This is a genomic window from Nocardiopsis sp. B62 (assembly GCF_018070675.1).
Classification (GTDB): Bacteria; Actinomycetota; Actinomycetes; order Streptosporangiales; family Streptosporangiaceae; genus Nocardiopsis; species Nocardiopsis prasina.
In genome coordinates this window covers 1-57,671 of the sequence record NZ_JAGPXK010000025.1, presented here as the reverse complement: position 1 = coordinate 57,671, position 57,671 = coordinate 1, and the positions used below count along the sequence as shown (strand labels likewise).

General features: G+C 70.6%; 45 protein-coding genes (1 of these 45 running past the window's edge). 20 read left to right on the top strand and 25 right to left on the bottom strand.

Going from position 1 to position 57,671, the window contains the following annotated elements; all coding sequences use genetic code 11:
• Window positions 1-837, top strand: partial view of a BCCT family transporter gene (locus tag KBX21_RS21635; RefSeq protein WP_255352573.1) — the 3' portion only. It extends 759 nt beyond the left edge of the window; the window shows 837 of its 1,596 coding nt (coding positions 760-1,596); its start codon lies off the left edge, out of view; it ends in the stop codon at window positions 835-837.
• A gap of 49 nt (window positions 838-886) precedes the next feature.
• Entirely contained in the window at window positions 887-1,372 is a 486-nt protein-coding gene (locus KBX21_RS21630) for an Hsp20/alpha crystallin family protein (RefSeq protein ID WP_049573516.1), read from the top strand.
• Between the two features lie 74 nt (window positions 1,373-1,446).
• Here the strand turns inward: KBX21_RS21630 and KBX21_RS21625 are convergent, their stop codons facing one another.
• From KBX21_RS21625 to KBX21_RS21610, 4 genes are all read right to left on the bottom strand, one after another.
• Complete coding sequence (locus KBX21_RS21625; protein WP_049573519.1) at window positions 1,447-2,781, bottom strand: pitrilysin family protein; 1,335 nt, start codon at window positions 2,779-2,781, stop codon at window positions 1,447-1,449.
• A 112-nt stretch (window positions 2,782-2,893) separates the two neighbouring features.
• Entirely contained in the window at window positions 2,894-5,209 is a 2,316-nt protein-coding gene (locus tag KBX21_RS21620) for a polyribonucleotide nucleotidyltransferase (protein ID WP_049573523.1), read from the bottom strand.
• A gap of 284 nt (window positions 5,210-5,493) precedes the next feature.
• Window positions 5,494-5,763, bottom strand: coding sequence for a 30S ribosomal protein S15 (rpsO, locus tag KBX21_RS21615; protein WP_049573527.1), 270 nt, complete (start codon window positions 5,761-5,763; stop codon window positions 5,494-5,496).
• A 255-nt stretch (window positions 5,764-6,018) separates the two neighbouring features.
• Window positions 6,019-6,966, bottom strand: coding sequence for a bifunctional riboflavin kinase/FAD synthetase (locus KBX21_RS21610; RefSeq protein WP_210843322.1), 948 nt, complete (start codon window positions 6,964-6,966; stop codon window positions 6,019-6,021).
• A gap of 157 nt (window positions 6,967-7,123) precedes the next feature.
• Here KBX21_RS21610 and KBX21_RS21605 point away from each other — a divergent pair, with 157 nt between their 5' ends.
• Both KBX21_RS21605 and KBX21_RS21600 read left to right on the top strand, forming a co-directional pair.
• On the top strand, window positions 7,124-7,984 hold the full coding sequence (locus tag KBX21_RS21605; RefSeq protein WP_049573534.1) for an alpha/beta fold hydrolase: 861 nt from the start codon (window positions 7,124-7,126) through the stop codon (window positions 7,982-7,984).
• A 73-nt stretch (window positions 7,985-8,057) separates the two neighbouring features.
• A complete protein-coding gene (locus KBX21_RS21600; protein ID WP_234003963.1) occupies window positions 8,058-8,327 on the top strand; it encodes a type II toxin-antitoxin system VapC family toxin in 270 nt (89 codons plus the stop codon).
• On the opposite strand, the gene truB is transcribed toward KBX21_RS21600, so the two are convergent.
• From truB to rimP, 7 genes are all read right to left on the bottom strand, one after another.
• Window positions 8,328-9,206: a tRNA pseudouridine(55) synthase TruB gene (gene truB, locus KBX21_RS21595; RefSeq protein WP_049573542.1), complete on the bottom strand. Its 879-nt coding sequence runs from the start codon at window positions 9,204-9,206 to the stop codon at window positions 8,328-8,330.
• 57 nt (window positions 9,207-9,263) lie between these two features.
• Entirely contained in the window at window positions 9,264-9,707 is a 444-nt protein-coding gene (rbfA, locus tag KBX21_RS21590) for a 30S ribosome-binding factor RbfA (RefSeq protein ID WP_017584939.1), read from the bottom strand.
• A gap of 2 nt (window positions 9,708-9,709) precedes the next feature.
• Complete coding sequence (locus tag KBX21_RS21585; RefSeq protein ID WP_017542630.1) at window positions 9,710-10,006, bottom strand: DUF503 domain-containing protein; 297 nt, start codon at window positions 10,004-10,006, stop codon at window positions 9,710-9,712.
• Window positions 10,007-10,092: 86 nt separating this feature from the next.
• Window positions 10,093-13,221, bottom strand: coding sequence for a translation initiation factor IF-2 (gene infB / locus KBX21_RS21580; RefSeq protein ID WP_210843320.1), 3,129 nt, complete (start codon window positions 13,219-13,221; stop codon window positions 10,093-10,095).
• Window positions 13,222-13,458: 237 nt separating this feature from the next.
• A complete protein-coding gene (locus tag KBX21_RS21575) occupies window positions 13,459-13,764 on the bottom strand; it encodes a YlxR family protein (protein ID WP_082206499.1) in 306 nt (101 codons plus the stop codon).
• A gap of 13 nt (window positions 13,765-13,777) precedes the next feature.
• Complete coding sequence (gene nusA, locus KBX21_RS21570; protein ID WP_049573551.1) at window positions 13,778-14,800, bottom strand: transcription termination factor NusA; 1,023 nt, start codon at window positions 14,798-14,800, stop codon at window positions 13,778-13,780.
• A 24-nt stretch (window positions 14,801-14,824) separates the two neighbouring features.
• Window positions 14,825-15,307: a ribosome maturation factor RimP gene (rimP, locus tag KBX21_RS21565; RefSeq protein ID WP_049573556.1), complete on the bottom strand. Its 483-nt coding sequence runs from the start codon at window positions 15,305-15,307 to the stop codon at window positions 14,825-14,827.
• Between the two features lie 409 nt (window positions 15,308-15,716).
• Here rimP and KBX21_RS21560 point away from each other — a divergent pair, with 409 nt between their 5' ends.
• Both KBX21_RS21560 and KBX21_RS21555 read left to right on the top strand, forming a co-directional pair.
• Window positions 15,717-16,223, top strand: coding sequence for a hypothetical protein (locus KBX21_RS21560; protein WP_247666121.1), 507 nt, complete (start codon window positions 15,717-15,719; stop codon window positions 16,221-16,223).
• A gap of 92 nt (window positions 16,224-16,315) precedes the next feature.
• Window positions 16,316-16,801 (top strand): ferritin-like domain-containing protein, encoded by a 486-nt coding sequence (locus tag KBX21_RS21555; protein WP_049573559.1) that lies wholly within the window; start codon window positions 16,316-16,318, stop codon window positions 16,799-16,801.
• Between the two features lie 87 nt (window positions 16,802-16,888).
• On the opposite strand, the gene KBX21_RS21550 is transcribed toward KBX21_RS21555, so the two are convergent.
• Window positions 16,889-18,622: a proline--tRNA ligase gene (locus tag KBX21_RS21550; protein WP_049573562.1), complete on the bottom strand. Its 1,734-nt coding sequence runs from the start codon at window positions 18,620-18,622 to the stop codon at window positions 16,889-16,891.
• A 166-nt stretch (window positions 18,623-18,788) separates the two neighbouring features.
• Here KBX21_RS21550 and KBX21_RS21545 point away from each other — a divergent pair, with 166 nt between their 5' ends.
• The 3 genes from KBX21_RS21545 to KBX21_RS21535 all read left to right on the top strand — a co-directional run bounded on the left by KBX21_RS21545 (window position 18,789) and on the right by KBX21_RS21535 (window position 20,981).
• Window positions 18,789-19,640 carry a spermidine synthase gene (locus tag KBX21_RS21545; RefSeq protein ID WP_210843318.1) on the top strand — a complete coding sequence of 284 codons (852 nt, stop codon included), beginning with the start codon at window positions 18,789-18,791 and terminating at the stop codon, window positions 19,638-19,640.
• Between the two features lie 21 nt (window positions 19,641-19,661).
• Window positions 19,662-20,078, top strand: coding sequence for a hypothetical protein (locus tag KBX21_RS21540; protein WP_210843316.1), 417 nt, complete (start codon window positions 19,662-19,664; stop codon window positions 20,076-20,078).
• Between the two features lie 630 nt (window positions 20,079-20,708).
• On the top strand, window positions 20,709-20,981 hold the full coding sequence (locus tag KBX21_RS21535) for a hypothetical protein (RefSeq protein ID WP_199776595.1): 273 nt from the start codon (window positions 20,709-20,711) through the stop codon (window positions 20,979-20,981).
• Between the two features lie 812 nt (window positions 20,982-21,793).
• On the opposite strand, the gene KBX21_RS21530 is transcribed toward KBX21_RS21535, so the two are convergent.
• The 3 genes from KBX21_RS21530 to KBX21_RS21520 all read right to left on the bottom strand — a co-directional run bounded on the left by KBX21_RS21530 (window position 21,794) and on the right by KBX21_RS21520 (window position 25,297).
• On the bottom strand, window positions 21,794-22,063 hold the full coding sequence (locus KBX21_RS21530; RefSeq protein ID WP_026128913.1) for a DUF6406 domain-containing protein: 270 nt from the start codon (window positions 22,061-22,063) through the stop codon (window positions 21,794-21,796).
• Between the two features lie 180 nt (window positions 22,064-22,243).
• Window positions 22,244-24,550 carry an accessory Sec system translocase SecA2 gene (secA2, locus tag KBX21_RS21525; RefSeq protein WP_049573599.1) on the bottom strand — a complete coding sequence of 769 codons (2,307 nt, stop codon included), beginning with the start codon at window positions 24,548-24,550 and terminating at the stop codon, window positions 22,244-22,246.
• Between the two features lie 129 nt (window positions 24,551-24,679).
• The gene (locus tag KBX21_RS21520; RefSeq protein ID WP_049573572.1) at window positions 24,680-25,297 is read right to left on the bottom strand and encodes an ATP/GTP-binding protein; all 618 of its coding nucleotides are present in this window, start codon (window positions 25,295-25,297) and stop codon (window positions 24,680-24,682) included.
• A 1,007-nt stretch (window positions 25,298-26,304) separates the two neighbouring features.
• On the opposite strand from KBX21_RS21520, the gene hisS reads away from it, so the two are divergent.
• The 4 genes from hisS (at window position 26,305) to KBX21_RS21500 (ending at window position 34,158) form a co-directional block, all read left to right on the top strand.
• The gene (gene hisS, locus KBX21_RS21515; protein ID WP_210843314.1) at window positions 26,305-27,618 is read left to right on the top strand and encodes a histidine--tRNA ligase; all 1,314 of its coding nucleotides are present in this window, start codon (window positions 26,305-26,307) and stop codon (window positions 27,616-27,618) included.
• 153 nt (window positions 27,619-27,771) lie between these two features.
• Entirely contained in the window at window positions 27,772-30,222 is a 2,451-nt protein-coding gene (locus tag KBX21_RS21510) for a tetratricopeptide repeat protein (RefSeq protein WP_210843312.1), read from the top strand.
• 166 nt (window positions 30,223-30,388) lie between these two features.
• On the top strand, window positions 30,389-32,893 hold the full coding sequence (locus KBX21_RS21505; protein ID WP_210843362.1) for a LuxR C-terminal-related transcriptional regulator: 2,505 nt from the start codon (window positions 30,389-30,391) through the stop codon (window positions 32,891-32,893).
• 416 nt (window positions 32,894-33,309) lie between these two features.
• A complete protein-coding gene (locus KBX21_RS21500) occupies window positions 33,310-34,158 on the top strand; it encodes an AMP-binding protein (protein ID WP_049578422.1) in 849 nt (282 codons plus the stop codon).
• A 262-nt stretch (window positions 34,159-34,420) separates the two neighbouring features.
• On the opposite strand, the gene KBX21_RS21495 is transcribed toward KBX21_RS21500, so the two are convergent.
• Window positions 34,421-34,957, bottom strand: a complete 537-nt coding sequence (locus KBX21_RS21495) for an ATP-binding protein (protein WP_049578424.1) — start codon at window positions 34,955-34,957, stop codon at window positions 34,421-34,423.
• Window positions 34,958-35,688: 731 nt separating this feature from the next.
• On the opposite strand from KBX21_RS21495, the gene KBX21_RS21490 reads away from it, so the two are divergent.
• The 4 genes from KBX21_RS21490 to KBX21_RS21475 are packed head-to-tail and all read left to right on the top strand — an operon-like array spanning window position 35,689 to window position 40,859.
• Entirely contained in the window at window positions 35,689-37,293 is a 1,605-nt protein-coding gene (locus tag KBX21_RS21490; protein WP_210843310.1) for an ABC transporter substrate-binding protein, read from the top strand.
• Between the two features lie 46 nt (window positions 37,294-37,339).
• The gene (locus tag KBX21_RS21485; RefSeq protein WP_049578429.1) at window positions 37,340-38,275 is read left to right on the top strand and encodes an ABC transporter permease; all 936 of its coding nucleotides are present in this window, start codon (window positions 37,340-37,342) and stop codon (window positions 38,273-38,275) included.
• Window positions 38,272-39,156 carry an ABC transporter permease gene (locus tag KBX21_RS21480; RefSeq protein WP_026128911.1) on the top strand — a complete coding sequence of 295 codons (885 nt, stop codon included), beginning with the start codon at window positions 38,272-38,274 and terminating at the stop codon, window positions 39,154-39,156. The genes KBX21_RS21485 and KBX21_RS21480 overlap by 4 nt, the downstream gene beginning before the upstream one ends.
• On the top strand, window positions 39,153-40,859 hold the full coding sequence (locus KBX21_RS21475) for an ABC transporter ATP-binding protein (protein ID WP_374225738.1): 1,707 nt from the start codon (window positions 39,153-39,155) through the stop codon (window positions 40,857-40,859). The genes KBX21_RS21480 and KBX21_RS21475 overlap by 4 nt, the downstream gene beginning before the upstream one ends.
• 63 nt (window positions 40,860-40,922) lie before the next feature.
• On the opposite strand, the gene KBX21_RS21470 is transcribed toward KBX21_RS21475, so the two are convergent.
• The 3 genes from KBX21_RS21470 to KBX21_RS21460 form a co-directional block, all read right to left on the bottom strand.
• Window positions 40,923-42,152, bottom strand: coding sequence for a Bcr/CflA family efflux MFS transporter (locus tag KBX21_RS21470; RefSeq protein ID WP_049578431.1), 1,230 nt, complete (start codon window positions 42,150-42,152; stop codon window positions 40,923-40,925).
• A gap of 113 nt (window positions 42,153-42,265) precedes the next feature.
• The gene (locus tag KBX21_RS21465) at window positions 42,266-43,105 is read right to left on the bottom strand and encodes a GNAT family N-acetyltransferase (protein ID WP_049578433.1); all 840 of its coding nucleotides are present in this window, start codon (window positions 43,103-43,105) and stop codon (window positions 42,266-42,268) included.
• 109 nt (window positions 43,106-43,214) lie between these two features.
• On the bottom strand, window positions 43,215-44,819 hold the full coding sequence (locus tag KBX21_RS21460) for an alpha/beta fold hydrolase (RefSeq protein ID WP_210843308.1): 1,605 nt from the start codon (window positions 44,817-44,819) through the stop codon (window positions 43,215-43,217).
• Between the two features lie 186 nt (window positions 44,820-45,005).
• Here KBX21_RS21460 and KBX21_RS21455 point away from each other — a divergent pair, with 186 nt between their 5' ends.
• On the top strand, window positions 45,006-45,479 hold the full coding sequence (locus KBX21_RS21455; protein WP_210843306.1) for an Lrp/AsnC family transcriptional regulator: 474 nt from the start codon (window positions 45,006-45,008) through the stop codon (window positions 45,477-45,479).
• 110 nt (window positions 45,480-45,589) lie between these two features.
• Here KBX21_RS21455 and KBX21_RS21450 read toward each other — a convergent pair whose 3' ends face one another.
• The 6 genes from KBX21_RS21450 to dxr form a co-directional block, all read right to left on the bottom strand.
• A complete protein-coding gene (locus KBX21_RS21450; protein WP_210843303.1) occupies window positions 45,590-47,308 on the bottom strand; it encodes an NAD(P)/FAD-dependent oxidoreductase in 1,719 nt (572 codons plus the stop codon).
• A 71-nt stretch (window positions 47,309-47,379) separates the two neighbouring features.
• Window positions 47,380-48,186, bottom strand: a complete 807-nt coding sequence (locus KBX21_RS21445; RefSeq protein ID WP_210843301.1) for a carbon-nitrogen hydrolase family protein — start codon at window positions 48,184-48,186, stop codon at window positions 47,380-47,382.
• Between the two features lie 269 nt (window positions 48,187-48,455).
• A complete protein-coding gene (locus KBX21_RS21440; RefSeq protein WP_210843299.1) occupies window positions 48,456-49,913 on the bottom strand; it encodes an amino acid permease in 1,458 nt (485 codons plus the stop codon).
• Between the two features lie 403 nt (window positions 49,914-50,316).
• Window positions 50,317-51,471 carry a flavodoxin-dependent (E)-4-hydroxy-3-methylbut-2-enyl-diphosphate synthase gene (gene ispG / locus KBX21_RS21435; protein WP_049578447.1) on the bottom strand — a complete coding sequence of 385 codons (1,155 nt, stop codon included), beginning with the start codon at window positions 51,469-51,471 and terminating at the stop codon, window positions 50,317-50,319.
• Between the two features lie 259 nt (window positions 51,472-51,730).
• Window positions 51,731-53,086: an RIP metalloprotease gene (locus KBX21_RS21430; RefSeq protein ID WP_210843296.1), complete on the bottom strand. Its 1,356-nt coding sequence runs from the start codon at window positions 53,084-53,086 to the stop codon at window positions 51,731-51,733.
• A gap of 28 nt (window positions 53,087-53,114) precedes the next feature.
• Window positions 53,115-54,317, bottom strand: coding sequence for a 1-deoxy-D-xylulose-5-phosphate reductoisomerase (dxr, locus tag KBX21_RS21425; RefSeq protein WP_307869248.1), 1,203 nt, complete (start codon window positions 54,315-54,317; stop codon window positions 53,115-53,117).
• A 348-nt stretch (window positions 54,318-54,665) separates the two neighbouring features.
• On the opposite strand from dxr, the gene KBX21_RS21420 reads away from it, so the two are divergent.
• A complete protein-coding gene (locus KBX21_RS21420) occupies window positions 54,666-56,321 on the top strand; it encodes a CocE/NonD family hydrolase (protein ID WP_210843292.1) in 1,656 nt (551 codons plus the stop codon).
• A gap of 202 nt (window positions 56,322-56,523) precedes the next feature.
• On the top strand, window positions 56,524-57,600 hold the full coding sequence (locus KBX21_RS21415; protein WP_049574812.1) for a serine protease: 1,077 nt from the start codon (window positions 56,524-56,526) through the stop codon (window positions 57,598-57,600).
• Window positions 57,601-57,671: the final 71 nt, after the last annotated feature.

Genomic DNA, 57,671 nt, shown 5'->3' with positions numbered 1-57,671 from the left:
AAGGGGCTGCGCCGGCTTTCGGTGATCAACCTGTGGCTGGCCTTCATCCTGTTGGCGTTCGTCTTCGCGGTCGGACCCAAGCTGTGGATCATCGCGAGCACCACCACCGCGACCGGCGAGTACCTGAGCAACCTCGTCTCGTGGAGCCTGTCGTTCCCCAGTTCCCGGGTCGACGCGCAGGCCGCCGAATGGGTCCAGGCCTGGACCATCTTCTACTGGGGATGGTGGATCTCCTGGGCGCCCTTCGTCGGCATCTTCCTGGCCCGCATCTCCTACGGCCGCACCATCCGCGAGTTCGTGATCGGCGCCCTGTTCGCCCCCACCGCCGTCTGCGTCCTGTGGTTCGGTGTGTTCGGCGGCTCGGGGCTCTTCTACGACCTCGCGGGCAGGGCCAACTTCATCGACGGAGACGAGGCGCAGGCGGCGTTCACCCTGTTGGAAGCACTTCCGATCACCGGTGTGGTCGCCGTGATCGCCGCAGTGTGGCTGCTGGCGGTCGTGGCCATCTTCTTCATCACCTCGGCGGACTCCGGTTCGCTGGTCGTGGACATGCTGACCAACGGCGGCACCAAGAAGCCGAACCGCATCCAGCGCGGCTTCTGGGCCGTCTGCCTGGGCGGTGTCACCTGGATCCTCCTGGTGGCCGGCGGCGACGACGCGCTGTCGGCGCTACAGGCGGCGTCGGTGATCACCGGTCTGCCCTTCGCCGTGATCCTGTTGTTCATGGTGGCGGGTCTGTTCAAGGGCCTGGGGACCGAACGCGCCCCGGGCGAACCCAAGAAGGTGCGGGGCGAGGACCGGTCCCGCTCCGGGACCGGGCACAGTAGGGACCAGTAGTTCCTGAAGGTGGACGGAGCGCCACCGACGGCGCATTGAGGAGGTAACGGTGGCACCCAAGAGGTTCAGCAACCCCTTCCACGGGGTGGTGGACATGATCACCGAGATGAACAGGATGTCGGACACGATCTCCACGATCGAGACCACCCAGGTGGGTGAGCGCGAGAGGACGTTCGCCGACGCCTGGAGCCCGTCCACGGACATCCTGGCCAAGGGCCGCGACCTCGTCATCCGAGCGGAGCTGCCCGGGGTCAAGGAGACCGAGGTCTCCGTCAGCCTGGCGCACGGCGTGCTCGTCATCAGCGGCGAGCGGCACCGCGAGGAGGAGGACAGCACGATCTACTACACCTCCGAGCGCTTCATGGGCTCGTTCCGGCGTGAGATCAGCCTTCCCGAGGACATCGACGACGAGGACGTGGAGGCGGCCTTCGGCGACGGCCTGCTGGAGGTCGTCGTCCACGGGGGCGCCCACACCGGCGGACCCCGGCAGATCGCGATCAAGAAGCGCGGTCGGCCGCGGGGACGCCCGTTGTAGACCGAACGACTCGGGCAACGCGAGAGGGGAGCCCGTGACCTGCGACGGTCACGGGCTCCCCTTGTCTTTGGGCCTCAGAAGGCCCGGTCGGCCTCGTACGGGCCGATGACGGCCAGCGCCCTGGGCCGCGCCAGCAGTTCGGCGGCGACCTCGGCGACGTCGGCCTGGGTGACGGCGTCGAACCAGGCCAGGTCCTCGTCGATGGAGAAGTGGCGCGGCTGGGTGAGCTCGTGCGCGAGCAGACGGCCCATGCGGGCGTTGGTGCCCTCGCTGCCCAGCACCATGGCGCCCTGGATCTGACCCTTGGCACGGGTCAGCTCCTCGGCGGTGATGCCGGAGGCGGCGACCTTGGCCAGCTCGTCACGGCAGACCCCGATGACCTCGTCGGCCTTCTCCGGCAGACAGCCCGCGTAGATCTGGAAGGTTCCGGTGTCCGCGTAGGCCGTGTGGTAGGCGTGCACCGCGTAGGCCAGGCCGCGCTTCTCCCGCACCTCCTGGAACAGACGCGACGACATGCCGCCGCCCAGCGCGGCGCTGAGAAGCCTCAGGGCGTGCCAGCGCGGGTCGGTCCGGGTCAGCCCCTCCGAACCCAGGATGATGTGCGCCTGCTCGGTCTCACGCGGCTGCACGACCGTGCCACCGAAGGTCCGCACCGGCTCCCCCGCGCCGCGCGGGCGGGACGGACGGGCGTCACCGGCGGCGCCGAGCCGGTTGGCGAACATGGCGCGCACCTGTTCCACGACGCTTTCGTGGTCCAGGCTGCCCGCCGCCGTCACGATGAGCTCCGAGGGCACGTACGCGTCCCGGTACTGCTCGGCGATCCGCTCGCGGGACAGGGCCTTGATGGTGTCCGTGGTGCCGAGGATCGGGCGCCCCAGCGGGGTGTCACCGAAGAAGTGCTCCGCGAAGACGTCGTCCACCAGGTCGGCGGGCTCGTCCTCGTACATGGCGATCTCCTCCAGGATCACGCCGCGCTCGGTCTCCACCTCGCCCTCGTCCAGGACCGAGTTGGCGACCATGTCGCCCACCACGTCCACCGCCAGCGGAAGGTCCCGGTCCAGGACCTTCGCGTAGTAGCAGGTGTGCTCCTTGGTGGTGTACGCGTTGTGGTCGGCGCCCACCCCGTCCAGCAGCGCGGAGATCTCCAGAGCCGACCGGTTCCCGGTCCCCTTGAAGAGCAGGTGCTCCAGGAAGTGCGCCGACCCCGCGTGCGCGGAGTCCTCGTCACGGGAGCCGGTGGTGGCCGAGATCCCGAAGGCGGCGGACCGGCCCCCGGGGATGTTCTCGGTGACCACGCGCAGGCCGCCGGGCAGCACCGTCCGACGCACCAGACCGGAACCGCCGTCGGGCTCCAGCAGCGTCACGGTCGTTCCCGGCTCCTGCTCGGCGGCGATGGGGACAGAACTCATGAATCCTTCTTCTTCGCGTCGGGACATCCAGCAGAGCATACGCCCGGGACGACGGCGGGGCGGCCGCGTCGTGCAGACGCGACCGCCCCGTACAGGGTCGAACAGGCGTGGATCAGGTGTTCTCGGAACGCCCGCCCGAGCTGCGGCGACGACGGCGGCGCGGGGCGCCGTCGGACTTGTCGTCACCGTTGTCGGCGTCCTCGTCCGCGGCCGCGGGAGCCGCGGGGGCGGCCTCGGGCTTGTCGGACTTGGCGGCCTCGGACTCCACGACCTCGACCGGCACCAGGGAGAGCTTCCCCCGGTCGTCGATCTCGCGGATCTCGACCTGGATCTTCTCGCCGATGCTGATCACGTCGTCGAGGTTCTCGATGCGCTGGCCGCCGTGCAGCTTGCGGATCTGCGAGATGTGCAGCAGACCGTCCTTGCCGGGCAGCAGCGAGACGAACGCGCCGAAGGCGGTCGTCTTGACGACGGTGCCCAGGTAGCGGTCGCCCACCTCGGGCATGGTCGGGTTCGCGATCTGGTTGATCGTGTCCCGGGCCGCCTCGGCGGAGGGGCCGTCGGTGGCACCGATGTAGATGGTGCCGTCGTCCTCGATCGAGATGTCCGCGCCGGTGTCGTCCTGGATCGAGTTGATCATCTTGCCCTTCGGGCCGATGACCTCACCGATCTTCTCGACGGGCACCTTGACGGTGAGGATGCGCGGAGCGTTCGGGCTCATCTCGGCCGGACGCTCGATGGCCTCCTGCATGACGTCGAGGATGGCCAGACGGGCGCCGCGGGCCTGCTGGAGCGCCAGGGCCAGCTGCTCGGCGGGGATGCCGTCGAGCTTGGTGTCCAGCTGGAGCGCCGTGATGAGGTCACGGGTACCGGCGACCTTGAAGTCCATGTCGCCGAAGGCATCCTCGGCACCGAGGATGTCGGTCAGCGTGACGAACTCGTCGCCCTCGCTGATCAGACCCATGGCGATGCCGGACACCATCTCCTTCAGGGGCACACCGGCCGCCATCAGGGACATGGTGGAGGCGCAGACCGAACCCATCGAGGTGGAGCCGTTGGACCCGAGGGCCTCGGACACCTGACGGATGGCGTACGGGAACTCCTCGCGGGCGGGCAGAACCGGCAGCAGGGCCCGCTCGGCCAGGGCGCCGTGCCCGATCTCGCGCCGCTTGGGCGAGCCCACCCGACCGGTCTCACCGGTGGAGTAGGGCGGGAAGTTGTAGTTGTGCATGTAGCGCTTGGTCTTGTCCGGGTTGAGCGTGTCAACCGTCTGCTCCATGCGCAGCATGTTCAGCGTGGTGACGCCCATGATCTGGGTCTCGCCACGCTCGAAGAGGGCCGAACCGTGCACGCGGGGCAGAATGCCGACCTCGGCGCTCAGCTGGCGGATGTCCTTGGGACCACGGCCGTCGATGCGGACCTTGTCGCGCAGGACGCGCTCACGCATGAGCTGCTTGCTGAGGCTGCGGAAGGCGGCGCTGACCTCCTTCTCACGACCCTCGAAGTCCTCGGCCAGCTTCTCGGCGGCCGACGCCTTGATCTTGTCGAGCTCGCCCTCGCGGTCCTGCTTGTCCGCGATGGTGAGCGCCTTGACGAGCTCCTCGCGCACGGCGCCCTCGACGGCGGCGTAGGCGTCGTCCTCGTAGTCGAGGAAGATCGGGAACTCGCCCTGCTCACGGCTGGACTGGTCGGCGACGGCCTGCTGGGCCTTGCACAGCACCTTGATGAAGGGCTTGGCGGCTTCGAGGCCCTCGGCGACGGTCTGCTCGTTGGGGCCGACGGCGCCCTCGGCGACCAGCTTCAGGGTCCTGGTGGTGGACTCCGCCTCGACCATCATGATCGCGACGTCGCCGTCCGCCATGACGCGGCCGGCGACGACCATGTCGAAGGTGGCGCCCTCAAGCTCGGCGTGGGTGGGGAAACCGACCCACTGGCCGTCGATCAGGGCGACGCGGACGCCGCCGATCGGGCCGGAGAAGGGCAGACCGGCGATCTGCGTGGACATCGAGGCCGCGTTGATGGCGACGACGTCGTACAGGTGCTCGGGGTGCAGCGAGAGGATCGTCTCGACGATCTGGATCTCGTTGCGCAGGCCCTTCTTGAAGGACGGGCGCAGCGGCCGGTCGATCAGACGGCAGGTGAGGATGGCGTCCTCGGACGGACGGCCCTCACGCCGGAAGAACGAGCCGGGGATGCGGCCGGCGGCGTACATCCGCTCCTCGACGTCCACCGTCAGGGGGAAGAAGTCGAGGTTCTCCTTGGGGCGCTTCGAGGCGGTGGTCGCCGACAGGACGACGGTCTCGTCGTCCAGGAAGACCGTGGCCGAACCGGCGGCCTGACGGGCCAGACGACCGGTCTCGAAGCGGATGGTACGGGTGCCGAACTTGCCGTTGTCGATAACGGCCTCGGCCGAGTAAACGCCCTCCATGGGCGACCTCCTGTTACACGTTGCGGGCGCCGCGCCGGACCTTCCCGGTCCGTGGCACGGCGATGTTGTTCCCGTGTCGTGCCCCGGAGGTGATGACGGTCGGTCATCGATCGAAGCCCACGGCTCGCCCGTACGGGCGATGTCCGGAGACCACTACCGAGGACCGACCCCTGGGTCCGGGGTGGCGGCACGGATGGTGCGGGCGGCGTCCTGTCGCGGACACCACTCTGGTCACACCTTACTAACAAAGAGGGAGCGGCCGAGGCCACTCCCTCCGAAACGACCTAGCGACGCAGGCCCAGACGCTCGATGAGCGAGCGGTAGCGGGTGATGTCCTGCTTGGCCACGTACTTGAGCAGACGGCGGCGACGGCCGACCATCAGGAGCAGGCCACGACGGCTGTGGTGGTCGTGCTTGTGGTCCTTCAGGTGCTCGGTGAGCTCGGTGATGCGGTGCGTGAGCAGCGCGACCTGAACCTCGGGGGAGCCGGTGTCACCTTCGACGGTGGCGTACTCGGCGATGATCTTTTCCTTGGTGGCGGTGTCGATCGACACGTCGCTCCTTCACTGAGAAGTCGGTACGCAGGGGCGAACCCCGGTACGTGGCAGGGTTCAGACGCGGTGACCGCGCGTACGAGCAGTCACCGTCGCGTGTGGTGTGCGCGGCCCTGCGCCGATGGCGTGGGTGCGCCGCGCTCCCGCGGAATCCGCTCCCGAAGGGGGGCACGACCGACCGCGGGCACACGTGGACGGACCCCACCCTACCGCAGGTGACATGGCGGGGAACCCCGTCGCCCGGTGACGACGGACTCAGGCGACGCCGAGGACCTCGCGGCAGCGGTCGACGTCGCGGCGCATGGCCACGATGAGCGCGTCGATGTCGTCGAACCGCTCCTGGCCCCGGATGCGCGCGGTGAAGTCGACCGCCATGCGCAGTCCGTACAGCTCCAGGTCGTCACGGTCCAGGGCGTAGGCCTCCACGGTGCGCTCGGCGCCGTCGAACGTGGGGTTGGTGCCCACCGAGACCGCCGCGGGCCAGCGCGACTCGTGTCCCTCGACCGGCTCCAGGAGGCTCAGCCACCCCGCGTACACGCCGTCCCCGGGAACCGCCGCGTCCGCGGGCAGGTCCATGTTGGCGGTGGGAAAGCCCAGGAGCTCTCGGCCGCGGGCCGCCCCGTGCACGATCTCTCCGGACACCCGGTGCGGCCGGCCCAGGAGTTCGGCGGCGGCGACCACGGCTCCCCCGCCCAACAGCGAGCGCACGCGCGTGGAGGTGATGGTCTCCCCCTCCGCGACCAGGCGCACGCCGTCGACGGCGAAGTCGTACCTCCCGCCGAGGTCGGCGAGCACGGCCACGTTCCCGGCTGCCCGGTGGCCGAACCCGAAGTCCTCCCCCACCACCACGGCGGCGGCGCCGAGCCCGTCGGACAGCACGAGACGCACGAACTCCTCTGCGCTGAGGGCGGACAGCTCCTCGTCGAAGGGCAGGACGCACACGGCGTCGACTCCGAGGGGTTCCATCAGCTCGACACGGCGGTCGACCGGGGTGAGGACCGCCGGGGTCGTCCCGCGCAGCACCAGCGCGGGATGGGGGTCGAAGGTGACCGCGACCACCGGCAGACCGAGCCGGTCGGCGTGGGCGCGCGCGGATGCCAGGATCGCCTGGTGCCCCCGGTGCACGCCGTCGAAGACACCGATCGCCACCACGGACCGCCCCCAGTCGGAGGGGGTGTCCCCCAGCCCGTCCCATCGCAGCACGTTCGGTCCCCTTCGCTCACGTCTGATCGGTCAGGGTCAAGCGTGCCACGTCACGGCCCCCGCTTCCGCCACGCACCCGGTGTGGTCCCGCGCACCCCTGCCCGCCGAGGGCAAAGACGGGTTGGCACGAGCCGGACACCCGGTTTACCGTGCCCGGATGGCGATGATCGACACCGGTACGACACGTTTGGCCTATGACGAGGCCGGGTCCGGGCCCGCGATCGTCCTGGTCCACGCGGGCGTGGCGGACCGGAGGATGTGGGACCACCAGTTCGCGGCCCTGTCCGCGGACCACCGGGTGGTGCGCTACGACCGGCGCGGCCACGGGGGTTCGGCCGATCACGAGGGACCGGTCCGGCACCACGAGGACCTGCTGGACCTGATGGACGCCCTGGAGATTGCCGAGGCCACCCTGGTGGGCGCCTCCTTCGGCGGTGCCCACGCGGTCGACGCGGCGCTGGCCGCCCCGGACCGGGTGAACGCCCTGGCCCTGGTCTGTCCGGGCCTGTCGGGGTACGTGTGGCCGGAGGCCTTCGTGCGGACCGGCCAGCAGATGGCCCTGGCCGCGGTCCCGCACGAGCGCCTGTCCTCGTACCAGGAGGGCAACGCGGTCCCCGACCCCTCGGACGTGGCCGCGATGGCCGAGGTCCAGGCCGGGTTCATGGTGCTCGGCCCGGGCCGCTCCCCCGAGGAGATGCCGCTGGAGGCCTGGGACCTGTCGTTGCTGATGCTCCGTGAGATGTACGCCCGCCGCTGGTCGAGCCCGCCCAACCACCCCGAGTGGCCCGAGGCCCCCGCGGTGGACCGTCTGCACGAGATCACCGTGCCGACCCTCGTGGTCAAGGGCCTGTCCGAGGTTCCCCAGGTCCAGGCGATCGCCGACCGGTACACCGAGGGGATCCGGGGCTCCCGCCTCCTTGAGCTGCCCGAGACAGGGCACCTGCCCTCGGTGGAGCGACCGGGTGAACTGACCGCCGCCCTCGCCGCCTTCCTGGACGAGGTCACACGGCGCCCCTGACCCGGATCCAGAGAAGGCTCGGGGCCTCACGGAACCCGCACACATCCAGTGACGCCTGGCTGTCCTCGCCCTTGTGAACAACACGCTGACATCGGACTTCAGCAACCGCGCCGCGCTGGGGTGGCAGATCTCCCGATTGACGATCGAACCGGTGACCGAGCACGTCGCCAGGGAGGCCGCCCGGTTGCTGAGCTCCGCGGGACCACACGGCCACCGGCACGCGATCGACGCGATGTTGTGCGCGACCGCGCTCACCGCGCCAGGACCGGTCACCATCCTGACCTCCGACCCGGACGACCTACGGAAGCTCTGCGGAAACAGGGCAACCGTCATCAGGATCTGATCAGGCCGGAGAGAAGACGACGACCGGCTTCATGTGGCCGGGGCGGTTCTCCCCCAGCGCGACCACGGTGCCGTCCGGGGCGAACAGCCCCACCGGCCCGTCACCCAGGGAGCTCTCACCGATCCGGTTGCCGTGGCGGATGGCGCGGGTCTCGGCCTCGTCCATCGTGCGCACCGGGAACGCGGCGGCCACCGCCTGGGCCAGGGGGATCTGGGTGAACTCCTTGCCGAGTTCGTCGAGCGTGCGGGCCTGGGACAGGTCATAGGGACCCACCCGGGTCCGGCGCAGGGCGGTGAGGTGCCCGCCCACGGCCAGGTCCGCGCCCATGTCGCGGGCGAGCGAGCGGATGTAGGTGCCGCTGGAGGCGGTGACAACCGCGTCCACGTCCACGAAACCGTCCGGGGTGTGCCGAATCGCGGTCACGTCGAACTGGGAGACGGTGACCGTCCGCGCCTTGAGCGCCACCTCCTTGCCCTCCCGAGCCGACTTGTAGGCGCGCTTGCCGTCCACCTTGATCGCGCTGACCTGCGGCGGGACCTGCTGGATGGGCCCGGTGAGCTTCGCGACGGCCGCGTGCACGTCCGCGTCCGTGACGGCCGAGGCGTCCACCCGGGCTCCGGGTTCACCCTCGGCGTCGTCGGTGTTGGTCACCAGTCCGAGGCGGATGGTGCCCTCGTAGGTCTTCTCGGTCAGCGTGAGGTGACCGAGCAGCTTCGTGCCCTTCTCGATGCCCAGGACCAGGACCCCTGTGGCCATCGGGTCCAGGGTGCCCGCGTGGCCCACGCGTCGGGTGCGCGCCAGGCCTCGGGTCTTGGCGACCACGTCGTGTGAGGTCCAGTCGGCGGGCTTGTCGACGACCACGACACCGCTGTCGGCCATGGGGCTCCTTCTGGGAAAGGGGCGGCGGCCTCTGCCGCCGCCCCGGGGGGAATCCGGTTACTCGTCGTCCTCGTCCTCGTCCTCACGAGGGGCCTTGTACGGGTCGGCTTCACCCGCGTGCTTGGCACCGGTGGCCTTCTGGGCCACCTCCTCGTCGGACTTGCGCGCCTCGACCAGCAGCTTCTCGATGTGCTGGGCGTTCTCCTGCACCTCGTCGATGACGAAGGTCAGGCTGGGCGTGTGGCGGATGCCGGTCTGGCGACCGACCTCACTGCGGATCACGCCCTTGGCGCTCTCCAGCGCGGCCGCGCTGGCCGCCTTCTCCTCGGGGGTGCCGAACACCGTGTAGTACACCGTGGCGTCCCGCAGGTCGGCGGTGATCCGGGCGTCGGTCACGGTGACGAAACCCAGGCGCGGGTCCTTGATTCGCCGGTCCAGCATCTCGGCGACGATCCGCTGGATACGGTCGGCGATCTTTCGCGCGCGTGCGGCGTCAACCATCGTCAGTCTTCCTCTTCGTTGAAGAGCCGCTGCCTCGCGGAGAGCAGCTCCAGTTCGGGACGGCCCGCGACGAAACGCTCGCAGGTGTCCATCTGGTCCCGGGCGTGGGCGGCGGTCGGCGCGACCACCGCGACACCGATCTTCGCCCGACGGTAGAGGTCGTGCTCGCCGACCTCCGAGACCGACACCGAGAACTTCCGGCGCAGTTCGGCGACGACGGGCCGCACCATCGAGCGCTTCTGTTTGAGCGAGTGGACGTCTCCGAGGAGCACGTCCAGAGTCAGCGCCCCAACGTACAAGTGATCACCTGTGGTGTTGTGTGAGCCGTCAAAGGCGGGGCCCCGGACACGATCGTCCGGGGCCCCAGGTGGATCAGTCCTCGCGACTAGTCGCGGGGCTTCTCCTGCATCTCGTAGGTCTCGATGACGTCCTCGACCCGGATGTCGTTGTAACCGACACCGATACCGCACTCGAAGCCCTCGCGGACCTCGGTGGCGTCGTCCTTGAACCGACGCAGCGACTCGACGTTGAGGTTGCCGGAAATGACCTTGCCCTCGCGGATGAGACGTGCCTTGGTGTTACGGCGGATGATGCCGTCACGGACGATGGAACCGGCGATGTTACCGATCTTCGGCACCTTGAAGACCTCGCGGACCTCGGCGCTGCCGAGCTGGACCTCCTCGTAGATGGGCTTGAGGAGACCCTTGACGGCGGCTTCGACCTCGTCGATGGCCTGGTAGATGACCGAGTAGTACCGGATGTCGACGCCCATGCGGTCGGCCAGCTGGCTGTTCTTGCCCTCGGGCCGAACGTTGAAGCCGACGATGATCGCGTCCGCGGACGACGCCAGGTTGATGTCGTTCTGCGTGATGGCACCGACGCCGCGTCCGATGATCCGGATGCTGACCTCGTCGCCACCGGCGTCGATCTTGAGCAGCGACTCCTCGAGCGCCTCGACCGAACCGGACATGTCGCCCTTGATGAGGAGGAGCAGCTCGGAGCGCTCGCCCTCCTTGATGGCGGACTGCCAGTTGTCGAGGGTGACCCGGCGGGCCGACTTCGCCTGCTGGGCGAAGCGCTCACGCGCCTCACGCTGCTGGGCGATCTGACGGGCCACGCGGTCGTCCTTGACGACCAGGAAGCTGTCACCGGCGCTGGGCACGTTGGTCAGACCGAGCACCTGGACCGGACGGGACGGCTCGGCCGACTGCACGTTCTCGCCGTGCTCGTCGAGCATGGCGCGAACGCGACCGAAGGCGTCGCCACAGACGATGGAGTCACCGACGTTGAGCGTGCCCCGCTGGACCAGGACCGTGGCCATGGAACCGCGACCGCGGTCCAGGTAGGCCTCGATCGCCAGACCCTGGGCGTCCATGTCCGGGTTGGCCTGGAGGTCCAGGGCCGCGTCGGACGTGAGGACGATCGACTCGAGCAGCGAGTCGATGTTGTCGCCCTTGAGCGCGGAGATGTCCACGAACTGGACGTCGCCGCCGTACTCCTCGGCCACGAGACCGTACTCGGTCATCTGGGCGCGCACCCGCTGCGGGTCCGCTCCCTCGACGTCGATCTTGTTGACCGCGACCACGATCGGCACGTCGGCCGCCTTGGCGTGGTCGATGGCCTCGGCCGTCTGCGGCTTGACGCCGTCGTCGGCCGCCACGACCAGGACCGCGACGTCGGTGACCTTCGCACCACGGGCACGCATGGCGGTGAACGCCTCGTGACCGGGGGTGTCGATGAAGGTGATCTTGCGCTCTTCGCCGTCCACCTCGGTCGCGACCTGGTAGGCACCGATGTGCTGGGTGATTCCGCCGGCCTCGCCGCTGACGACGTTGGTCTTACGGATCGTGTCCAGCAGTCGGGTCTTACCGTGGTCGACGTGACCCATGACGGTGACCACCGGGGGACGCGGACGCAGGTCGGCGTCGCCGCCCTCGTTCTCGCCGAACTCGATGGAGAAGGACTCCAGGAGCTCGCGGTCCTCGTCCTCGGGGCTGACGACCTCGATCCCGTACTTCAGTTCCTCGCCGAGCAGCTGAAGCGTCTCGTCGGGCAGCGACTGGGTCGCGGTGACCATCTCGCCCAGGTGCATCATGACCTGGACCAGCGACGCCGGGTTGACGTCGATCTTGTCGCCGAAGTCCGAGAGCGAGGCGCCACGGGACAGACGGATGGTCTGACCGTTGCCGCTCGGGATCTTGACGCCGCCGAAGGACGGGGCCTGGAGGTCGTTGAACTCCTGACGCCGCTGCTTCTTGGACTTGCGGGCACGCCCGGGACGACCGCCCGGACGACCGAACGCACCGGCCGTTCCGCCACCGCGACCACGGCCGCCGCCACCGGGACGACCACCGAAGCCGCCGGGACGACCGCCGCCGCCACCGGGACGCGGACCCGCACCCGCGGGAGCGCCGCCACGGCCGCGGCCAGCGCCGCCACCACCGGGACGACCGCCGCCGGCACCGCCACGGCCGCCGCCAGCGGGCGCGGCCGGACGGGACGAGGGCATGTTCATCGGGCTGGGACGCGGACCACCGGGTCGCGGAGCGCCGCCGCCACCCGGGCGCGGAGCACCGCCACCGGGACGGGGAGCGCCCGCGGCACCGCCGGGACGCGGGGCGCGCTGTTCGCCGCCGCCCTGCGGGCCACCGGGACGGGGACCGGGACGCGGGCCACCGGCACCGCCGGGACGCGGAGCGCCGCCGCCGGGACGGGGAGCGCGCTGTTCGCCGCCGCCCTGCGGGCCACCGGGACGGGGGCCCGGACGCGGGGCGCCGCCGCCGGGACGCGGGGCGGCCGGCTTGGAGCCCATGCCCGAGGCGTTGGACGCGAACGGGTTGTTGCCCGGACGCGGGCCCGGACGGGGACCGCCCGGACGCGGGCCGCGGCCGCCGTCACGACCACCCTCGCGGCCGCCGGAACGCTCCGGACGGTCACCGCGCTGGGGACGGTCGCCGCGGTCGCCACGCTCACCGCGGGCACCCTGGGCGCCAGCGGGCTTGGGGCCGCCGGGACGCGGGGCGTCGCCGCGAGCCGCCTTCGGAGCCGGCTTGGGGCCGGGCTTCGGAGCGGACTCGGGCCGCTCGGCGGGCTTCTCGAAATGCGGAACCGCGGGCTTCTCCACCGGCGCGGCGGGCTTCTCAGCCGGCGCAGGCTTCTCCACCGGCGCGGCGGGCTTCTCAGCCGCCTCGGCCGGCTTCTCGGCCTTGGGGGCCGCGGAGCGCGCGGCCGGGCCGGGCTTCGGGCCCGGCTTGGGCGCGGGACCGGGCTTGGGAGCCGCGGGACGCGCCGAACCTTCGGCGGCGGGCTTGGGACCGGGCTTGGGAGCCGATCCACCCTTCTTGCCGCCGTCGGAACCGTTGTTGAAAGCTTCCTGTAGGCGTCGAACGACGGGGGCCTCTATCGTCGAGGACGCCGAACGGACGAATTCGCCCATCTCGTTGAGCTTGGCCAGCACGGCCTTGCTCTCTACACCGAACTCCTTAGCGAGTTCGTACACCCGGACCTTCGCCACACTTCTCCTTCAGCTTCGGTCCGGGACATGGGCTTGTGCCGGACCGTCGTTAGCTCGAGTTACTCATCGCTGCGTACTCATCAGGCGCTCATCGCAATCTCGACCTGCTTCCTCATCGCTACACAACAATGGGCCAGCTCATAAGTGCCGACACAGCACTACACGCCGACCTCGGTCACATCAACCACGGGGCCGGCGCGGACATTCCAACCCTATCCGGAACCGAGTCGCACTCGATCAGGCGGGGGCGTCACCAAGTAGGGACGTCACTAGCGAGACATCCCACCCGGTGGCGCCACCACCGTTCCGGTTCCGGAAGGCACGGGACCATGCTCTGCGCCGTTCGGCGAGCTCCAGGCATCGCCGATCGTGGTGCAGATAGGCGCCGCGCCCCGGACGTCGACCTCGGGTGTCGGGCGTGATGACCGTGCCCACGGCCACCAGCCGCACGAGGTCGGACTGGACTGTCCGCGACCGGCACCCCACGCACGTACGCACGGGGCGGTCAGGACCGTCTCCGGCCACCCTATCGCGTCGGGACATGGGCGCGACCCGATTAACCGGCCGAAGGGGTGTCTTCGTCCCCCCGGACGGTCTCGTCCGCGTCCTCGTCCGGCGCCGGGACGGGCTCGGCGTCGGAGCGGATGTCGATGCGCCAGCCGGTGAGGCGCGCGGCGAGACGGGCGTTCTGGCCCTCCTTGCCGATCGCCAGCGACTGCTGGTAGTCCGGCACGATCACGCGGGCCACCCGCGCGGCCATGTCGAGGATCTCCACCGAGTTGACCCGGGCCGGGGAGAGCGCGTTCGCGACGAACACGGCGGGGTCCTCGGAGTAGTCGACGATGTCGATCTTCTCTCCGTGGAGCTCGGCCATGACGTTGCGGACACGGCTGCCCAGCGGGCCGATGCAGGCGCCCTTGGCGTTGACGCCGCCCCGGTTGGAGCGGACCGCCATCTTCGTGCGGTGACCGGCCTCGCGGGCGATCGCGGAGATCTCGACGGTGTGGTCCGCGATCTCGGGGACCTCCAGCTCGAAGAGCTTGCGCACCAGGTTGGGGTGGGTGCGCGAGAGGGTCACCGAGGGGCCGCGGTGGCCCTTGCGGACCTGCACCACGTAGGCGCGCAGCCGCTCGCCGTGGGTGTAGTCCTCGGTGGGGACCTGCTCCTGCGGGGGCAGGACGGCCTCGATCTTGCCGAGGTCGACCAGGACGTTGCGAGGGTCGTTGCCCTGCTGGATGATCCCGGAGACGATGTCGTGCTCGCGCCCGGCGAACTCGCCCAGGGTCAACTCGTCCTCGGCGTCGCGCAGACGCTGGAGGATGACCTGCTTGGCGGTCGAGGTCGCGATGCGACCGAACCCGGTCGGGGTGCCGTCGAACTCGCCGACGACCCCGCCCTCCTCGTCGGTCTCGGAGACCCACACGACCACGTGGCCGGTGGAGCGGTTGAGCTCCACGCGGGCCTTCCTGTCGGGGCCCTCCTCGCGGTGGTAGGCGATCAGGAGGGCGTCCTCGATGGCCTTGGCCACCAGTTCGACGGCGATGTCCTTCTCGCGCTCCAGGCTGCGCAGGACACTCATGTCAATATCCATGGGGCTCCCCCTCTAGTCCGCCGCGTCGGTGTCGGCTTCGCGACGGAATTCCACCTGGACCTTGGCCTTGGCGATCTTGTCGTAGGCCAGAGTGCGGGGGCGGCCCTTGACGTCCAGGGTGACGCCCTGGTCGTCGGACTCGGTGACGCGTCCGGTGAGGTCGCCACCCTCGACGAGGGAGACCTTCACCAGACGGCCCTGGGAGCGCCGCCAGTGGCGCGGCAGCGTGAGTGGACGCTCCACCCCCGGGGAGGTGACCTCCAACACGTAGGGCTGCTCGCCCATGACGTCGGAGGCGTCCAGGCTCTCGTTGACGGCCTGGCTGACCTCACCGACCGCGTCCAGGTCGACCCCGTTGTCGGAGTCCACGACCACGCGCAGCACCCGGCGTTTGCCCGCGGGTGTCAGCTCGACGGCCTCCAGGTCCAGTCCGGCCGCGGCCAGTACCGGCTCAAGCAGCTCGGCGATGCGCTCGTTGCGCGCCTGCGCTCCCATGCGTGATTAGCCCCTCAAACGGCGAAATCCCGCCCGCTCGGCCGTGTGCCGTGAACGGGGCGGTCCAGCTCTGTACGTAGTCTTCGTCGAATCCGCTCCGCGCCCCCGTGAGGGGAGCTGGAGCGCCGCGCGTCGCGTGCGACGGCGGTTGTGGTGCAAGGGTATCCACACCTGAGCGGCGCCCAGGTCGGTACACGCGGACGGGGGTGCCCACGGGTGGGGGCCCGGGTGGCCGGAACACCGCCCTGGCAGGGGGTGTCAGTACGACCCGTGGCCGTCGCCGACCGTGGAAAGATGGGGGCTGACCGCCGGAGACGGCGGTCCTGTCGACGCCGTGGGCACGGGAGGAGAGCGCGTGGACCAGGGGGATGTCAGCGGTCGCACGGTACCCGGGCTGACGAGGAGGTCCTTGGCGGCCAGGAGCCTCGTGCTGACCGGTGTCGCGGTGACCGGCGCCGTCGTGGGCACGGTCGGGGTGAGCGGTTGCGCCGGGGCCGACTGGTACCCGTTCGACGTGACCCCGGACGTCGCCGTCCTGCGCTCGCTCATCCGCGAGAAGGAACGGGCGATCGTCCGTCACGAGGCCGCGCTGGCGCACGGCACGGGCCCCGCGGAGCTGCTGGAGCGCCTGTTGGAGGACCACCTCACTCACCTGGACGCCCTGTTGGACGCCCTGCCCGAAGGCGTGGCCGCGCACGACGACACCGGCGGTGACGAGGCCGAGCCCCCGGCCCCGGTCGGGGAGGCGGCGTTGGAGGCCGTGCCCGACGCCGCGGGACTGCGCGCGCTCGCGGCGGCCGCGACCAGTGCCCGCCTCGACCAGGCCGCCGCGGTGACGGACCCCGGGCTGGCCCAGCTGGTGAGCGGGATCGGCGCCTGCGAGGCCGGGCACGCCCACCTGCTCGCGCGTGCCTGAGCGCGGAGGCGGCGGGGCCGCGCGGCGGAGGAAGGGCCGAGGAACATCCCAGGGACGTCCGAGCGACGTGATGGCGGAAGGCAGGTAGTCAGGTGAGCGAGATCCCCACGCCCGCGGGGGGCTCCCAGGGGCCCGGCACGGGTCCCTCGCCGTCCGAGGGCGGCGACCCCACCGGCGCGGCCCTGGCGGAGGCCCTGAGCGCCGAGCACGCGGCCGTGTACGGGTACGAGTTCGTGGGCGGCGCCGCCGGGGACCGGACCCGGCGCGAGCGCGCCTCGGCGTCCGCCTACGAGCACAAGGCGCTGCGGGACGCCCTGCACGCGGCCTCGGTCGAACGCGGTGTCGATCCCCCGGCGGCGCTGGCCTCCTACCCGTTGCCCCAGGGACGCGACGGCGACGACATGGACGACTTCGCCGTGGGGCTGGAGGAGACCACCATGGGCGCCTACCTGTGGTTGAGCGCGTCGGCCGACACCGATCTGCGGGTGACGGCGGCGCGCGGCCTCCAGGAGTCGACGGTGCGATCCCTGGAGTGGGGCGCCGAACTCGACCCCCTGCCGGGCTTCGAGCACGGCTGACCCCGGCGGCGGGCGCCGCGACCGAGGGACGAGAAAGGGGGCTCCCGCGCCGGTGCGCGGGAGCCCCCTTCCTGTCGGTGCGTGGACCTACTGGGCGCAGGCGGCGGCGGTGCTCTCGACGATCTCGCCGACCGGTACGTCGGTGCGCTCACCGGTGCGGCGGTCGCGCAGCTCGACCAGGCCGTCCTTGAGGCCGCGACCGACGATGACCACGGTCGGGATCCCCAGCAGCTCGGCGTCGTTGAACTTCACGCCGGGGGCCGCCTTGCGGTCGTCGACCAGCACGCGCAGGCCGCGGGCCTCGAGTTCGCCACCGATCCGCAGGGCCTCCTCGACCTCGCCGCCCTTGCCGGTGCCGACCACGTGCACGTCGGCGGGGGCGATCTCGCGCGGCCAGACGATGCCCTTGTCGTCGTGCGACTGCTCGACGACGGAGGCGACGGCGCGGGAGACGCCGATGCCGTAGGAGCCCATGGTGACGCGGCGGGGCTTGCCGTCCGGGCCGAGGGCGTCCAGCTTGAAGGCGTCGGCGTACTTGCGGCCGAGCTGGAAGATGTGCCCGATCTCGATGCCGCGCGCGGTGTACAGGGTGCCCTGGCCGTCGGGCGAGGCGTCTCCGTCGCGGACCTCGGCGACGTCGATGGTGCCGTCCGGGGTGAAGTCGCGTCCGGCCACGAGGTCGATCACGTGGTGGTCGGCCCGGTCTGCGCCGGTCACCCAGGAGGTGCCGGTGGCCACGCGCGGGTCGACGAGGTAGCGCACCTTGTTGTCCAGCAGGGCGCGCGGGCCGATGTAGCCCTTGGCCAGGAAGGTGTTGGCGGCGAAGTCGGCGTCGTCCAGGAGCGCGACCTCGGTGGGCTCCAGGGCTGCTTCGAGGCGCTTGAGGTCGACCTCGCGGTCACCGGGCAGCCCGACGCCGAGGAGCTCCCACTCCTTGCTGCCGGGGGCGCGGGTCTTGACCAGGACGTTCTTGAGGGTGTCGGCCTCGGTGAAGTCGCGGCCCATGCCGGCGCCGTTGAGGAAGTCCACCAGCGTCTGGATGGTGGCGGTCCCCGGGGTGTGGTGCACCTGGGCCTCGGGCAGCCCCTCCACGGGGCGCTCGGCGGGGGCCGGGGTCCGCACGGCCTCGACGTTGGCGGCGTAGTCGGACTCCGTACTGCGCACGAAGGTGTCCTCGCCGGTGGGCGCGACCGCCAGGAACTCCTCGGAGGCCGAGCCGCCCATGGCGCCGGAGGTCGCGGAGACGATGACGTAGTCCAGGCCCAACCGGTCGAAGATCCGGATGTAGGCGGCCCGGTGCTTGTCGTAGGACTCCTGGAGGCCCTCGTCGTCGATGTCGAAGGAGTAGGAGTCCTTCATGTGGAACTCGCGGCCGCGCAGCACGCCCGCGCGGGGGCGGGCCTCGTCGCGGAACTTCTCCTGGATCTGGTAGAGCACGACCGGGAAGTCCTTGTAGGACGAGTACTCGCCCTTGACGAGGAGGGTGAAGAGCTCTTCGTGGGTGGGGCCGAGCAGGTAGTCGGCGCCCTTGCGGTCCTTGAGCCGGAAGAGGGTGTCCCCGTACTCCTCCCAGCGGCCGGTGGTCTCGTAGAACTCCTTGGGGAGCAGCGCGGGCAGCAGGACCTCCTGGCCGCCCATCGCGTTCATCTCCTCGCGCACCACGCGGGCGACGTTCTCCAGGACGATCTTGCCCAGGGGCAGCCAGGTGTAGATGCCGGGGGCCGCGCGGCGGACGTACCCGGCGCGGACGAGGAGCTTGTGGCTCGGCACCTCGGCGTCCGCCGGGTCCTCACGCAGGGTGCGCAGGAACAGGTTCGACATCCGCAGTAGCACGGCCACTCCTCGGTGATCGCGCCCCTGAGGGGGCGCGGGTTGGGTCTTCTGGGGAACCCCAGGCTAGCGCTCCTTCGAGGGGGATCGCGCGTCCGTTTCCGAAGGCTCCCGGCTGCGCCTAACGTTGGGGGATCGCGAGGAGTGAGGCGGGGGCATGGGCAGACGTGTGCGTGACAGGGTCGAGGCCGAGGAGGAGGTCTCGGTAGTGCCGGGGGTCGACCTGCTCGCCGACGCGGACCGCGCCAACTCGTGGTTCCTGCTGGTGGAGGGCACACCGCAGTCGCACGTGGACCTGTCCGACCCCGGTTACCTCGACTTCTCGTACGTGCGCCGGATCGCGCACGCGACCGACCTGGTCGCCCCGGAGGGCGAGCCGGTGGAGGCGATGCACCTGGGCGCCGGGGCCCTGACGGTGGCGCGGTACGTGGCGCACAGCCGTCCGGGATCGCGCCAGCGCGCGGTGGACGTGGACGCGGCGCTGGTGGAACTGGTGCGACGGCGCCTGCCGTGGGACCGTAGGGCGCAGCTGCGAGTGGGCATCGGCGACGCCCGGGACTGGATCGCCGCCCGGCACGACGACAGCGCGGACCTCATCGTGTCCGACGTCTTCTCCGGGGCGCGGACCCCGGCGCGGCTGACCTCGGTGGAGTTCTACGCGGAGGCGGCGCGGGTGCTGCGGCCGGGGGGCTTCCTGGTGGTCAACGTCGGGGACGGCTACGCGTTGAAGCACACGCGCGCCCAGGTGGCCACCGTGCGGTCGGTGCTGCCGCACGTGGTGATGAGCGCCGAGCCGGGCGTTCTGCGCGGGCGCCGGTTCGGCAATCTGGTGCTGGTGGCGGGCCACCGGCCGCTGCCCACGGAGGAGCTGGGGCGGGCTGCCCACCGGGACCCGGAGATGGCCCGGCTGGTGGAGGGCGAGGACCTGGACCGGTTCCTGTCGGGCCACTCCCCCGTGCACGACGTGGACGCGCGGGACTCCCCCGCGCCGCCGACCGACATCTTCTGAGGTCCGCGTACTCCGAGGGGAGTGGGTGCGTCGGAGGCGGAGAGCGCGGACTCCGCCGCCAACGCGACCCGACCCCTGGCCCGGGTCGCGTTGGCGGCCGTGGTGTCGACCGTGCTGGTCGGGTCGGCGTTGGGCGGCACCGTTCCGGCGCGCCCCGAGGTCGCGGCGGCCCTGGTCGTCGCGCTGGTTGCGGCGCTGGCGGCGACGAGCGGGCTGACCGGTCCCCTGCTCTCCCGGCACACCTCGGCGTTGGCGATGGCCGTGCCGGGGCTGGTGGTGGCGCTGTCCGCCGAACTGCCAGCCATGGACCTCCCCGGGATGGCCGGTGTGTTCGTGTGGTCCATGCTGCTGCCGGTGGTTCCGGTCATGCTCCTGGGCCAGGTTTGGCTCTACCGAATGACACGCCGACCGGTCACGGCCTCGAGCTTCTTCGCCTGACCTCGAAAGTGAAGGCACTGGTCAGCATGGGCACCCCGTGTGTCCGCGTCGTGACGTCCCACGGTCACGGAAGGGCAAGGTTCCCGTCTTCGATTGGAAAAGCCGGGCAGCGGGCACTTCCTGGGACGGGAAACTCGCCCGTGGCGCCGGGTCCGATCCCGGACCGGGTGTGATCGCGCACGGGTGACGGCGTCGAGCCCTTGAGGAGGGACTGTGACCGACCCCCTGACCAGGCCGCCGGGCCTGAGCGGCTGCGGCTGCGGATCGAGCTGCGGCTGCGGCTGCCAGAACGGCGGCTCCTGCGGCTGCGGCGGCGGCTGCGGCTGACCGCTCCCCAGGCGGGGCCCGCTCGTGCGACGGGTTCCCTCCCCCCGACCTGCGGGCTGTCCCTCCCCTTGGGGACAGCCCGCGCCCCCGTCTCCCCTGGTCCGGCGGCCACGCGCCCGGGGCGGACCACACCCCCAAGTCGCGACAATACGCGACGAGGTGTGTACGCTATGTCACAGTGCTTTTCCTTGGGGGATGAGCCGCTGCGTATCCACCCGTTGGGGGCGATCAGCGATGCCGCCGTTCACGAGACCAGCGACAGGGAGTGTCCACACCTCCGAACACGCCAGGCTGCTCCGGTGTGTGGAGGGCATACTGGAGCGCTCCGACCGCGCGGTGCCCTGGGAGCCGGATACGGTCGGGCTCCCCGACGCCCGCTCCGACAGCGCCCTGGCACGGATCAACGACGTCGCCTTCTATGCCAACGCGCGCAACGAGGTCTCCGCCCTGGCCGGAGTCTGCATGGATCTGCTCGGCCTGCACAGGCCCGACGAAGGCGACGACCCGCACTGCCAGGGCTGCCGTCTGCCCTGGCCCTGCCCGACCTTCGCAGAGATCTCCCGGCTCCTCGGCTGACCCCCACCGCCCCCTTGGAACGGACGACGCCCGCCGAGGCCGGGGCGCGATCCGACTTCGACGGGCGACGGTCGTTCACCTGCCGTCGGGAGCACCCCACGACCGAACTGTCGGGCACCCCCGCCGAGCGAGGCACACCCAGAGGCTAATAATGGAACTCGTTCTACCGCAAGACCAGAGCGCCGCTCGGTCTGACTGGAATGTCCTGCGTGCATCGCGGAAGAGGGCCACTGCGGACGCGGCGAGCTTTCTGCAACCTGATCCACTCTCGCCCAGCGGGGCAGCCCGCAGCCGACCGAGGGCGCGCCGACGGAGAACGGAGGAGAAGGTGGAGGAGAGGGCGCCGGACCTGCCCCGCCAGGGGCGGTCGGGGCGACACGGCCCGGGGAGCGAGCCAGGCCCAGGGGCGGGGGACAGCCCCTGGGTCCGACGGTGACCGGCGCGACCACCCGTGTTCCCGGTGGACGACGGACCCTCCCACACGCTCAGGGGGCGCGCCTACTCCACAAACGTTAACGATGCACCGGTCACGCGAACACCCCCCTTCGGGTAACCGGAATGTCTCGATTACCCTCCGGGGGATTCCCCGCGCACCAGCGCCGACCTGCGATAACTCAGTGCCACCGAACCGTCGCACACGTGCGCGAACACCTCGGGGCACGAGAAATCCTGATGAGGACAAACAAAGAAGCCCTCGTCGGTAAAACCGAAACAGGAAACGTTCCACCGCGACCAACAGAACGGTCGCGAGGGGCGGCGATTCCGACGAGGGCCAGAAGAAAACCTCCCCGAGGCCCGCCCGGGGAGTGACCTCAGCTAATCCGTGTGGCCAGCAGATACGCACTCGGCGAATCGGCGTCGACGATTTCCGTCACCCGCCAGGCCTGGCCACCGACGCTGAACACGTCATTGACGCGGACGTCGATCATGGGCGTGGGCCGCCACTCCTTCGGGCCGCCGATCTTGGCGACCGGCTGACCGTCGTCGTCGGTCCAGAAGCTACCGCCACCGACGGGCCCGCCGGCGAAGCGGTCGTTGCGCCCGTAACTGATCTTCTCCTGCGCGCCGATCTCGTGGACCACCGTGGATTCAGTCCCAACCGTCTCGAATAACCTGGAAAACGCATCCATTTTAACCCGTGCCCACCAATTAAACAGGGAACCGACGGGTTTGATTAGCGCTTCAGCAGACTAGCCGACAAAAGTAATGCGCGGGCCGGGACTTTGGTCCCGACCCGCGCGAGTGGCGGTTCCGCGAATTAATCAGTCACCGCTCGACGTACCCCGACCGCCCTTGAGCCTGCCCACGAGCGTCTCCAGGGCCGAACTGAACGGGTGGTCGTGCACCATGTAGGTCCAGGTCATCGACGGACGCTTCACGCCCACCGAGCTGACGTCCAGCTCACCGTCCACCACCTCCAGCTCCTCGAAGCTGTCCGCGGCACGGGACCGGGCCTCGTCCAGGAAGCCCTTGAAGACCGGGACCGCCTCGCGGTTGAACTCGTCCAGGGGGTCGCGTCGGCCCAGGTACCTCAGGTGGATGCCCTCGCGCAGTTCCGAGAGGAACGCGTTGTGGTCGGTCCACCCCCGGTCCAGGTGGTAGAGCGTGATGAGCTTGGCGGCGCGGGCGACCTCGTCGGCGTCCAGCTCCTCCACCAGCTCGTCGTGGCGCGCCTTGCGGTCCGCCGCGACGTGCCGGTCCCCCTGCCCGCCGGACAGGACCAGCTCCCGGTGCTCCAGGACCACCTCGCGCTGCACGTCGATGAGCTTGTTGTAGCGCCAGGTGTTGCGGTGCACCTCCAGCAGCTGCCCCTCGGAGACCCGCTGGGCGTGGTCGACCATGGCCAACCAGCCCTCGTCGGTGATCTCACCGTCGGCCGTGGTCTTGTAGCCGGTGGTCTCGGGGGCGTGGTTCACCAGCAGGTCGTCGTCCATGCTGACGAAGAAGATGGAGTCGCCGGGGTCGCCCTGACGCCCGGCCCGCCCGCGCAGCTGGCCGTCCAGACGGCTGCTGGGGTAACGGCCGAAGCCCATGACGAACAGACCACCGGTCTCCACCACCCGGTCGCGGTCGGTCATGTCGCTGCCGCCCAACCGGATGTCGGTACCGCGCCCGGCCATCTGGGTGGAGACGGTGATCGCGCCGTGGGTACCGGCCTCGGCGATGATGGAGGCCTCGTCCGCGTCGTTCTTGGCGTTGAGGACGACGCTCTCCAGCCCGGCCTGGCGCAGCCGGTCCGCCAGCAGCTCGGACTCGGCGACGTCCTGCGTGCCGATCAGGATCGGGCGCCCCGTCCGGTGGATCTCCTCCACCTTGGCGACGAGGGCGTCCTCCTTCTCCTCACGCGTGGCGTACAGGAGTGAGCCGTGGTCCTCGCGGACGTTCGGCTTGTTGGAGGGAACGACCGCCACCTCGAGCTCGTAGAACTCGCGCAGCTGCTCGGCGACGCTCATGGCGGTACCGGTCATCCCGGCCAGCGTGGGGTAGCGCAGGACCAGGGACTGGACCGTGATCGAGTCCAACACCTCTCCGGTCTCGCTGACCGCGACCTTCTCCTTGGCCTCGACCGCCGCCTGGAGGCCGTCGGGCCAGCGCTGGAGGAGGGCGATCCGCCCGCGGGACTCGTTGATGAGCCGCACCTCGCCGTCGCGCACCACGTAGTGCACGTCGCGCTGGAGCAGCACGTGCGCGTGCAGGGCCAGGTTGACCTGGGGCAGCACGGAGGTGTCGTCCTCGGAGTACAGGTCCACGCCGCCCAGGGACTTCTCGACCGCGTCGATACCGGCGTCGGTGAGCTGGACGTTGCGTCCCTCCCCGTCGACCTCGTAGTGCAGGCGCGGCTTGAGGCCCCGTACGACGTCGGCCATCTCGACGTCGGCGGCCACGGCCTCGGCCGCACCGGCCAGGACCAGGGGGACGCGGGCCTCGTCGACGAGCACGGAGTCCGCCTCGTCGATGATGGCGACGTGGGGTTCGGGCACGACCCGGTCGTCGACGTCGGTCACCATGCGGTCGCGCAGAACGTCGAAGCCGAGTTCGCTGACGGCCGCGTACGTGACGTCGCAGCCGTAGGCCTCCTTGCGCTCGTCGACGGTGGACTCCTCGCTGACGGAGCCGACCGTGACTCCGAGCATCGCGTAGAGGGGGCCCATCCACTCGGCGTCACGCCGGGCGAGGTAGTCGTTGACGCTGAGGACGTGGACCCGCTTGCCGCGCAGGGCGAACCCGGCGGCGGCGAGGGTACCGGCGAGGGTCTTGCCCTCACCGGTGGCCATCTCGGAGACGTGGCCGTCGAGGAGGGCCATCACACCGAGCAACTGCACGTCGAAGGGGCGCTCGTCAAGGGTGCGCCGGGCGGCCTCACGGCCGACCGCGCACAGACTCACGAGGTCACTCTGGGAGTAGGGAAGCTCGGCGTAGCCGAGGTCGATGGCCTTCTCCGTCAGCTCGCCATCGCTGAGTTCTCGCAGACCCTCCTCTTCGGCCTCGATCGCCGGCAGGAGCTTGGTATAGGGCCGCAGGTCCACCGCACCGGGCTTGCCCAGTAGGCGGCGGACGCTTTCCGCCATTCGTCCGAACACCACGCCAGGGTAACGCCGGACACAAGCGAATGGTTCCTCTCGGGTACCAGCTTGTCGGCTCCAAGGGGGACAGAACACCCAGGACCAGCGACTCGTGCGCAACCCCGGTGGGCCCGCTCAGTTCACCAGCTGACGCTGGTGGCGCTGGCGCGCCTCCAGGGCCATCCCGTGCTTGACGAGGGTGACCAGGACCTTGACCACGGACCTGCGGTCGCGCGCGTCGCAGTAGACCACGGGCACGTCGGGGGTCAGGTCGAGGGCGTCGCGCAACTCGTCGGCGCTGTACGCGGCCTCGGGATCGAACTCGTTGACGGCCACGACGAAGGGCAGCCGGTACTGCCGCTCGAAGTAGTCCAGTGCCTGGAAGGTGTCCTCCAGCCGCCGGGTGTCCGCGAGGATCACCGCGCCCAGGGCGCCCCGGACGAGGTCGTCCCACATGAACCAGAAGCGCTGCTGGCCGGGCGTGCCGAACAGGAACAGGGTCAGGTCGGTGTCCAGGGAGATACGACCGAAGTCCATGGCGACCGTGGTGGTGGTCTTGTCCGGGGTGTGCGAGAGGTCGTCCACACCAGCACTGGCCGCGGTCACGGCGGCCTCGGTGCGGACCGGGGGGATCTCCGACACAGCCCCGACGAACGTGGTCTTGCCGACCCCGAAGCCCCCGGCGATGATGATCTTGGTGGACAGCTCACTGGGTGCGTGGACGTTGTTCGTACTGTTAGCTGAGTGGATCACTGTTAGTCCTAGCGAGAGTGCCGGGCCTGCACGGACGGACGGCGCACACGACCCGGGCTGGAGGGGCACGGCGATCCCGGGTTCCGAACTCACGGGAAACGACCGCTACTGGAACCTAACACCGGACAGCAGTGGAATCCGGGGTTTCGACACAGTGCGGGAAGACGTCACATCCCCGACCACAGCGCCCATGCGGGTCGAAACGCAGCAGAAGGGCCACGAGGGTGGATGTCCACCTCGTGGCGAGGCGTCCGTCGTGTCCGACGGACCGTAGCCAGACAAGCACACTCCTGTACCCCGGCAGGTTGACTTTACGACATTGTGAGCGGCCATTTTCGGCCGCTTTCGGCCGCGCCGATCCCTGTCCGGCACCGGCCCCGCCATCTACGGTGGAGAGCAGGGCACCCGCCTGAGCGCGGTCGCAACGACCTCCTGGCACGAGGACGTGACCACCACGGGACCCTGGCGGCGCCCAGGGGCGCACGGCCGACCCGACGTCTCGCTCTTCGACGTCGGCCCGGCCGCACACCCCACCGACGGGCGTCCACAGCCCCACCGGCCCACAACCGTCCACGTGGGCCGGTGGGTGTGGTGGCTGTGTTTTCTTTGCACCTCCGCTTCGCTTCGGTGCGTGTTCGGCGCCTTTGCAGAGGGATTCTTCGTCGTCGTCCACGCCTGACGCTCGTTCCTCGCTAGCGGCTCGACTCCTCCTGCAGAACCCTCTCCGGCGCTCGAACGGGTACCCCCCAGTGGCAAAGATGTACGGGTGACGCTCACACCCGCGAGGGGGCAGGGCAGCACACCGGCTGTGGCTGAGCCGCACAGTCGGTACTCCGTCAGTGGCTGGGGCGCACGCACGGACGGGACTCCACCTGAGCGGGCCCCTGGGTGCGGCTCGGGTGCGTAGGATGGACGGGCACCCTCCCCCTGCGGCGACGGCCGCGGCCCGGGTCGAGGGGCGCCTTCCCGAACACGCCGCACACTCCCAAGGGAGCCGAGAACCCCACATGTCCGATCAGCGCGTCGTCCGCCCCACTCCCATCAGCGGTTTCCCCGAATGGACCCCACAGGTCCGGGCCGTGGAGCAGCGTTGGCTGGACCATATCCGCGCCGGGTTCGAGTCCTTCGGCTTCGCGTCCGTGGAGACCCCCTCCGTGGAGAACCTGGACGTGCTGATGGCCAAGGGCGAGACCTCCCAGGAGGTCTACACGCTGCACCGGCTCCAGGCCGACGCCAAGGACGACTCCGACGCCAGGCTCGGTCTGCACTTCGACCTGACCGTGCCCTTCGCCCGGTACGTCGCCCAGCACTTCAACGAGCTGACCTTCCCGTTCAAGCGCTACCAGATTCAGCGCGTCTGGCGCGGTGAGCGCCCCCAGGAGGGCCGCTTCCGCGAGTTCACCCAGTGCGACATCGACGTCATCAACGTGGACTCGGTGCCGCTGCACTTCGACGCCGAGCTGCCCCGCATCGTGCACCGGGTGCTCAGCGGGCTGGACATCCCGGCATGGACCCTCAACGTCAACAACCGCAAGGTGCTCCAGGGCTTCTACGAGGGGCTCGGCGTCAAGGACCCCATCGCGGTGATCCGCGCCGTGGACAAGCTCCACAAGATCGGTGACGACGGCGTCCGCGAGATCCTGGAGGGCGAGGGCCTGACCACCGAGCAGATCGACCCCTGCCTGGCGCTGGCCCGGATCAGGGGCGCCGGTGTCGTCGAGGAGGTCCGGGCGCTCGGTGTGGTCTCGGAACTGCTGGAGGAGGGGCTGGAGGAGCTCGCCTTCGTCCTGAACGACCTCGCCGACCTGCCCGAGGGCAGCGTGGTCGCGGACCTGTCCATCGCGCGCGGCCTGGACTACTACACCGGGACCGTGTACGAGGCTTCCTTCGACGACGACCCCGGATACGGCAGCATCTGCGCCGGTGGCCGGTACGAGAACCTCGCCGGGCAGTTCATCCGCAAGCGGCTGCCGGGTGTGGGCATCTCCATCGGCCTGACCCGCATCTTCGCCAAACTGGTGGCGGAGGGCCGGATCGAGGCTGGCCGGGTCTGCCCCACGGACGTGATGGTCGTGGTGCCCAACGCCGAGCGTCGCGCCGACGCCCTGCGCACGGGTGAGCTGCTGCGGGAGCGCGGGTTCAACACCGAGGTGTTCCACTCCACCGCCAAGGTCGGCAAGCAGATCCAGTACGCCTCCAAGAAGGGCATCCCCTTCGTGTGGTTCCCGCCCTTCGAGGAGGGCGGCGAGCACGAGGTCAAGGACATGGCCAAGGGTGAGCAGGGCGCTGCCGACCCGGCCGTGTGGTCCCCCGCCACTTAGCAGGTTCTGGTCCGGCACGGGCGGTTTCCGACCTCCCGTGCCGGAACCGGCCATTCGCGAGACAGCCTCAGGGCCCGGGTGCGAGACTGGGACAGGCTGTACTCCGTGCCGTACCTCAGGCACGGGCCGATTGGTGTTCTAGTTATCGAGGCCATGTCTCCTCCTCGCCACAACCTGCCCCTGTCCGCTGGTGAGTTCATCCAGTTCGTCGGACGTGAACGCGACATCGTCGACCTGAGCCGCCTCATGGGCACGGCCAGGATGATCACGCTGACCGGCACCGGCGGAATCGGCAAGACGCGGCTCGCGCTCCACCTCGCCGAGCGCGTCCTGCGCCGGTTCCCGGACGGTGTGCGGTTCATCGACCTCAGCGAGGCCACCAACCGCGAACAGGCGCTGCGCGCGGTCGCGGCGGGCCTCCAGGCGGTCAACGGCGACTCCACGACGCTCATGGACGGCGTCATCACGGCGTTGCGCACCCAGCACCTGTTGTTGCTGCTGGACACCTGCGAGCACGCCGTGGGCCCCATGGCGGAGCTGTGCGAGGCCGTACTCCGGGACTGTCCCCGCGTCCGGATCCTGGTGACCAGCCGCCAGCCGCTGCACGTGCAGGAGGAGAACATCTGGCGGGTCCCGCCGCTCTCGCTGCCCGCGCGGCCCACACCGACCGATCCCTACGCGGCGGTCCCCGCACCGATCCCCCGGCGGGACGCGCAGCGGTACGAGTCGGTGCGCCTGTTCCTCACCCGGGCCCACGCGGCGCGCTCCGGGTTCGAGATGACCCGCGAGAACTCGGGTTACGTGGCGGAGATCTGTCGCATGCTCGACGGCATGCCACTGGCGATCGAGCTGGCGGCGGCCCGGGTCCGGGTGCTGTCCGTCCAGCAGATCCTGCGCCGACTGGACGACCGTTTCCAGCTCCTGACCAGTGACGGCACCGGCCACCTCCCGGCACGCCAGCGGACCCTGCGGGCCGTGCTGGAGTGGAGCCACGACATGCTCAGCGACACCGAGCGGCTGTTGCTGCACCGGTTGTCCCTGTTCTCCACCTGGTACCTGGAGGCCGCCGAGGACGTGTGCTCGGGCGACGGCGTGGACCCCACGGACGTGCTCTCCCTGCACTTCTCCCTGCTGGACAAGTCCCTGGTGGTGATGGACGCCGAGGTCAACGGGACCGCGCACTACCGGCTGACCGAGACGGTGCGGGCCTACGCGGCCGAGCGCCTGGGAGCCGACAGCGACCGGCGCTGGGACCGCTACCTGCGGTTCACCGTGGGTCGGCTGGAGGAGGCGGCCAAGAGCTCCGCCACCTCGCAGACCTGGGACGAGTGGCTCGGGCGGCTGCGGATGTACGACCACCACCGGGAGAACCACTCCCGGTTGGTGGAGTGGGCGCTCTCACACGGCCGCGTGGACGACGCCCTGCGGGTGTGCGTGGCGCTGCGGGCCTACTGGCTGATGCGGGACCTGTCCGCGGAGGGCAGCAGGCTCCTGGAGCGGGTGCTGTCGCACCAGCCCGACGATCAGGCGCCCGTGCTGCGCGCCAGGGCCCTGGCCCTGCACGCGGAGCTGCGCCTGGACGTGGACCCCGCGCCCAGGGTCGAGAGCCTGGCCTCCTGCGCGCTGGAGTCCGCGCGGGCCTGCCGCGAACCCATCGCCGCCGCCTCGGCCCTGACCACCCTGGCGACGCTCACCATGCGCCTGGGTTCGCTGGAGGAGGGTGAACGGCAGGCGGCCCGGGCCCTGGACTGGGCGGGCCTGTCCGGTGATCCGATGACCGAGGCGAGCACCCGGGGCGTCCTGGCCGAGCTGGCCCGGCGGCAGGGCGCCACCGGGGAGGCCGTCGCTCACCTGGAGGAGAGCGCCGACTCCTCGCGGGGTCTGGGCGACCGCTGGAGTGAGGCGCGCGCCCTGTACGGACTGGGCACCATCGCCGCCGAGGCCGACGACCACGAGCGTGCCCGGGAGCTGTTCTCCGAGGCCCTGGAGGTCTTCGTCGAGCTGCCCTCCGACCCCTACGCCGCGAGGTGCGCCGCGGACCTGGGCCGCCTGCACCTGGCGACGCGGGACCCCCTGTCCGCCCGGGAGCCGCTGGGCCGGTGTCTGCGGGTGAGTTTCACCTCGGGTCGCCGGATCGCGGTGGCCGAGGCTCTGGAGGCCCTGGCGGAGCTGGCGCTGGCCGAGGAGGAGCCCACGCGGGCGGCGGCCCTGGCCGGGGTGGCGGCCGACCTGCGGACGGCGCTGGACCGGCCCTCGGCCGAGACCGTCCGGCTGCGGTCGGCAGTGGAGCGAAGAGTGGGGGCGGGACGGGCCACCGAGGCCTGGAACGCCTGGCGTCCGCTGCCGTTGGAGCAGGTGCGCGACCGGGCCCTGGCCTTTCCCCGCCCGCCCGCGCCCCAGCTGTCCGGGCCGGACTCGCTGACCCCACGGGAACGGGAGATCGCGACGCTGGCGGAGCGGGGGCTGTCCAACCGGGAGATCGCGACCCATCTCACCATCAGTCAGGCCACCGCCGCCCGCCATATCGCGAACATCTTCAGAAAACTTTCGATTTCGTCGAGGACGCAGTTGACCGGCTGGGCCTCACCGAGAGAACCCGGCTGAATTCAGGGTGTTCGCACCGAAGCACTTGCACAGTGCGCGTGCACCCGCTAAACCAGAAAGTCCAAGCCACTTCGCCCACCTCGATGACGCAAGCCCCCGTCCCCCCTCGTATCCTCCGTGGTGAGAACACCCCCAACAGCCCCTACTTGTGAAGGCCATGGCACCTTTGACCGCGCCAGCGCGGCACAATCTCCCCCTGCCGGGCACCAGTTTCGTGGGTCGGGAGCGAGATCTCAGCGATCTGCTCCGCCTGCTCGGCTCCAGCAGGTCCGTCACCCTGTGCGGCGCGGACGGTATCGGCAAGACGCGCCTGGCCCTGCGCGTGGCCGAGCAGTCCACCGTCTCGTTCCCGGACGGGGTGTGGATCGCCGACCTCACCGACGTGCGCACCCCCTTGGAGGTGCACGCGCGCATCGCCGAGGCGGTGGGGGTGGTCGAGGAGCCCGGGCTGCCGCTCGGAGTGACCGTGACCGAGGCCCTGCGGGACCGCAGACTGCTGTTGGTGCTGGACTCCTGCGAACACATCGCGGACGAGGTGATCGCGGTCGGGGAGACCCTGCTCACGGAGTGCCCCGCCCTGTCGGTACTGCTGACCAGCGAGGTCCCGGTGCGGCTGACCGGGGGGACGGTGTGGCGGGTGCCCGCCATGGCCCTGCCGGTGGTCCCGCGCAACGCCCCTCCCCCAGACCCCGCGGACGCGGAGTCGGTGCGGCTGTTCCTGGACCGGGCCCGCGCCCGTGACCCACGGTTCACCGCGACGGGTCCGGAGCTGGACGCCGTGGCGACCCTGTGCGATCTGAGCGGCGGGGTTCCGTTGGGGATCGAGGTGCTGGGCGCCCGTGCCCCGGAGGAGGGCATCGCCGCGCTCACCGAGGGGCTGCGCGCGCATTTGGCCTCACCCGTGTTCCAGCCCGGACCGGGGCAGGCCGTCTCGCGCAGCGATGTGCTGCCCCTGGTGCTGGACTTCGTGTACCGGGGCCTGCCCGAACCCGAACGCGTGCTGCTGCGCCGCCTGTCGGTGTTCCGGGGCTGGGACCTGGAGCTGGCCGAGCAGGTGTGCGCCGACGAGTCGCTGCCCGAGTCGGCCATCCTGGACCTGCTGACGTCGCTGCTGGACCGTTCCCTGATCACCGTCACCGGCGAGTTCGAGGGCCGGGTGCGCTACCGGCTGCCCGAGGCGGTGCGCCGGTTCGCGCAGGAGCGGTTGGTCGCCTCGGGCGAGTCCGAGACGATCCAGGAGCGTCTGCTGACCCGCATGCTGAGCCTGGCGGAGGACCTGGGGCAGCGGCTGGAGTCGAGCCGGTCCATGCCGTGGTCCGAGCGGGACTCCGGACGCCAACGGGTGATCGCCGAGTACGACACACTTCGGTCGCTGCTGCGCTGGTCCCTCCAGAAGGGCGCGGCCGAACCCGGGCTGCGGCTGTGCGTGAGCCTGGTGGCCCACTGGGTGAGCCACAACAACTACTCCGAGGGCGCGCACTGGATGGACCGGCTGCTGGCGCTGGAGGAGACCGCGAAGGCTCCCTCCCGGGCGCGGGCTCTGGTCGGCCGGGCCCAGTTGGCACGTGTGCGCCGGGACCACGAACTGGCCCTGGAGGCTGGCGAGGAGGGACTGCGGTTGTGCCGGGAGGCCGGTGACGACGCGTTCGTGCGCACCTGCCTGAGCCTGCTGGCCCTGGTGGAGGTGCGTGAGCGCAACCTTGACCGCGCCTCGGTCCGGGTCGAGGAGGCCCTGCGCCTGTGCCGGGAGGCCGGTGACCTGTGGGGCGAGGCGATCGCCCTGGGCTGCCGGGCGGCCCTGGTGTGCCAGCAGGGTGACTACCCCACCGCCGACCACCACTACAACGCAGCACTCACGCTGCTGCGGGGCATCGACCACCGCTGGGGGGTGGGGGTGACCCTGATGAACCAGGCCCGCGCCGCGGAGACGAACGACGACCTGATCACCGCCGACCGCTGTTACCGGGAGGCACTGGACACCCAGCGGCTGATCGGTGCGGTGTCCGAGGAGGCGCGCTGTCTGGCCGGGATCGGCCGGGTGGCGCACGCGCAGGGTCACACCAGTCAGGCCTACGACTACCTGAGCGAGGGGCTGCTGCTCAGCCACGCCAGCGGCCAGCGGGCCGAGGCGGCCCGGAGCCTGGTGTCCCTGGCCCGGGTGGCGTTCGGATCCGGGCTGCGCGAGCCCGCCTGCCGCCTGGCAGGCGCCGCCACCGCGCTGCGCTCGCGGATCGGGTTGCCCGAGCCGGAGGCCCCGTGGCCGTTCACAGACGAGGAGCGGGGCCGTCGGCGCCGTCGCCAGTTGGTGGTCTGGTGGGAACAGGGACACGCCCTGAGCCAGTTCGAGGCGGTGCGTGAGGCGGAGCTGTTGGCCGAGGAGAGCCGTCGCCCGACCCCGCGGCGCCGTACTCGTCCCCAGCCCCCGGCCGCCGCCAAACCCGCGCCGGTCCCGCCCTCACCGGAGTCGGCCAGCCCCGGGAAGCTGCTGACCCGGCGGGAGCTGGAGATCGCCCAGTTGGTGAGCACCGGCAAGAGCAACCCCGAGATCGCCCGGACCCTGTTCATCACGTCCTCGACGGCGGCCAGACACGTGGCCAACATCAACCGGAAGATGGGCTTCAACTCCCGCACACAGATCAGCGCCTGGATCAAGCGGCACCGGTCGGGCTGACCCGGTCTCACCCCCCACCCCGCGCGAACTGCCGATCCGGGCTCAGCGCGGGTTGTGTAGTCCCGGTGGGACAACGAATCTACATATGCAGCTGCATGGCCATATGCATGTGCATATTGCCATGAAGGCGCTAGGGTCGAAGCCATGGGACTTCGAGCTCCCGGCACTGTGCGAACAGGGCTGGGCCGGTCCCAGAAACGGCCGTCGGATCCCGGGCCGAACACCGGGGAGCCGTCGCGCCGTCGGTACCGGGTAGGCTCCCGGAACCGGTGGGCAACCGCGCTGGCGCGAGGGGAAACCTGGGGAGGTCCCTCGCGGCGAACGTCCGGCGCGGCGCTTCCGGGCTCGCCACGTGGAGGGGGCGTGACGAGCCCGGGTAGCGGGCCCGCATGGAGACCGTTCGAGTGGGGGATCGCATGGGGGTAGGACTGACTTCAGGAACCGGACGACCGGGCCGTCACCTGCCGCGTCGGGACGACCCGATCGGCTCGCTCACCGGAGGGCTGTGCGAGCGGCTGCGGCTGCGGAACGCGCGCGGTGGGACGATCCGGGGCGCGTCCGGGCGGACGGACGCACTGACCTTCGCGGCCACTGTCGAGCAGGCCGCCGCGGGGCTGAGTCGTCGTGGGTTGTGCCTTGGGGACGTGGTCGGCGTGCTGGCGCCGGTCTCCCCCGACCGCTTCCTGGCCTCGTACACGGTGATGGCCGTGGGCGGCAGGGCGCTGACGGTCTCCCCGGAGTCCGACCTGCGCACCCAGTGCCGGGCTCTGGCCGAGACCGACGCCCGGTTGCTGATGGTGAGCGAGGAGCTGGCCGAGCGGGGCCTGGAACTGGCCGAGCGCTCGCGGGTGCGACAGGTGATCACCTTCGGCTCCGCCCTGGGGACCACTCCGTTCAGGGAGTTGCTGCTGCCCAGCCCGGACGGGAACGGGTACAGCCCCGCGAGAGGGCTCTTCGACAACGGGCACCTGGGGTACGAGCCGGTCGGCGACGACATACTCACCACCCTGCACACCCACCACGACCTGCTGGCGCGATTCGCGGAGCTGCGCGGTGAACTGGAGCTGACCGCCGACGACGTCGTCGCCGTGGGCGAGTCCGGGGACGAGGCGACCAGACTCGCCCTCGTGGCGCTGGCGCTGTGGACCGGGACCTGTGTGGTCGCGGGCGAGGACTGCCCGCCGCCCGAGGGGCGCCGGGTGACGGTCACGTGCGACCCCGTCCCCACGCGTATCGACCATCCCCGGCCCGACGTCGCGAGCTAGGACGCCAGGCCACGAGGGCGGGACGCCGGGCGGGCGATGACCGGCCGGTGTGCCGCCCGTGCTTCGCTGAGCCGACTTCATGGTGCCTCCGAGGGCGTCACGCCCGTTCCGGCCGTCGACCGAACCCCGCTCCGGTGCCACCGGGAGCGCACCCGAGGGCTCCGTGTGGCCGCGAGCGCGGTCCAACGCGCTCCGGGCGGCGCGGGAGCGCACCCCTGGGGTTCGGGTGGCTCCGGCGGCCCCGGAGCCCTCCCGGGGCCCCTCAGGCCGTCTCGCCGACCGCGTTCCCGCCCGATTCGTCGTCGATCTCGAACCAGGAGACGTGGGTGGCCTCGCTCCAGTACTCGCCGCTGCGCGTGGCGCAGCTGTCGACGATGAACTTGCCGCGTCCGAAGTCGTCGCCGTCCTCGCGGGTGTGTCCGCTGTGCCTGTCCACCGGGTCGCGCTCGCCCTGGTCGGCCACGGCCACCCGGAGCCTGTTCGCGTCGGAGCGGATGAACAGCGTCATCACGCCACCGCTCTGGCCCGAGCGCGAGTGGAGCAGGGCGTTGGTCGCCAGCTCGCTCACGGCCAGTTCCGCGTCGTCCAGGGCGCCGTCGCCGTGCCCGTTCCTGGTGAGGAACTCACGGACCCGCGCGCGGATGGACCGCACCGCGGTCAGGTTCCCCGCACAGCTCCACACGGTGTGGTCGGTGACCCCACCCGTGAGATCTCCGACGTCGATCCGTGGTGCGGTCGACGTCGCGGCGTCCGGGGCCTCCGCGGGCACGTAATCCCGGAGTTGCCTCGCCTCAGCCATCCGGTCACTCCAATCACCCGCGACGGGCGCGCGGGTTGCGTCTCCCGCACTCACCTTAGACAAGGGTGTGCCGGGTCCAGAACAGCACACCTGGGTTCCTCGCGCCGGGGATTGGTCACAAAACCCCGTCCCGTGTCCTCCCCGATGTGGACAAAGGAAACAGCTCGGACCCCTGGACCGGCCATGTGACGTGCAACACCCAGGCAACACCAGGGCAATACCCTGGCCGCATCCGGCCGCGTCCGGCGCACGCCCTCCCCCGAAATCGTGAGGAGCAGCGGCCACGAGGACCCGTTCTCACCACCCCAAGGGTGTCACCCTACGTGATCGAGCGCCTGGGAAAGACGGAAAATACGCGACTAAACGCCACGTTTTCACTACTCACAGACAACGATGGGGACACAACAGGGAGCGCCGAAAACGCGCCTGGGACCCCTACCACGGCGCGGACGGTGCCCGCACACGGACACGCGGGACGCCCTCCGAATCGGCCTGAAACCCCCAGGCCACAGCAGAAGTCACCGCCCCCTCCAACACCAGCCCGGACAGACCGTAAGAAATGTCCCGGACGCCCTCCAGACGGCCCCGACCTCGTTTGACGCTTCCTGTAGTGCGAACAAGTATCGATTGGGGCCGATCCCGACAATCCCTACCGGGGGCACCCCCCAGCCACCGTCTGTCACCAGGGTCCCGGCCTCTCCGAAGTTCCCGTCCCCACACGAGGTGTCCCCGTGCCAGCCCAGTCCGAAGACCCCACCACCGCCCTGAACCACCTCACCTCCCGCCGCTCCCTCCTCAAGGCCGGAGCGGCCGGCGCGGCCGTCGCCCCGGTCCTGGCCGCCTGCGGCGGCGGGGGCTCCGGCTCCGGTGGTTCCGGCGACGGCGAGCCGCAGACCGGCGGCCGTCTGAAGGTGGGCGTCGCGGGTGGCGGCGCCAGCGACACCCTCGACGCGCACGACCCCACCGACAACGTCGACATCGCGCGCAACCACGCCCTCTACGCCGCTCTGATGCGCTTCGACAACGACGGCACCATCGAGCCCTACCTGGCGGAGTCGCTGGAGCCCAACGAGGACGGCACCGAGTGGACGCTGGTCCTCAGGGAGGGCCTGACCTTCCACGACGGCAGCCCCGTCACGACCGAGGCGGTCGTGTACTCCCTCAAGCGCATCCTCGACCCCGACAACCCCATGCGCGGCGCGGGTGACATGCCCGGCGTCGACCCGGAGAAGCTCGAGATCGTCGACGAGCTCACGATGACGATCCCGGTCGACGAGCCGCTGGTCACCCTCCCCGAGGCGCTCGCCGAGTACTACAACTGCGTCATCCCGGTGGACTACGACCCGGACAACCCGATCGGCGCCGGTCCCTTCAAGTTCTCCGAGTTCAAGGTCGGCGAGTACAGCGTCTTCGAGCGCCACGAGGGCTTCCACATCGACGGCCTGCCCTACGTGGACGAGCTGGAGATCGTGAACTTCCCCGAGGACGACGCCCGGGTCAACGCGCTCAACAGCGGCAACGTCCAGGTCATCAGCCAGGTCCCGCACGTCCAGGTCGCCATCATGGAGGGCGACCCCAACGTGAACATCCTGGAGTCCGAGACCGGCATGTGGCTGCCCTTCACGATGAACGTCGAGGAGGCCCCCTTCGACGACGTGCGCGTCCGCCAGGCCTTCCGCCTCATCGTCGACCGGCAGGAGATGATCGACCAGGCGCTGGCCGGGTACGGCCAGCTCGGCAACGACATGTACGCGCGGATGGACCCGTCCTACCCCGAGGACATCACGCAGCGGGAGCAGGACATCGAGGAGGCCAGGCGTCTGCTGGCCGAGGCCGGTCACGAGGACGGCCTGGAGGTCGAGCTGGTCACCTCCGACATCAGCGCCGGTGTGGTCGCCTCCGCCGAGGTCTTCCAGGAGCAGGCCCGTGAGGCCGGGGTCACCGTCAACCTGCGCCGGGTCAACCCCAGCGACTACTGGAACCCGGAGGAGGGCTTCCCGTACGCCTTCGGGCAGGACTTCTGGAGCGCCCGGAACTACATCACCCAGACCGCCCAGGGCTCGGTCGTGGGCGCCCCCTACAACGAGACCATGTGGGGCGAGCACGAGGAGTGGCTGGAGTACCTGGAGGAGGCGCGTCAGACCGCCGACGACGACGAGCGCAACGAGCTCATCCGCAAGGCCCAGGAGATCGAGCACGAGGAGGGCGGCTACATCGTGTGGGGCTTCGTGAACCTGCTCGACGCCTACCACTCCTCGGTGCACGGTCTGACTCCGGCGGTCTCGGGTCACCCCCTGGGTTCCTACGCCTTCCACACCATGTGGCTGGAGCAGTAGCGGACATCCGGTTCCCGAACCTCCAGACCGCTACCGAAAGCTCACCATGACTCGACTCATCGTCGTCCGCCTCTTCTTCGGCGCACTGACGCTCTGGGCGGTGTCCCTCGTGGTCTTCGCGGCCACGCAGGCCCTGCCCGGCGACGCGGCCCAGCTCATCCTGGGGCGCGACGCCACCCCGGAGCGCTTGGAAGCGCTCCGCAACCAGCTCAACCTGCACGAACCCGTGGCCGTGCAGTACATGCAGTGGCTCCAGGGGTTGGTCCAGGGCGACCTGGGCACGTCGTTCTCCAACCGGATGCCCGTCGCCGAGTACCTCACCGACCCGGTGCGGAGCTCACTGACCCTCATGGGCCTGTCCGCCCTGGTCGCGACCCCGATCGCGCTGTTCGTGGGGGCGTTCAGCGCCCTGCGCCGCGACCGCGCCTTCGACCACACCTCCTCCATGGGCACGCTCGTTCTGGCGTCCGTCCCCGAGTTCGTGGTCGGCATCCTGCTGATCCTGCTGCTGGGACCGGGTGGGCTCGGTGTGTTCCCGTCCGTGTACGCCCGTGAGGGGGGACCCGAGCAGTGGGTCCTGCCGGTGCTGACCCTGGCTCTGGCCGTGGCCCCGCCGATCGTGCGCATGATGCGGGCGACGATGATCGAGGTCCTGGAGAGCGAGTACGTGCAGCAGGCACGGCTGAAGGGCATGGGCGAGCGCACGGTGCTGTGGCGTCACGCCGCACCCAACGCGATCGGCCCGGTCGCCCAGGTGGTCGCCCTCCAGCTGGCCTGGCTGGCCGGCGGCGTGGTGGCCATCGAGTTCCTGTTCAACTTCCCCGGTGTCGGCAAGGTGCTCATGGACGCCATCGGCAACCGTGACGTGCCGCTGATCCAGGCCGTGGTCCTGCTCATCGCCGGGATCTACATCCTCGTCAACCTGGTCGCCGACGTGATCGGGCTGGCGGCCAACCCGAAGGTGAGGGTCGCGAACCGATGACTGGACCTTCGACGAGCACACCCGCCACCGCGGCGCCACGGCGGCGTCCGGGGCTGTTCCGGACCGCTTGGCGGTTCGGCCGCACCAAGGTCGGTGTGGCCCTGACCGGGCTCATCGTCCTGATCGCGGTGCTGGGGCCGTTCGTGGCCCCCTACACCGCCACCGAGTTCGTGTCCAAGCCGTTCGAGACCGGCGTGGACGGCACCCTGTTCGGCGGTGACAACCGGGGCCGCGACGTGTTCACCCGCTTCCTGTGGGGCGGCTGGACACTGCTGCTGTTGGCCGTCGCCTCCGCCGGGATCGGTGTGGCCGCGGGAACGGTGATCGGCGTCATCGCCGGCTACCGCCGCGGCTGGGTGGACGACGTCCTCATGCGCACGAACGACGTGCTGCTGGCCTTCCCCCAGCTGATCGCCGCCCTGCTGGTGATGTCGATCCTCGGCCCGAAGGTGTGGCTGATCGTCGCGGTCATCGCGGTGTCGCACATGCCGCGCGTGGCCCGGGTGATCCGCGAGGCCACCCGCAAGGTGATCGAGCAGGACTACGTGAAGGCGGCCGAGGCGATCGGGCTGCCCCGCTGGCGGATCATGACGGTGGAGATCCTGCCGAACGTGACCAGTCCGCTGCTGGTGGAGCTGGGCCTGCGCCTGACCTACTCCATCGGTGTGGTGGCCGTACTCGGGTTCCTCGGCATGGGCCTCCAGCCGCCCACCGCGGACTGGGGCCTCATGATCAACGAGAACCGCCAGGGCATGGCCATCCAGCCGTGGGCGGTCGCACTGCCCGTGACGGCGATCGCGGTGCTCACCGTCGGCGCCAACCTCATCACCGACGGGCTCTCCCGCGCGGCGATCGGTATCGACCGGGGGGTCGAGAAGTGACCTTGAACGAGAACACGGAGCCCGGCGGGACCGGGACCGGGGACACCCGACGGACGGACCGCCCCGAGGGCGAGACCGTGCTGGTGGTCGACGGGCTCACCGTGATCGGACGCCCCTCGGACGTCGAGATCATCAGCGGCGTGTCGATCACCGTGAAGCGCGGCGAGATCCTCGGGCTCGTGGGCGAGTCCGGTTCGGGCAAGACCACCCTGGGTCTGTCGCTGCTGGCGCACTGCAAGCGCGCCACGGAGATCGTCGGGGGTCAGGTACTGGTCTCCGGCCAGGACCTGGCCACGTTGAACGAACGAGAGGTCCGTCAGCTGCGCGGACGCGCGGTGGCCTACATCCCGCAGTCGCCCGCCTCCGCGCTCAACCCGGCGCTGCGGCTCGGTGTGCAGCTGGCGGAGGCCCTGCACGACGGTTCGCTGTCGGACAGGGAGGCCCGGGAGCGGGTCCGCGAGGTCATGCGCGAGGTGGCCCTGCCCGACGACGAGGTCTTCCTGCGCCGCTACCCGCACCAGCTCTCCGGCGGACAGCAGCAGCGGGTGGCGATCGCCATGGCGTTCGTGGGCCGCCCGGACGTGATCGTGCTCGACGAGCCGACCACCGGCCTGGACGTGACCACGCAGGCGCACGTGCTGGAGACCATCCGGTCGATGACCCGTGACTACGGGACCGCCGGTGTGTACATCAGCCACGACATGGCCGTGGTCGCCGACCTGGCCGACGACATCGCGGTGATGTACCGGGGCGAGGTCGTGGAACACGGGCGCGCCCAGACGGTGCTGTCCGATCCCCGGCACGCGTACACGCGCCAGCTGCTGATGGCGGTGCCGCTGCTGAAGACCTCGGGCCATGAGGAGCCCGAACCCGAGGAGGAGCCGCTGCTGCGGGTCTCCGGGCTGGCCGCCGGGTACGGGCGCACGCAGGTGCTGGAGGGGATCGACGTGTCGGTCTCCCGAGGCGAGTGCGTGGCACTGCTGGGCGAGTCAGGGTCGGGCAAGACGACGCTGTCCCGTTCGGTGGCGGGTCTGCACCACCAGTTCACCGGCGAGATCCTCTTCGACGGGGAGCCGCTGGCCACCAGCAGCTACCGCCGGACGGCGGAGCAGCGACGCCGGGTGCAGTACGTGTTCCAGAACCCGTACGAGGCGCTGAACCCGCGCAAGCGGGTGCGGGACCAGGTCCTGGGCCCCTACCGGCACCTGGTGGGCCGACCCGACGACCCGGACGCCGTGGTGGCCGAGGCCCTGGAGCGGGCCGCGCTGCCCGCCTCCTACGCGGACCGCTTCCCCGAGCAGCTCAGCGGTGGTGAGCGCCAGCGCGTGTGCATCGCGCGCGCGGTGGCCACCCGTCCGGACCTGCTCGTGTGCGACGAGATCACGTCGGCGCTGGACGTCTCGGTGCAGGCGGAGATCGTGAAACTGCTGCGTGAGCTCCAGGACCAGGGCATGGCGCTGCTGTTCGTGACCCACAACATCGCGCTGGTGTCCAACATCGCCGAGCGGGTCGCCATCCTGAACAGGGGCGAGATCGTCGAGTACGGACCGGTGGGCGAGGTGATGTCGTCGCCGAGGCACGAGTACACGCGCGCGCTGATCGCCGACACCCCTGACTTCGAGCTGTCCTTCCCCGGCGCCCCCGAGCGCCTGGGCATGGACGCGGAGCGGAAGGGAACGTCGGACCGCGTCGCCGAGGCGTGACCCGGTTCCGGACGGGGGGCGGGGTGCGCGGTGCGCGCCCCGCCCCCCGCGTGTGCGGCGTGGTCAGGGCTGGGGGTCGGCCTCGCGGACGGCGGGGATCGGCGCGGGCCGGGCGAGGGTGACCAGGACCAGCAGGCCCAGGGCGGATGTGCCGAACAGGAGCAGGCCCATGGGGACCGCCGTGGTCTCGTCCAGTCCGACCATGGGCGCCACCGCGGCGCCGATGAACATGGGTAGGGCGCCCAGGAGCGAACTGGCGCTCCCGGCCCGGTTCTCCTGGCCTTCCATGGCCAGGGCGAAGGAACCCGTGAGGACCATGCCCATACAGGTCATGTAGACGAAGATCGGGACGACCAGCAGGACCAGCGGCCCCTGGAGGAACGCCGTGGCGAGCACCACGGCGGTGGCGGCCACCGCCACGACCACGGCCACCCCGAGCAGGGTGCGCTCCCCGTAGCGGTCGCTGAGGCGGCCGACGGCGGCGCTCCCGAGGATGATGGCGATCCCGTTCACGCCGAACAGGAACCCGAACACCTGCGGGGACACCCCGTACAGGTCCTGGTAGACGAACGGCGTCCCGGCGACGTAGGCGAAGCTGCCGCCGTGCAGCAGGCCGACGATGAGCGTGTGGCCGAGGTAGCGGCGGTCGCGGAGGAGCACACCCATGGTGCGCAGGCTGCCGCCGAGTGTGCTGGGGATGCGCCGCTCCACGGGGAGGGTCTCCGGCAGTCGCGCGGCCACGACCAGGACGACCACGGCGCCGAGCAGGGCCAGCGCCCAGAAGATGCTCCGCCACGTCGTGGAGGGCAGGAGCAGGACTCCGCCGCCGACCACGGGGGCGACCATCGGGGCGACCGCGACCACCACCATGATCAGTGCGAAAAACCGCGTGAGCGCCGTGCCGTCGAAGACGTCGCGCACCACGGCGCGGGAGAGGACCACTCCGGCGCTGGCGGTGAACCCCTGGAGGAAGCGGCCCAGCACCAGCACCCCGGTGTCGGGGGCGAGCGCGCACAGGGCCGAGGCCAGCACGAACAGGGCCACGCAGACAAGGAGCGGCCCGCGCCTCCCCCTGGCGTCGCTGATCGGGCCGATCACCACCTGGCCGACGGCCAGGCCCACCAGGCAGGCGGTGAGGCTCAGCTGCACCTGGGAGGCGCTGGCGCCGAGGTCGCCTGAGATCTCCGGGAAGGCCGGGAGGTACATGTCGATGTTGAGCGGGCCCAGCACCGTCAGCAGGGCGAGGAGGAGGGCCAGCCCCAGGCGAGCGCGACCGGTCGGGTTGTGGAGCATGGGGCCTCTCTGCGGCACGGGGGAGGGAGCCCGTCCACGTTACCCAGGGCGGTTGGCGCCGACCCGGGACGGATCGGCAAACTGACGGGGATGTGTCAGGTACGCGCCGCCGCTCAGAAGAGCACCGACATGACCTCTCCCACCTGGCGGAAGCCGACGCGCTGGTAGGTGGCCCTGGCGGGGGCGTTGAAGTCGTTGACGTAGAGGGTCACCCGGGGGGCGATCTCGGCGAGGGCGTAGTTGACCACGGCCGCCATGCCCGCGCTGGCGTAGCCCCGGCCGCGTAGCTCCGGGTGGACCCACACCCCCTGGACCTGGCAGGCGTGCCGGGTGACGGCGCCGATCTCGGCCTTGAACACCACGCGGCCGTCCTCGATCCGGGCGAAGGCGCGGCCGGTGCGGACCAGTTCCTCGACGCGGGCGCGGTAGAGGGCGCCGCCGTCGCCGGAGTCCGGGGGGACCCCCACCTCCTCGGTGAACATGGCGACGCAGGCGGGCACCAGGGTGTTGATCTCCTGGACGCGTACCCGGCGCACCAGGGGGTCGGGGGCGACGACGGGCGGGCCGTCGATCTCCAGGACCGGCTGGCTCGCGCGGATGACGCGGGCGGGACCCCAGGCGGGGGTGATCTGCTGCCAGAAGTCGCTGACCGCCTCGACCGGACCGACGATCGAGGAGCAGCGGCGGCCGCGCCAGCGGGCGTGGTCGGCGAACCCGCGTACCGCGGCGGGCCCCGCGTTGACCGGGACGAGGTTGGCGCCCGAGTAACACAGGGCGGTGAGTCTGCCGCGTTCGGTGTGACCCCAGAGTTCGGCCCCGGCCCCGCCGGACATGCCGGTGGCCATCAGCCGTGAGGCGACGAAGACGTTGCCCACGGGGTCGGCGTCCAGGAGCGCGCGGACGGCCTCCCGGTCACGTTCTCCCAGAATCCGTACCGCCGAGGTCCGCAGCATCGCATCTCCCCCATCATCCCGATCACCTGCTCCGGCGGGACACCGGATCGGTTCGTGGGCCCACGACGAATTCGCGCCGATTCCAGCCTATTCGACCCTCTGTCCGGACTCACCTGGATGATTCGAGTCCGATCGGGCCAAGGCGTTCCACCCGCGTCGGTTCGGTCGGTTCGGTGCTCTGCGCACCGCGCGGGCTGGGTTCGGGGCGGGCGTCGCAGGTGACGTCGGGGCCGTCCGCGCCGCGTTCGGGCAGGACCCCGTCCCTGAGGTAGGCGACGACGGTCTCGTCCACGCAGGTGTTGCCGGTGAGGGCCACGCCGTGGGTGATGCCGCCGTCCTCGATCACCAGTGAGGAGCCGGGCAGGCGCTCACGCAGGGAGTAGGCGCCCTCGACCGGGGTCGCGCCGTCCGCCGTGGCGTGCACGACGAGCACGTCCCCTTCGTAGGCGGCGTGTTCGCGGGGTCCGTCACCGACCTGGAACCACGGTGCGGACTCCGCGTCCCAGGAGGCGCACGGGGCGTTGTACCAGATGTTGTGCCAGCCCAGGAAGGGCGCGTCCTCGTGGATCCGCCTGGCGTCCGTGTCCCAGGTGTCCCAGTCGCGGGGCCATGGGGCGTCGGTGCACTGGACCGCGAGGTAGCCGCCGAAGCCGGGGTCGCTGTCCGCGTCGTCTCCGTAGGTCTCGTGCAGCTTCAGGAGCGGGGCCGGGTCGGCGTCGTTGACCTGGGCGGCCAGGGCTTCGGCGACTGAGGGCCAGGAGTTGCCGCTGTAGGCGACGACGGCGGCGGCGCCGTCCAGTTCGGAGGGGCCGACGGTGTCCTCCAGCGGGGCCTCGCGCAGACGCGCGCGCAGGTCGTAGTAGGCGGCGGAGACCGCATCGCCGTCGGCGCCCAGACCGTACGTGGCGTCGTGGCGGGCGATCCAGTCGAAGAAGTTCTCCGCGGCGCGGTCCAGGGACCGGCTCTGGCGCAGGTTGCTCTCGTACCAGGGCAGGTCCGGGTCGACGACGCTGTCCAGGACCACTGCGCGCACGCTGTCGGGGTAGAGCGAGGCGTAGACGGTGCCGAGGTAGCTGCCGTAGGAGTAGCCGAGGTAGTCGACCTGCTCCAGGCCGAGGGCGACGCGGATGGCGTCCATGTCGTGCGCGGTGTCCTCGGTGCGCATGTGGTCCAGGAGCGGACCGGTGTTCCGGGCGCAGGCGTCGGCGTAGGCCTCGGCGTCCTCGCGCAGCGCCCGCTCCTCCGTGGCGTCGGCCGGGACGGAGTCCTTGCGGACGGGGGCGAAGTAGGCGGGGTCACAGGTGACGTTGGGGGTGGAGGCGCCCATGCCGCGCGGGTCGAAGGCGACCACGTCGTGGATCTCGCGCAGTTCCTCGGGCATGCGGTTGTGGGTGTGCGCGGCCCACTTGCGTCCGGCGCTGCCCGGCCCGCCCGGGTTGACCAGCACGGTGTGCTCGGCGGTGCCGGTGGCGGGGACCCGGGAGAGGGCGATCTGGAGGGTCTGGGCGAGGTCGGCGACGCGTGCGCCGTCGGTGCTCCTGGCCATGGGGACGGTGAGGGTGGCGCACTCCATCGCGGTGTCGCCGACCGGTTCGAGGTCCTCGCAGGGCCGCCAGTCAAGCGCCCTCTGGTCGATCCTGGTGGTCGGCGCGGGGGGCGTCCCGGTCGGGGCGGCCTGCGCCGTCGGAACGGCGACCAGGGATGCGAGGAGCACCCCGGCGGAGACTGCTGCCCACTGTGTGCACGCTGATCGCACTCGCTTACCCCCGATACCGGCCAGGATGTCCTCATGCATTCTCACCGCTACGCAACGTGACAATGGGAAGCGACACGGGCCCCGCCCGAGCACTCCCCCGGTAACATGTGCCCTGGTCAGATCAGACATGGACAAAGGGGCACAATGCGGCTTGATCGTGTCGACGAGCGAATCATCGCGATGCTCGGCGCGGACGCGCGGACGAGTTTCGCGGAGATCGGCGGCGGGGTCGGCCTCAGCCCCTCCGCTGTGAAGCGCCGGGTGGACCGCCTGATCGAGTCCGGGGCCGTACGCGGCTTCACCGTGGTCGTCGAGCCCCAGGCGATCGGCTGGACCACCGAGGCCTTCATCGAGCTCTACTGCCGCGCCCGCACGTCCCCCGGCGAGATCCGCATCGGCCTGTCCGGCTACGCGGAGATCACCTCGGCCTGCACCGTCACCGGGGAGGCCGACGCCATCGTGCAGGTCCGCGCACGCGACACCCGGCACCTGGAGGAGGTGATCGAGCGGATCGGCGCCGAACCCTTCGTGGTCCGCACCAAGAGCACCCTGGTGCTCTCCCGCCTGGTCGACCAGCCCATCCTCGCCGGAGCCGCCGGGACCGACCCCCCGGACTAGGCCCCAGAGCCGGTCGCCGAAGGCGGGGATGCCGGGACGTTGACGCCGAAGCCCTGTCGGCCCTCGTACGGACGCCACCCCCGAGCGCGGGTGAGCGCCGCCGGATCCGGTCAGTCCTCGGGCAGGGCCACCGGGGCCAGCTCGTCGAACAGGTCGCCCGGGCCCGGGTTGGTGGGGTCGGTGCGGCCGCCGAAGTGGTGCATGACGCCCCACACCGCGTTCAGGGCGGTCTGCACGGCGCCCTCGGCCCACCCGGCGGTCCAGGACACGTCGTCACCGGCGAGGAACAGCCCCCGGTGCCGCTCCGCCAGGTCCTCCTGGTGGAAGTGCGTGAACAGGCGGCGCTGGTACCGGTAGTGGCCGGGCAGGTTCGCCTTGAACGCGCCCATGAAGTACGGCTCGTCCTCCCAGGAGACCGTGACCGGGTCACCGGTGATGTGGGAGCGCACGTCCACGTCCGGGTAGATCTTGCCCAGCGAGGCCAGCATGACCTCCAGGCGCTCGTTGGCGGACAGCGGCAGCCACTTGAGCGAGTCGTCGCACCACGTGTAGGACAGGCAGATCGCCGCCGGGCCGTCCGGGTCCTCACCCTCCAGCAGGTAGGTGCCCCGGGTCATGCGGTCGGTGAGCGTCATGCTCATGACGTCCCGGCCGGTCTCCGGGTTCCGGTCCCTCCAGAACGCGCGGTCCACCGGGACGAACAGCTTCGAGGACTCCATGTAGTGGGTCCGCTCGATCGCGGTCCAGTGGTCGATCGGCAGCAGGTCGTCGTCGCAGTCGATCTTGGACAGCATCATCCAGGACTGCGCCGTGAACACGGCCGCCGGGTAGGTGCGGGTGGAGCCGGAGGAGTCGGTGACGGTGATGTTGCCCGCCTGGGAGCCCTTCGCCGCCGTGCGGCGCAGCGCTGTCACGGCGGGGCGCGCCTCACCGCCGTGCAGCGAGGCCAGGGACGTGCCCTGCGCCCAGTGCACGAGCTTGTCCGGGGCGTCCTCCCACAGTCGGAGCGGGAGCTGGTCCACGCCCCCGACGATGCCCATGTGATCGTCGTCGGCGCCCGTGTAGGTGACCCGCAGGATCTCCAGGATGGAGTTGGGGAAGTCCGTGTCCCAGCCTCCGGTCCCGAAGCCCACCTGGCCGAAGACCTCGCGGTCCCTGAAGGACGCGAAGCCCGGGGACTCGCACAGGAAGCCGTAGAAGGTCTGGTTGTCGAGCCGCTCGACCAGCCGGTTCCAGATCTCCTTCTGGGTGGCCACGTCGCGCTCGCGGATCGCCCGCTGCATGCGGGTGTGCTCGACGCTCTCCAGGGTCCGGTCCCAGGCACGCGCCACGTCCCGGTACAGCTCGGGCAGGTCGTCCAGGTGCGTCGCGTAGTGCGACTCGCCCTTGAGATCGACGACGGTGCTCGGGGTGGCCGGGGAGAGCGGGTTGGGGAAGGGGCTGGTGCGCAGGTCCACGCGGTCGGCGTAGTGCCAGAAGGACGTGGAGGTCGGAGGGAAGCGCATCGCGCCCATCTCGGCGACCACGTCGTCGGGGGCCCCGGGCAGGCGCTCGGTGCGCAGGCGGCCGCCGATCCGGTCGGCCTCGTACACGACGGGCCGCAGCCCCATCTTCATCAGCTCGTAGGCGGTGACGATGCCGGACAGGCCGCCGCCGATGACCGCGACCTCGGCGCCGTGGTGTTCGGCGGGAACCTGGCCCAGGCCGGCGGGGTGCGCCAGGAACTCGTCGTAGGCGAACGGGAAGTCGGGCCCGGACATGGTCAGGGGACGGTCCTGGTCGTCGGACACGGCTGCGGTACCGGCGGACGTGGGCACGGCGGACGTCATGGGGCCCTCCTTCGCTGGAGCGGGGTGTGTGGGTGCCGCGGGCGCGGCGGTGTCGGGTGGGGCGGGTGGTGTCAGTGGGTGTCGGGCGCGGGGTACAGGTCCGTGCGACGGTCCCCGAGGTAGGAGAGTTCGGCACGGGAGGCCTCGGTGGCCGCCGGGTCGACGTCGCCGACCAGCAGGGCCTCGGTGCCCCCGCCCCGGAGCAGCTCGGTGCCGTCGGGGCCCACAAGCGTGCTCAGTCCGACGTAGTCGAGTTCGCCCTCGGTGTCGCAGCGGTTCACGTAGGCCAGGTGGAGCTGGTTCTCCATGGCCCGCGCCGGGACGAGGAGTGTGGCCACCGACGTGTTCGGGGCCATCAGGGCGGTGGGCACGACGAGGAGGGTGGTCCCAGCTTGGGCATGGGCCCGGACGGTCTCGGGGAACTCGACGTCGTAGCAGACCAGGAGGCCGATCCGGTGACCGTCGAGGTCGACCTGGACGACCAGATCGTCGCCGGGACGGAAGAGGTCCCGGTCCAGGCCGCCGAACAGGTGGGTCTTGCGGTACAGCGCGCGGGAGGCCCCCGTGGCGTCCACGAGCCGCACCGCGTTGTACACGTCCCCGTCGGCCAGCTCGGGAAAGCCGTAGACGATCGCCACGCCGGTGTCGGCGGCGATCCGGGAGACCGCCGTGAAGAGGGGGCCCTGCGCGGGCTCGGCCAGGTCCCGGACCCGCTCACCGATGTTGTAGCCGGTCAGCGACATCTCGGGGGTGACCAGCAGGGCGGCGCCCTCGGAGGCGGCCGCGCGGGCCCTCCCGTGGAGCCGGTGGAGCGAGGAGGCGGGATCGCCGCTGCGTCCCGTGCCCTGGTCGAGGGCCACGCGCAGTGGTGCGGGCATCGCTGCGTACCTCCTGGTGTGTCGCCGCTGGTCGGCCGCGTCCACTCTAGGTGGAGGGGGACGTGGGAACCGTGTGTGGGACGTGCACTCCGTTGCGAGTTCACGCTGATCCGGGGTGCTTCTTTGCGCCCGATGGCCTTCTCACGCTCCGTTCGTTCGTCAACCCGGAGCGGTTTCGGGCACCAGGACGAACGCGGGGCGGGGCCAGGGGGATTCCCCCGGCCCCGCCCCCGATCGTCCGTCCGCCGCCGTGGGCGGCGCGGCTCCGGTCAGGAACCGACCTCCACGGCGGGCTCGGTCTCCAGCGCGGAGCGGCGCATGCCGTAGCCGAAGTAGATGGCCAGGCCCACCACGAGCCAGGCGCCGAAGGCGACCCACACGCTGACCGGCATGCTGACCATCAGGTAGGCGCAGGCCAGCACGCCCAGGACCGGGGTCACGGGCGCGCCGGGCATCCGGAAGGCGCGCTTGAGGTCCGGGCGGCTCCTGCGCAGCACGAGCACGGCCACGTTGACCAGGGCGAAGGCGAAGAGCGTGCCGATGGCGGTGGCGTCGGCGAGCGGACCGAGCGGGATGAGCGCCGCCAGCAGGGCGATGAACACCGACGTGATGATCGTGTTGGCTCGTGGGGTGCCCCGGGAGTCCACCTTGGAGAAGGCGGCGGGGATCAGTCCGTCGCGGGACATCGCGAAGAGGATGCGGGTCTGGCTGTAGAGGACCACCAGGACGACGCTGGCCAGGGCCAGGACGGCCCCGGCGGCGAAGATGACCGCCCAGATCGGGGTGCCGGTGACGACAGTGAGGATCCCGGCCAGGGAGGTCCGGCCCTCGGCGAACCGGGTCCAGTTGAGGGCGCCGACCGCGCTGAAGGCCACCAGGCAGTAGATCGCGGTGACCACGATCATGGAGAACATGATGGCGCGCGGCAGGTCGCGCTGCGGGTTCCGGGCCTCCTCGCTGGCAGTGGAGGCGGAGTCGAAGCCGATGTAGGAGAAGAACAGGGTGGCTCCGGCGGCGGAGACACCGGCCATGCCCATCGGCAGGAACGGGGCGAAGTTGCCCCGCTGGACGGCGGTGATCGCGATGGCCACGAACATCACCAGCACCGCGATCTTGATGGTGACCATGACGGCGTTGACCCGGGTGCTCTCCCGTACCCCGGCGAGCAGGGCGAACATCGACAGCAGGACCACGACGGCGGCGGGGACGTTGATCACGCCGCCCTCCAGTGGTCCGGCCAGAAGCGCGCCGGGCAGCGACAGGCCCGTGGTCAGGTGCAGGAGCTCGTTGATGTACTGGCCCCAGCCGACGCCGACCGCCGCCACGGAGACCCCGTAGGTGAGCATCAGGCACCAGCCGCACACCCACGCCATGAACTCGCCCATGGTGGCGTAGCTGTAGGAGTAGGCCGAGCCGGAGGCGGGGATCATCCCGGCCATCTCGGCGTAGGCGAGCGCGGAGAAGAGCGCGGTCACACCGGCCAGGACGAACGCCAGGATGACGGCGGGTCCGGCGATCGGGACCGCCTCTCCCAGGACCACGAAGATGCCGGTGCCCAGGGTGGCGCCGATACCGATCATGGACAACTGCCAGAACCCCATGGTGCGGCGCAGGCCGTTGTCGCCCTCGGTCTCGGCCACGAGCTTCTCGACCGGCTTGCGTCGGCTCAGACGCCGCCCCAGCGTGGGAGCGGAGGCGTCCGCCAGCGGGCTCTTCTGGTCCACCACGAAATGACTCCTCGACGTTCTGCGGGTGGGCACACCGGATCGGCGCCGTCACGAACCAACGAGACCCCATTTGTGCCTTCGGCAACGTTAATGGTGTTGCATGAGTAACATGACCCACATTCGTTGCCTTTGTCGGCTTCCCATGACGGGATCATGCGTGCTGACGCAAGAAAACGCACGCCATGGTGATCCATGTCATGTGTCGTGACACACGGCGATCAGGCTCACCTGACCAGCGACGATGCGGGATCCACCCGTAGGTGTAAGCGTTCGGCCGCTCCGGGTGTTCCTGGCCCGCGCTCGGCGGTCCCGGACCAACACGACCTCAGGACACGACAAAGGGGAGCACGGCACCGGCCGTACTCCCCTGAAGCGTGGTGACCTCTGGCGGGAACCCCGCGGATCAGCCCGCGACGGACACGCTGGGCTCGCCCTCGACCCCGGCCTCGCCCATCTCCTCGGCGATGCGCATGGCCTCCTCGATCAGCGTCTCGACGATCTTGGACTCGGGGACGGTCTTGATGACCTCGCCCTTGACGAAGATCTGGCCCTTGCCGTTGCCGGAGGCCACACCGAGGTCGGCTTCGCGCGCCTCACCCGGGCCGTTCACGACGCAGCCCATGACGGCCACGCGCAGCGGCACCTCCAGGCCCTCCAGCCCGGCGGTGACCTCCTCGGCGAGCGTGTAGACGTCCACCTGGGCGCGGCCGCAGCTCGGGCAGGAGACGATCTCCAGGCCGCGCTCCCGCAGGCCCAGGGACTCCAGGATCTGGGCACCGACCTTGACCTCCTCGGCGGGCGGGGCGGACAGGGACACCCGGATGGTGTCGCCGATCCCCTCCGACAGCAGTGCGCCGAAGGCCACGGAGGACTTGATGGTGCCCTGGAAGGCCGGACCGGCCTCGGTGACGCCCAGGTGCAGCGGGTAGTCGCAGGCCTGCGACAGCAGCCGGTAGGCGTTGACCATCACGACCGGGTCGTTGTGCTTGACCGAGATCTTGATGTCCTGGAAGCCGTGCTCCTCGAACAGCGAGCACTCCCAGAGCGCCGACTCCACGAGCGCCTCGGGAGTGGCCTTGCCGTACTTGGCGAGCAGGCGCTTGTCGAGCGAACCGGCGTTGACGCCGATCCGGATCGGGGTCCCGGCGTCGGAGGCGGCCTTGGCGATCTCGGCGACCTTGTCGTCGAACTTCTTGATGTTGCCCGGGTTGACGCGCACGGCGGCGCAGCCCGCGTCGATCGCCGCGAACACGTACTTGGGCTGGAAGTGGATGTCGGCGATCACCGGGATCTGCGACTTCCTGGCGATGATCGGCAGCGCGTCGGCGTCCTCGTTGGTCGGGACGGCCACGCGCACGATCTGGCAGCCCGAGGCGGTCAGCTCGGCGATCTGCTGGAGCGTCGCGTTGATGTCGGAGGTGCGGGTGGTCGTCATGGACTGCACGGAGACCGGCGCGTCCCCGCCCACGGGGACGTTCCCGACCATGATCTGTCGGGTCTTGCGCCGGGTCGCCAGCGGGCGCGGCGGTGTGGCGGGAATACCGAGATCAATGGTCACGCTTGGTTCACCTCGTCTGCCGCCGGAGGGAGGGCGGCACTTGATGTCGTCCGGTTCGTGGAGAGTGGGGCGCGCGCGGAGGCGCCCGCCAGGCGTGTCCGGGTGCTCCGTCTCGCTGGCCTCCGCCACGGCGGCGATCCCGGTACGCGACACCAAGGTTACCCGCCCTTCGGGCGAACCACGGCCCTTCGTGGGCGCGCTCACACCAGTTCAACCGGTGTTCATTCCTCCGGGACGGCGCAGGGCCGCCCCGGAGGGGTCAGCCGAACAGCCGTACCGGGTTGATGAGGTCGGCCACGAGCAGGATGACACTGAAGACGAGGAAGCAGCCCACGATCACGTAGGCCACAGGTGTCAGCAGGGCCACGTCCACCGGTCCCGGGTCCGGTCTCCGGAAGATCCGGGCGGTCCACTTCTTGACGGACTCCCAGATCGCCCCGGCCATGTGCCCGCCGTCCAGCGGCAGGATCGGCAGCAGGTTGAAGGCGAAGAGGAAGAGGTTGACGCTGGCCAGGATGCTGATCATGATCGCCACGGTGTCGATCACCGGCAGGCCCTGCGACATGATCTCGCCGCCGATGCGGGAGATGCCGACGATGCCGACCGGGGAGTCCTCGGTGCGCTGCTCGCCCAGGAAGGCGGCGCCGAACACCTCGGGGACCCGGCTGGGCAGGGCGATGATCGCCTCACCGACACTGACCAGCATGGTGCCGACCTCGGAGACCGACTCCCCCACCGTCAGCGGCTGGCGCTCCTGGACGAACACCACGCCCAGGAAGCCCACGACCTCGGTGGCGGCCACCCTGCGGCCCTGCTCGTCGTAGACGTGGTCGCCCCGGTCGTCGGTCTCGTAGACGATGTTGCCCTCGGCGTCCCTGGCGGGCAGCTCGTTCTCGACGATGTCGACGTCGGTGGTGAAGCGCTCACCGTCGCGTTCGATCACGAACTCGGTGCTGCCCAGGGACTGCCTGATCTGCCCGTTGACGGTGTCGCCGGTCACCGGCTCGCCGTCGATCGAGACAACGACGTCGCCGGGCTCCAGCCCCGCCTCGTGTGAGGGGGTGGGCGCGAACTCGTCGGTGCACTCGGTGGCGGTCACCCCGGCGGGGACGACGCACTCGCGGACGGACCCGATCTGCGGGGTCTCCTGGTGCACGCCGATGCCCATGAAGAGCACGCCGAGGAGGATGATCGCCAGCACGAGGTTCATGCCCGGACCCGCGAACATGACGATCAGGCGCTTCCAGGGGGAGCGCTGGTAGAACTGCCGGTCCTGGTCCTCGGGGGACAGCTCCATGTAGGAGGCCTCGCGGGCCTCCTCGGCCATGGCCCGCCAGCGCGACATCTTCCTGGCGCCGGTGTCCGCCCGTTGCCGGGCGGGCGGGAGCATGCCGACCATGCGCACGAACCCGCCCAGCGGGACGGCCTTGATGCCGTACTCGGTCTCGCCCCTGCGCACCGACCACAGCGTCTTGCCGAAGCCCACCATGAACTCGGTGCACTTGATCCCGAACATCTTGGCCGTGGACATGTGGCCGAGCTCGTGCCAGGCGATCGAGAACAACAGCCCCACGACGAACAGGACGATCCCGACCACGGTCAGCAGAACGACCATGCATCTCTCCTCAAACCGATGTCGGTCCTCAGCCGCGGGTGAGCAGCTCGCGCGCGCGGGTTCGGGCCCAGGTGTCAGCGGCGTACACGTCGTCCAGGGTCAGGGTCGAGGCACCCGGATGGTCCGCCCGCTGGTGTTCAGAGACTACCTGGGAGACGGTGTCCATGATGGCCGGGAACGCGAGGTTTCCCTTGAGGAACGCGTCGACGGCCTCCTCGTTGGCGGCGTTGTAGACGGCCGGGGCGGTTCCGCCCGCCGCACCGACCTCCGCGGCCAGTCTCACGGCGGGGAAGGCCTCGTGGTCCAGCGGTTCGAAGGTCCAGCTCTGGGCACGGGACCAGTCCATACCGGGCGCGGCGTCGGGGACGCGCTCGCGGCCGCCGATCCCGTAAGCGATCGGGATCATCATGCTGGGCGGGCTGGCCTTGGCCAGGGTGGTGCCGTCGACGTACTCGACCATGGAGTGCACGATCGACTGCGGGTGCACGACCACGTCGATCCGGTCGAAGGGCACGTCGAACAGCAGGTTGGCCTCGATGACCTCCAGACCCTTGTTGACCAGGGTCGCGGAGTTGACGGTGATGACCGGGCCCATGCTCCAGGTGGGGTGGTCCAGGGCCTCGGCGGGGGTGACGTGGGTGAGTTCGTCCGCCCGACGGCCCCGGAAGGGACCGCCGCTGGCGGTGACGACCAGGCGGCGCACCTCGGATCGGGCGGCGTGGACCAGGCCCTGGGCGGGGCTGGTGAGTTCGCCCTCGGGCACGTGGGGGAAGCACTGGGCGATGGCGTAGTGCTCGGAGTCGACCGGGACGATCTGGCCGGGGGCTGCCAGGTCCCGCACCAGCGGCCCGCCGATGATCAGGGACTCCTTGTTGGCCAGGGCGAGGGTGCTGCCGGCCCGCAGCGTGGCCAGGGTGGACTCAAGGCCCAGGGCGCCGGTGATCCCGTTGAGGACGACGTCACAGGGGAGTGCGGCCAGCGCGGCCACTCCCTCGGCGCCGACCAGCACCTCGGCGTCGGAGCCCTGTTCGCGCAGGAGGCGGGTGAGGTCGGCGGCGCGAGCGGGGTCGGCCACGGCCACGTGCCCGACCCGGAGCTCGACGGCCTGCTTGGCGAGCAGGTCGGCGCGGCCGCCCCCGGCCGCCAGGCCCACCACCCGGAAGCGCGCGGGGTTGCGCTGGACGATGTCGACGGCCTGGGTTCCGATGGAACCGGTGGAGCCGAGGATCACTACTGTTCGCTGCTGTTCTTCTCGCACCCCTCCATTGTCCCGCACCCGGAGGCCCGCCGCCGGGGCCTGTGGACAACGCGTGGGAACGACGGGGCGAACCCTCGGAGGCGGGCTCGGGGGTGGACCCAGGGGCGGGCTCGGGGCACTCAGGAACGGGCTCGGGTCGGCTCGGCGGGGCGCGGTGTTCACGGGGTCTTTACAAAGGGCAGGGGATCGCCTAACTTGACTGGCGAGTAAGTTACCTCACAGTAAAGAGAGACGCCGATCACCGTCGGTGTCCCCGCCCCCGATGGTGCTGGCGCGAGCGACCATCGGAGCCTCCCTCCCCCCACCCCCGAGGTTCCCGCCATGTCCCGAGTCAGTACGCGTCCCCCCTCCAGCGAGCGAACCCCCTTCGGTGCGCGGTTCCACGCCCTCTCCGCCACCGCCGTGGCGGCCGCCGTCGCGGTCGCCGCCCTGTCCCCGGCGCCCGCCTCCGCGGTCACCGTCTCCTCCACCACCAACTACGAGACCATCGTCAGTCACGACGGCACCGAACTGAAAGCCAAGGTCATCACCCCCACCGACGCCGAGGGCCCGCACCCCCTGCTGGTGATGCCCTCCGCGTGGGCGACCCCGCACATCCTCTACGTCGGCGCCGCCAAGAAGCTGGCAGAGGAGTCCGGTTACCAGGTCGTCGCCTACTCCTCCCGCGGGTTCTGGGACTCCGGCGGCGGCATCGAGGTCGCCGGGCCCGAGGACCGGGCCGACGCCAGCTCCGTCATCGACTGGGCCCTGGAGAACACCGAGGCCGACGCCGACCGGATCGGCATGGCGGGCATCTCCTACGGCGGCGGGATCAGCCTCCTCACCGCCGCGGAGGACGAACGGGTCAGGGCGGTCGGTTCCATGAGCGGCTGGGCCGACCTGGGGGCCTCGCTCTACCCCGGAGACACCATCGACGTGCAGTCCGCCGAGCTGCTGCTCCTGGCCGGGAACCTGCTCGGCACCCCCGGAGACTCCCTCAGGGAGATGGAGCGCGAGTACCGGCGCGGCAACGTCGACCCCATCCTGGAGATGGCTCCGGACCGCTCCGCCGCCACCAAGGTGGACCGGATCAACGCCAACGGGACCGCCGTCATGATGGCGCACGGGTGGAACGACGGCATGTTCCCCGCCGGGCACATCGCCGACTTCTACGAGGAGCTGTCCGGCCCCAAGCGGCTCATGCTCGCCCCCGGCGACCACGCCACCTCCGAGGCGTTCGGCGCGGTGGGGCTGCCCAACGAGGTCTGGGAGGACCTGGCCCGCTGGTTCGACCACCACCTCAAGGGCGAGGACAACGGCATCGACGCCGAGGACCCGGTGCGCGTCAGACCCAACAACGGCGACGGCGCTTGGTCCTCACACGCTGACTGGCCCTCGGTGACGACGGCGACCGACGAGTACCACCTCGACCGGCCCAGCTCCAGCTGGGGCCGCTGGCAGAGCAACGGCGCGATGGTCGGGGAACCCGCCACCGGCTGGGACTACGGTTTCCGCACCGGGATCGGCACGACCGCCCGCAGCGGAACGGTGATCCTGTCGGGGGCGCTCCAGCAGTTCTTCGACGTGCCCACGGGGGTCCTGCTGCCCACGGTGGACCGGTACCGGGCCGCCGTGTGGACCAGCCCCGCCTACCCCGACGGCGCCCGTGTGGCGGGGACCCCCGAGGTGACGTTCACGGTCACCCCGACCACCGCCGACCAGTCGGTCTTCGTCTACCTGTACGCGATCAACGAGCGGGGCACCGGTTCCCTGCTCAGCCACGCCCCCCACACCCTGCGCGACGCCGCCCCGGGCGAACCGGTGACGGTGCGGACGGAGCTGTCGTCTGTCGTGTGGGACGTACCGGCCGGACACCGCCTGGCCGTGGTGGTGGACAGCAAGGACGCCCGGTACGTCAGTGAGAGCCGGATCGGGGACCGGGTGACGGTGACCTCCCCGGAGGAGGAGCCGACCCGGGTGAAAATCCCGCTCGGGTAGACCGGTGCGGGTTTTCTGCCAGCTATCGGCGCCGAAAACCCGAGTTCCGGTCAACGGAGCACCACGCACAAGGCGACCGGCCGCCCCTTCTCTCACGAGGACGGCCGGTCGCCCTCCCGAGAGACCCGCGCCTGCCCGAGAAACCCGCGACACAAACCCAAAGTAGTTATCGAGTTACTCCAAGTGTGCGAAGATCGTCGGCATGACCTCGCCCACCGCACGCAGGATCCTCGCCCCGCTGGCCGCTGTCGCGGTCGCCTTCGGGGGTCTGGCCCTCATCGACCACCTGCCCGCCCCGGCCTCCGCCGTCTCCCAGGCCATCCACGCCTCCGCGGTCCTCCCGGACGCGCTCGCGCCCGAACGCCCCGCACCGGAAGGGCGCACGCCCGCCTCCCGGACGGACGGGATCGACCGCCAGGCCGGAGCCGTGACCGGCGAACAGCGCACCGCGGTCCTCGACTACTGGACCAGCGACCGCATGGCCGCCGCCCAGCCGATCACCAGCCTCGTGGAGTCCACCCTCGGGCTGGCCGACCCGCTCGGGCAGTCCGCCGACATCCAGCCGCAGGCCTCCAGCCCCAGAAGCGACGGAGCGCGCTGGAACGACGGCGGCAAGGTCACCGAGACCACCGGCAAGGTGTACCTGACCATGGACGGCAAGGACTTCACCTGTTCCGCCTCGGTCGTGGACTCCGCCAACAAGAGCACCCTGGTGACCGCCGGGCACTGCGCCAAGGACGGCAAGGGCTCCTGGGCCCAGAACTGGACCTTCGTCCCCGGCTACTCCTCCGGCGACAGCCCGTACGGCAAGTTCACCGCGCGGGACCTCATGGTCGCGCCGCAGTGGTCCAACCGGGCCGACGACAGCTACGACTTCGCGATGGTCGTGCTCAACAAGGACGGCGGTACGCCGGTGCAGGACCGGGTCGGCGCGCAGAAGCTGTCCTTCTCCACGTGGACCGAGCAGAACGTGAAGAACGGCCTGCAGGTCTACACCTTCGGCTACCCGGCCGCCTCGCCCTTCAACGGTCGCGAACTGCACTACTGCTCCGGCCGGACGGTCCCGGACACAGGCGGCACCACCGCCAACGGGGTTCGGTGCACCATGACCCAGGGGTCCAGCGGCGGTCCCTGGTTCACCGACTTCGACCCCGCCACCGGCGAGGGCACCATCTCCTCGGTGGTGAGCTTCAAGTACGCCGACGACCGCAGCACCCAGTACGGCCCGCGCCTGGGCACCGAGGCCAAGCGCCTCTACGACCACGCCGCGCAGCTCTAGGAACCGTTCACCCGAATCCTCCGCGCGTGGGACCCGGGGTCACGACGGGGCGGTGGCGGCCGAAGTCCGGC

Coding starts and splice junctions, on each gene's coding strand:
- KBX21_RS21430 (WP_210843296.1), bottom strand. CDS start 53,086: ATGGTCGTTCTGCTGACCGTGGTCGGGATCGTCCTGTTCGTCGTGGGG.
- KBX21_RS21605 (WP_049573534.1), top strand. CDS start 7,124: ATGGCGATGATCGACACCGGTACGACACGTTTGGCCTATGACGAGGCC.
- KBX21_RS21470 (WP_049578431.1), bottom strand. CDS start 42,152: ATGCTCCACAACCCGACCGGTCGCGCTCGCCTGGGGCTGGCCCTCCTC.
- rimP (WP_049573556.1), bottom strand. CDS start 15,307: ATGGGAGCGCAGGCGCGCAACGAGCGCATCGCCGAGCTGCTTGAGCCG.
- hisS (WP_210843314.1), top strand. CDS start 26,305: ATGTCCGATCAGCGCGTCGTCCGCCCCACTCCCATCAGCGGTTTCCCC.
- KBX21_RS21495 (WP_049578424.1), bottom strand. CDS start 34,957: ATGGCTGAGGCGAGGCAACTCCGGGATTACGTGCCCGCGGAGGCCCCG.
- KBX21_RS21415 (WP_049574812.1), top strand. CDS start 56,524: ATGACCTCGCCCACCGCACGCAGGATCCTCGCCCCGCTGGCCGCTGTC.
- KBX21_RS21500 (WP_049578422.1), top strand. CDS start 33,310: ATGGGGGTAGGACTGACTTCAGGAACCGGACGACCGGGCCGTCACCTG.
- KBX21_RS21450 (WP_210843303.1), bottom strand. CDS start 47,308: ATGACGTCCGCCGTGCCCACGTCCGCCGGTACCGCAGCCGTGTCCGAC.
- KBX21_RS21480 (WP_026128911.1), top strand. CDS start 38,272: ATGACTGGACCTTCGACGAGCACACCCGCCACCGCGGCGCCACGGCGG.
- truB (WP_049573542.1), bottom strand. CDS start 9,206: ATGGCCGACAGCGGTGTCGTGGTCGTCGACAAGCCCGCCGACTGGACC.
- KBX21_RS21620 (WP_049573523.1), bottom strand. CDS start 5,209: ATGGAGGGCGTTTACTCGGCCGAGGCCGTTATCGACAACGGCAAGTTC.
- KBX21_RS21445 (WP_210843301.1), bottom strand. CDS start 48,186: ATGCCCGCACCACTGCGCGTGGCCCTCGACCAGGGCACGGGACGCAGC.
- nusA (WP_049573551.1), bottom strand. CDS start 14,800: ATGAGTGTCCTGCGCAGCCTGGAGCGCGAGAAGGACATCGCCGTCGAA.
- KBX21_RS21465 (WP_049578433.1), bottom strand. CDS start 43,105: ATGCTGCGGACCTCGGCGGTACGGATTCTGGGAGAACGTGACCGGGAG.
- KBX21_RS21575 (WP_082206499.1), bottom strand. CDS start 13,764: ATGTCCCGACGCGATAGGGTGGCCGGAGACGGTCCTGACCGCCCCGTG.
- rbfA (WP_017584939.1), bottom strand. CDS start 9,707: ATGGTTGACGCCGCACGCGCGCGAAAGATCGCCGACCGTATCCAGCGG.
- KBX21_RS21420 (WP_210843292.1), top strand. CDS start 54,666: ATGTCCCGAGTCAGTACGCGTCCCCCCTCCAGCGAGCGAACCCCCTTC.
- KBX21_RS21485 (WP_049578429.1), top strand. CDS start 37,340: ATGACTCGACTCATCGTCGTCCGCCTCTTCTTCGGCGCACTGACGCTC.
- KBX21_RS21545 (WP_210843318.1), top strand. CDS start 18,789: ATGGGCAGACGTGTGCGTGACAGGGTCGAGGCCGAGGAGGAGGTCTCG.
- KBX21_RS21625 (WP_049573519.1), bottom strand. CDS start 2,781: ATGAGTTCTGTCCCCATCGCCGCCGAGCAGGAGCCGGGAACGACCGTG.
- secA2 (WP_049573599.1), bottom strand. CDS start 24,550: ATGGCGGAAAGCGTCCGCCGCCTACTGGGCAAGCCCGGTGCGGTGGAC.
- KBX21_RS21550 (WP_049573562.1), bottom strand. CDS start 18,622: ATGTCGAACCTGTTCCTGCGCACCCTGCGTGAGGACCCGGCGGACGCC.
- KBX21_RS21455 (WP_210843306.1), top strand. CDS start 45,006: ATGCGGCTTGATCGTGTCGACGAGCGAATCATCGCGATGCTCGGCGCG.
- KBX21_RS21510 (WP_210843312.1), top strand. CDS start 27,772: ATGTCTCCTCCTCGCCACAACCTGCCCCTGTCCGCTGGTGAGTTCATC.